The organism is Pseudorhizobium endolithicum (assembly GCF_902153245.2).
GTDB classification, from domain to species: domain Bacteria; phylum Pseudomonadota; class Alphaproteobacteria; order Rhizobiales; family Rhizobiaceae; genus Neorhizobium; species Neorhizobium endolithicum.
In genome coordinates this window covers 261,014-317,324 of sequence record NZ_CABFWF030000018.1, presented here as the reverse complement: position 1 = coordinate 317,324, position 56,311 = coordinate 261,014, and the positions used below count along the sequence as shown (strand labels likewise).

52 protein-coding genes, 1 tRNA gene and 1 pseudogene (2 of these 54 cut by a window edge) are annotated in these 56,311 nt (G+C 63.4%); 31 read left to right on the top strand and 23 right to left on the bottom strand.

The window, feature by feature from the left end:
* Positions 1-142: the beginning of a glutamine synthetase family protein gene (locus tag RTCK_RS20100; RefSeq protein ID WP_142594173.1), read on the bottom strand. 1,310 nt of this gene lie to the left of the window's left edge; 142 of the gene's 1,452 nt are visible here — the first part of the coding sequence; the start codon lies at positions 140-142; its stop codon lies beyond the left edge, outside the window.
* A gap of 123 nt (positions 143-265) precedes the next feature.
* On the opposite strand from RTCK_RS20100, the gene RTCK_RS20095 reads away from it, so the two are divergent.
* Positions 266-1,453, top strand: coding sequence for a BaiN/RdsA family NAD(P)/FAD-dependent oxidoreductase (locus RTCK_RS20095; RefSeq protein ID WP_185928081.1), 1,188 nt, complete (start codon positions 266-268; stop codon positions 1,451-1,453).
* A 131-nt stretch (positions 1,454-1,584) separates the two neighbouring features.
* Entirely contained in the window at positions 1,585-1,719 is a 135-nt protein-coding gene (locus RTCK_RS21085) for a hypothetical protein (protein ID WP_268963156.1), read from the top strand.
* Between the two features lie 62 nt (positions 1,720-1,781).
* Here the strand turns inward: RTCK_RS21085 and RTCK_RS20090 are convergent, their stop codons facing one another.
* Entirely contained in the window at positions 1,782-2,036 is a 255-nt protein-coding gene (locus RTCK_RS20090) for a hypothetical protein (RefSeq protein ID WP_142521761.1), read from the bottom strand.
* A gap of 92 nt (positions 2,037-2,128) precedes the next feature.
* Between RTCK_RS20090 and RTCK_RS20085 the strand changes: the two genes are divergently transcribed.
* The gene (locus RTCK_RS20085) at positions 2,129-3,004 is read left to right on the top strand and encodes a LysR family transcriptional regulator (protein WP_142594172.1); all 876 of its coding nucleotides are present in this window, start codon (positions 2,129-2,131) and stop codon (positions 3,002-3,004) included.
* 48 nt (positions 3,005-3,052) lie between these two features.
* Here RTCK_RS20085 and RTCK_RS20080 read toward each other — a convergent pair whose 3' ends face one another.
* Together RTCK_RS20080 and aceA are read right to left on the bottom strand one after the other, a co-directional pair.
* Positions 3,053-3,289 carry an SMc00767 family acetate metabolism repressor gene (locus RTCK_RS20080; protein WP_142521759.1) on the bottom strand — a complete coding sequence of 79 codons (237 nt, stop codon included), beginning with the start codon at positions 3,287-3,289 and terminating at the stop codon, positions 3,053-3,055.
* Positions 3,290-3,343: 54 nt separating this feature from the next.
* The gene (aceA, locus tag RTCK_RS20075) at positions 3,344-4,633 is read right to left on the bottom strand and encodes an isocitrate lyase (RefSeq protein WP_142594171.1); all 1,290 of its coding nucleotides are present in this window, start codon (positions 4,631-4,633) and stop codon (positions 3,344-3,346) included.
* Between the two features lie 217 nt (positions 4,634-4,850).
* Between aceA and RTCK_RS20070 the strand changes: the two genes are divergently transcribed.
* From RTCK_RS20070 to RTCK_RS20050, 5 genes are all read left to right on the top strand, one after another.
* Positions 4,851-6,269, top strand: a complete 1,419-nt coding sequence (locus tag RTCK_RS20070) for a helix-turn-helix domain-containing protein (RefSeq protein ID WP_142594170.1) — start codon at positions 4,851-4,853, stop codon at positions 6,267-6,269.
* A 114-nt stretch (positions 6,270-6,383) separates the two neighbouring features.
* Positions 6,384-7,481 (top strand): polyamine ABC transporter substrate-binding protein, encoded by a 1,098-nt coding sequence (locus tag RTCK_RS20065; RefSeq protein WP_142594169.1) that lies wholly within the window; start codon positions 6,384-6,386, stop codon positions 7,479-7,481.
* Between the two features lie 71 nt (positions 7,482-7,552).
* Positions 7,553-8,716: an ABC transporter ATP-binding protein gene (locus RTCK_RS20060; protein WP_142594168.1), complete on the top strand. Its 1,164-nt coding sequence runs from the start codon at positions 7,553-7,555 to the stop codon at positions 8,714-8,716.
* 11 nt (positions 8,717-8,727) lie between these two features.
* Positions 8,728-9,636 (top strand): ABC transporter permease subunit, encoded by a 909-nt coding sequence (locus RTCK_RS20055; RefSeq protein ID WP_142594167.1) that lies wholly within the window; start codon positions 8,728-8,730, stop codon positions 9,634-9,636.
* Positions 9,637-9,639: 3 nt separating this feature from the next.
* Entirely contained in the window at positions 9,640-10,458 is an 819-nt protein-coding gene (locus RTCK_RS20050; protein WP_142594166.1) for an ABC transporter permease, read from the top strand.
* Positions 10,459-10,507: 49 nt separating this feature from the next.
* Here the strand turns inward: RTCK_RS20050 and RTCK_RS20045 are convergent, their stop codons facing one another.
* A complete protein-coding gene (locus RTCK_RS20045) occupies positions 10,508-12,328 on the bottom strand; it encodes an AsmA family protein (RefSeq protein ID WP_185928080.1) in 1,821 nt (606 codons plus the stop codon).
* Between the two features lie 174 nt (positions 12,329-12,502).
* Here RTCK_RS20045 and RTCK_RS20040 point away from each other — a divergent pair, with 174 nt between their 5' ends.
* The gene (locus tag RTCK_RS20040; protein ID WP_142594164.1) at positions 12,503-14,455 is read left to right on the top strand and encodes an acetoacetate--CoA ligase; all 1,953 of its coding nucleotides are present in this window, start codon (positions 12,503-12,505) and stop codon (positions 14,453-14,455) included.
* Between the two features lie 246 nt (positions 14,456-14,701).
* Here the strand turns inward: RTCK_RS20040 and RTCK_RS20035 are convergent, their stop codons facing one another.
* A complete protein-coding gene (locus RTCK_RS20035; RefSeq protein WP_142594163.1) occupies positions 14,702-16,369 on the bottom strand; it encodes an ABC transporter permease in 1,668 nt (555 codons plus the stop codon).
* A gap of 30 nt (positions 16,370-16,399) precedes the next feature.
* Positions 16,400-19,987 (bottom strand): PAS domain S-box protein, encoded by a 3,588-nt coding sequence (locus RTCK_RS20030; protein ID WP_142594162.1) that lies wholly within the window; start codon positions 19,985-19,987, stop codon positions 16,400-16,402.
* 215 nt (positions 19,988-20,202) lie between these two features.
* Here RTCK_RS20030 and RTCK_RS20025 point away from each other — a divergent pair, with 215 nt between their 5' ends.
* The 4 genes from RTCK_RS20025 to RTCK_RS20010 all read left to right on the top strand — a co-directional run bounded on the left by RTCK_RS20025 (position 20,203) and on the right by RTCK_RS20010 (position 22,547).
* Complete coding sequence (locus RTCK_RS20025; protein ID WP_142594161.1) at positions 20,203-20,649, top strand: phasin; 447 nt, start codon at positions 20,203-20,205, stop codon at positions 20,647-20,649.
* 127 nt (positions 20,650-20,776) lie between these two features.
* A tRNA-His gene (locus tag RTCK_RS20020) sits at positions 20,777-20,853 on the top strand.
* 208 nt (positions 20,854-21,061) lie between these two features.
* A complete protein-coding gene (locus RTCK_RS20015) occupies positions 21,062-21,307 on the top strand; it encodes a helix-turn-helix domain-containing protein (protein WP_142521747.1) in 246 nt (81 codons plus the stop codon).
* Positions 21,308-21,410: 103 nt separating this feature from the next.
* On the top strand, positions 21,411-22,547 hold the full coding sequence (locus RTCK_RS20010; protein ID WP_142594160.1) for a GNAT family N-acetyltransferase: 1,137 nt from the start codon (positions 21,411-21,413) through the stop codon (positions 22,545-22,547).
* Between the two features lie 27 nt (positions 22,548-22,574).
* Here RTCK_RS20010 and RTCK_RS20005 read toward each other — a convergent pair whose 3' ends face one another.
* Positions 22,575-23,456 carry a LysR family transcriptional regulator gene (locus RTCK_RS20005; protein WP_142521745.1) on the bottom strand — a complete coding sequence of 294 codons (882 nt, stop codon included), beginning with the start codon at positions 23,454-23,456 and terminating at the stop codon, positions 22,575-22,577.
* A 104-nt stretch (positions 23,457-23,560) separates the two neighbouring features.
* Between RTCK_RS20005 and RTCK_RS20000 the strand changes: the two genes are divergently transcribed.
* Together RTCK_RS20000 and RTCK_RS21080 are read left to right on the top strand one after the other, a co-directional pair.
* Positions 23,561-25,057, top strand: coding sequence for a CoA-acylating methylmalonate-semialdehyde dehydrogenase (locus RTCK_RS20000; protein ID WP_142594159.1), 1,497 nt, complete (start codon positions 23,561-23,563; stop codon positions 25,055-25,057).
* 105 nt (positions 25,058-25,162) lie between these two features.
* The gene (locus tag RTCK_RS21080; protein WP_268963155.1) at positions 25,163-25,294 is read left to right on the top strand and encodes a hypothetical protein; all 132 of its coding nucleotides are present in this window, start codon (positions 25,163-25,165) and stop codon (positions 25,292-25,294) included.
* Between the two features lie 63 nt (positions 25,295-25,357).
* Here RTCK_RS21080 and RTCK_RS19995 read toward each other — a convergent pair whose 3' ends face one another.
* Positions 25,358-26,383: a Fe(3+) ABC transporter substrate-binding protein gene (locus tag RTCK_RS19995; protein ID WP_235988785.1), complete on the bottom strand. Its 1,026-nt coding sequence runs from the start codon at positions 26,381-26,383 to the stop codon at positions 25,358-25,360.
* A 197-nt stretch (positions 26,384-26,580) separates the two neighbouring features.
* Here RTCK_RS19995 and rirA point away from each other — a divergent pair, with 197 nt between their 5' ends.
* From rirA to RTCK_RS19975, 4 genes are all read left to right on the top strand, one after another.
* Positions 26,581-27,057 (top strand): iron-responsive transcriptional regulator RirA, encoded by a 477-nt coding sequence (gene rirA, locus RTCK_RS19990; RefSeq protein ID WP_142521742.1) that lies wholly within the window; start codon positions 26,581-26,583, stop codon positions 27,055-27,057.
* A gap of 121 nt (positions 27,058-27,178) precedes the next feature.
* Complete coding sequence (locus tag RTCK_RS19985) at positions 27,179-28,207, top strand: AbrB family transcriptional regulator (RefSeq protein ID WP_142521741.1); 1,029 nt, start codon at positions 27,179-27,181, stop codon at positions 28,205-28,207.
* 90 nt (positions 28,208-28,297) lie between these two features.
* Entirely contained in the window at positions 28,298-28,822 is a 525-nt protein-coding gene (locus RTCK_RS19980; protein ID WP_142594157.1) for a gluconokinase, read from the top strand.
* 182 nt (positions 28,823-29,004) lie between these two features.
* Complete coding sequence (locus RTCK_RS19975) at positions 29,005-29,670, top strand: TetR/AcrR family transcriptional regulator (RefSeq protein ID WP_142521739.1); 666 nt, start codon at positions 29,005-29,007, stop codon at positions 29,668-29,670.
* Here the strand turns inward: RTCK_RS19975 and RTCK_RS19970 are convergent.
* The 3 genes from RTCK_RS19970 to RTCK_RS19960 all read right to left on the bottom strand — a co-directional run bounded on the left by RTCK_RS19970 (position 29,667) and on the right by RTCK_RS19960 (position 33,750).
* Positions 29,667-30,965, bottom strand: a complete 1,299-nt coding sequence (locus tag RTCK_RS19970; protein WP_142594156.1) for an NAD(P)/FAD-dependent oxidoreductase — start codon at positions 30,963-30,965, stop codon at positions 29,667-29,669. The two genes, RTCK_RS19975 and RTCK_RS19970, sit on opposite strands and share 4 nt — an antisense overlap.
* A gap of 1 nt (position 30,966) precedes the next feature.
* Positions 30,967-32,325 (bottom strand): glutamine synthetase family protein, encoded by a 1,359-nt coding sequence (locus RTCK_RS19965; protein WP_142594155.1) that lies wholly within the window; start codon positions 32,323-32,325, stop codon positions 30,967-30,969.
* A 177-nt stretch (positions 32,326-32,502) separates the two neighbouring features.
* On the bottom strand, positions 32,503-33,750 hold the full coding sequence (locus tag RTCK_RS19960; protein ID WP_142594154.1) for an NAD(P)/FAD-dependent oxidoreductase: 1,248 nt from the start codon (positions 33,748-33,750) through the stop codon (positions 32,503-32,505).
* 181 nt (positions 33,751-33,931) lie between these two features.
* Between RTCK_RS19960 and RTCK_RS19955 the strand changes: the two genes are divergently transcribed.
* Together RTCK_RS19955 and RTCK_RS21075 are read left to right on the top strand one after the other, a co-directional pair.
* Complete coding sequence (locus RTCK_RS19955; protein WP_142594153.1) at positions 33,932-35,368, top strand: phosphomannomutase; 1,437 nt, start codon at positions 33,932-33,934, stop codon at positions 35,366-35,368.
* Positions 35,369-35,447: 79 nt separating this feature from the next.
* The gene (locus tag RTCK_RS21075; RefSeq protein WP_268963154.1) at positions 35,448-35,579 is read left to right on the top strand and encodes a hypothetical protein; all 132 of its coding nucleotides are present in this window, start codon (positions 35,448-35,450) and stop codon (positions 35,577-35,579) included.
* Here the strand turns inward: RTCK_RS21075 and RTCK_RS19950 are convergent.
* Genes RTCK_RS19950 through RTCK_RS19940 form a run of 3 tightly spaced genes read right to left on the bottom strand, consistent with a single transcriptional unit; the run spans position 35,573 to position 36,833 of the window.
* Positions 35,573-35,767, bottom strand: a complete 195-nt coding sequence (locus RTCK_RS19950; RefSeq protein ID WP_142594152.1) for a hypothetical protein — start codon at positions 35,765-35,767, stop codon at positions 35,573-35,575. The two genes, RTCK_RS21075 and RTCK_RS19950, sit on opposite strands and share 7 nt — an antisense overlap.
* Entirely contained in the window at positions 35,767-35,940 is a 174-nt protein-coding gene (locus tag RTCK_RS19945) for a hypothetical protein (RefSeq protein ID WP_185928076.1), read from the bottom strand. The genes RTCK_RS19950 and RTCK_RS19945 overlap by 1 nt, the downstream gene beginning before the upstream one ends.
* Before the next feature lie 11 nt (positions 35,941-35,951).
* Positions 35,952-36,833 carry an MBL fold metallo-hydrolase gene (locus RTCK_RS19940; protein ID WP_142594151.1) on the bottom strand — a complete coding sequence of 294 codons (882 nt, stop codon included), beginning with the start codon at positions 36,831-36,833 and terminating at the stop codon, positions 35,952-35,954.
* 183 nt (positions 36,834-37,016) lie between these two features.
* Here RTCK_RS19940 and malQ point away from each other — a divergent pair, with 183 nt between their 5' ends.
* On the top strand, positions 37,017-38,882 hold the full coding sequence (gene malQ, locus RTCK_RS19935; RefSeq protein ID WP_142594150.1) for a 4-alpha-glucanotransferase: 1,866 nt from the start codon (positions 37,017-37,019) through the stop codon (positions 38,880-38,882).
* Between the two features lie 77 nt (positions 38,883-38,959).
* On the opposite strand, the gene RTCK_RS19930 is transcribed toward malQ, so the two are convergent.
* Genes RTCK_RS19930 through RTCK_RS19920 form a run of 3 tightly spaced genes read right to left on the bottom strand, consistent with a single transcriptional unit; the run spans position 38,960 to position 43,686 of the window.
* Positions 38,960-40,102, bottom strand: coding sequence for an osmoprotectant NAGGN system M42 family peptidase (locus RTCK_RS19930; protein ID WP_142594149.1), 1,143 nt, complete (start codon positions 40,100-40,102; stop codon positions 38,960-38,962).
* Positions 40,103-40,105: 3 nt separating this feature from the next.
* A complete protein-coding gene (gene ngg, locus RTCK_RS19925; RefSeq protein ID WP_142594148.1) occupies positions 40,106-41,908 on the bottom strand; it encodes an N-acetylglutaminylglutamine synthetase in 1,803 nt (600 codons plus the stop codon).
* Positions 41,909-41,910: 2 nt separating this feature from the next.
* Positions 41,911-43,686 carry an N-acetylglutaminylglutamine amidotransferase gene (locus RTCK_RS19920; RefSeq protein ID WP_142594147.1) on the bottom strand — a complete coding sequence of 592 codons (1,776 nt, stop codon included), beginning with the start codon at positions 43,684-43,686 and terminating at the stop codon, positions 41,911-41,913.
* Between the two features lie 145 nt (positions 43,687-43,831).
* On the opposite strand from RTCK_RS19920, the gene RTCK_RS19915 reads away from it, so the two are divergent.
* On the top strand, positions 43,832-44,254 hold the full coding sequence (locus tag RTCK_RS19915; RefSeq protein WP_235988773.1) for a MarR family winged helix-turn-helix transcriptional regulator: 423 nt from the start codon (positions 43,832-43,834) through the stop codon (positions 44,252-44,254).
* A gap of 81 nt (positions 44,255-44,335) precedes the next feature.
* Here RTCK_RS19915 and RTCK_RS19910 read toward each other — a convergent pair whose 3' ends face one another.
* Positions 44,336-45,010 carry a LuxR C-terminal-related transcriptional regulator gene (locus tag RTCK_RS19910; protein ID WP_142521728.1) on the bottom strand — a complete coding sequence of 225 codons (675 nt, stop codon included), beginning with the start codon at positions 45,008-45,010 and terminating at the stop codon, positions 44,336-44,338.
* A gap of 474 nt (positions 45,011-45,484) precedes the next feature.
* Here RTCK_RS19910 and RTCK_RS19905 point away from each other — a divergent pair, with 474 nt between their 5' ends.
* The 4 genes from RTCK_RS19905 to RTCK_RS19890 all read left to right on the top strand — a co-directional run bounded on the left by RTCK_RS19905 (position 45,485) and on the right by RTCK_RS19890 (position 48,657).
* A complete protein-coding gene (locus RTCK_RS19905) occupies positions 45,485-45,709 on the top strand; it encodes a hypothetical protein (protein ID WP_142521727.1) in 225 nt (74 codons plus the stop codon).
* A gap of 161 nt (positions 45,710-45,870) precedes the next feature.
* Positions 45,871-46,512 carry a YrbL family protein gene (locus RTCK_RS19900; RefSeq protein WP_185928074.1) on the top strand — a complete coding sequence of 214 codons (642 nt, stop codon included), beginning with the start codon at positions 45,871-45,873 and terminating at the stop codon, positions 46,510-46,512.
* A 75-nt stretch (positions 46,513-46,587) separates the two neighbouring features.
* Entirely contained in the window at positions 46,588-47,343 is a 756-nt protein-coding gene (locus RTCK_RS19895; RefSeq protein WP_235988772.1) for a glycosyltransferase family 25 protein, read from the top strand.
* Positions 47,344-47,346: 3 nt separating this feature from the next.
* The gene (locus RTCK_RS19890; RefSeq protein ID WP_142594145.1) at positions 47,347-48,657 is read left to right on the top strand and encodes an O-antigen ligase family protein; all 1,311 of its coding nucleotides are present in this window, start codon (positions 47,347-47,349) and stop codon (positions 48,655-48,657) included.
* 142 nt (positions 48,658-48,799) lie between these two features.
* On the opposite strand, the pseudogene RTCK_RS19885 reads toward RTCK_RS19890, so the two are convergent.
* The 4 genes and pseudogenes from RTCK_RS19885 to RTCK_RS19870 form a co-directional block, all read right to left on the bottom strand.
* A pseudogene (locus RTCK_RS19885) lies at positions 48,800-49,561 on the bottom strand (ABC transporter ATP-binding protein).
* Between the two features lie 72 nt (positions 49,562-49,633).
* Positions 49,634-50,992 carry an FAD/NAD(P)-binding protein gene (locus RTCK_RS19880; protein ID WP_142594144.1) on the bottom strand — a complete coding sequence of 453 codons (1,359 nt, stop codon included), beginning with the start codon at positions 50,990-50,992 and terminating at the stop codon, positions 49,634-49,636.
* A gap of 37 nt (positions 50,993-51,029) precedes the next feature.
* On the bottom strand, positions 51,030-51,488 hold the full coding sequence (locus RTCK_RS19875; RefSeq protein WP_142594257.1) for an RrF2 family transcriptional regulator: 459 nt from the start codon (positions 51,486-51,488) through the stop codon (positions 51,030-51,032).
* Between the two features lie 137 nt (positions 51,489-51,625).
* A complete protein-coding gene (locus RTCK_RS19870; protein ID WP_185928072.1) occupies positions 51,626-51,787 on the bottom strand; it encodes a hypothetical protein in 162 nt (53 codons plus the stop codon).
* A gap of 382 nt (positions 51,788-52,169) precedes the next feature.
* Between RTCK_RS19870 and RTCK_RS19865 the strand changes: the two genes are divergently transcribed.
* From RTCK_RS19865 to cysW, 4 genes are all read left to right on the top strand, one after another.
* Entirely contained in the window at positions 52,170-53,903 is a 1,734-nt protein-coding gene (locus tag RTCK_RS19865; RefSeq protein WP_142594143.1) for an SLC13 family permease, read from the top strand.
* 307 nt (positions 53,904-54,210) lie between these two features.
* Positions 54,211-55,161: a sulfate ABC transporter substrate-binding protein gene (locus RTCK_RS19860; protein ID WP_235988784.1), complete on the top strand. Its 951-nt coding sequence runs from the start codon at positions 54,211-54,213 to the stop codon at positions 55,159-55,161.
* Positions 55,162-55,177: 16 nt separating this feature from the next.
* On the top strand, positions 55,178-56,035 hold the full coding sequence (cysT, locus tag RTCK_RS19855; protein WP_142594139.1) for a sulfate ABC transporter permease subunit CysT: 858 nt from the start codon (positions 55,178-55,180) through the stop codon (positions 56,033-56,035).
* Positions 56,028-56,311: the beginning of a sulfate ABC transporter permease subunit CysW gene (gene cysW, locus RTCK_RS19850; RefSeq protein ID WP_142594138.1), read on the top strand. 586 nt of this gene lie beyond the right edge of the window; 284 of the gene's 870 nt are visible here — the first part of the coding sequence; it begins with the start codon at positions 56,028-56,030; the stop codon falls past the right edge of the window. Before cysT ends, cysW begins: the two co-directional genes overlap by 8 nt.

Below are 56,311 nucleotides of genomic sequence, written 5' to 3'. Positions count from 1 at the left end.
GCGCCCGAAGCCAGGAGATCGCTTCCCGCCAGTCCGCGACGCCTCGCAGGGAGGTGAGGGCCGGCGGCGTCGGCTGTCCGCCGGTCGATTTGAGCACGGGCCCTGCAACTGGGGAGGCAGGAGACGGTTTCTTGCGCGACATGAGGCACCGGAATGCGTTGATGGGAATGCCATCATAGTCAGAGATCTCCAATTGGCGAGGGGGCGCCATTGACTTTGTCCGGCCGATCGAAAACACGGGAGAACCGCAGCAAGGGAGCTTCAGTTGGTCCGCAAATTCGACGCCGTCATTCTTGGAGCCGGGGCAGCGGGAATGATGTGTGCTATCCGTGCGGGGCAGCGTGGGAAACGCGTGCTGGTGCTCGATCATGCCAGGGCGCCGGGCGAGAAGATCCGGATTTCCGGCGGCGGCCGCTGCAATTTCACCAATATCCATACGACGGGGACGAGTTACATATCGGCCAACCCGCACTTCGCGAAATCGGCGCTGGCGCGCTACACCCCCAACGATTTCGTTCAACTGGTGGAACGCCACGGCGTCCCCTGGCACGAGAAGACGCTGGGTCAGCTCTTTTGCGATAACAGCGCCAAGGACATCGTCAACCTGCTCCTCGCCGAGATGCGTGACGCGAACGGACAGCTGGAGCTCCAGCAGGAGGTCCTGTCGGTGGAGAAGGCGCCGGGCGGATACCGTGTCGCGACATCGGGCGGATTGGTCGAGGCGTCGGCTCTGGTCGTGGCAACGGGCGGCAAGTCGATACCCAAGATGGGAGCGACAGGCTTTGCCTACCGGATTGCCGAGCAGTTCGGGCTGAACGTTGTCGAGACGCGTCCCGGCCTTGTGCCGCTGACGCTCGATGCGCAGCTGCTCGAACGCCTGGCGCCGCTCTCGGGGATTTCCGTTCCCGCAGAGGTTCGCCACGGCCGAACGGCATTCCGCGAAGCCCTTCTCTTCACCCATCGTGGGTTGAGCGGTCCTGCCATCCTGCAGATCTCGTCCTACTGGCGGGAGGGAGACGAGATCCTGCTGAGGATCGCGCCGGACCGGAACCTGTTCGAGGAGTTGAAGTCGGCGCGCAAGATCAACGGCAGACAGGCGCCTCAGACCGTTCTGGCGGAGATCCTTCCCCGGCGCCTGGCCCAGCATGTCCTCGAAAAGGCGGGCCTTGCCGCGACGGTGCAGATGGCCGAGTGTCCGGACCGGGTACTGGAGGCTATCGCATCCGCGGCCCAGAGCTGGCGCATGAAACCGGCGGGGTCTGAAGGTTATCGGACGGCGGAGGTGACGCTGGGCGGTGTCGATACGAAGGACCTGGATTCCCGAACCATGGCCGCGAAGGCCGTTCCCGGCCTCTACTTCATCGGCGAGTGTGTCGATGTCACGGGGTGGCTCGGAGGCTACAATTTCCAGTGGGCCTGGGCCTCGGGGCATGTTTGTGGGGATGCGTTGTAGGGGCGTGAAATTCAGCTGTTGTTGATACACGTCGGCGATCCTGCCTTGATGCCGGCCAAATCCGGGGCTACCGCAGGACATGCGCGCCGCTTGCCGGCACGCCGCAGTGACAACGCTTTGGGGTTCAGAAGATGCAGAAAACCCGTCGTGCCCGTGCCGTCGCCATCGCCAAGGCTGAGGATGCCGCAAAGGTGATGCGTCTGAGTTTGCTGGTCATTTGCGCTGGTGCCGTCTCTGCTCTCCTGGCCCTGCCGGCAGTTCTCTGATTTCTGCGTTAATTCTCCGACAGGAATAGGAGCGGGGCGAAGAGCCGCCGCTACTGAACCTTCTACGGCATCCGCTCAAGCAGCCCGAGGGCAGCCGGCGCCGGATCTTTGACGGCGGCAGAATGGCCGCCATCGATGTCCTTGCTGCTCGTTCGTGAATGCCAAAGCCGCAGGAGAAGGCGGCGGGCCGCGACGAGAGACCGTGGCAGGGGCGCTCCCAGGTTCTCATAATAGCGATCCTCGGCGCCGTGCGAGCTTTGCTCCCTCTCCGGGTCGGTGCGGGATGATGCCACGAGGGCTGCGACGACTTCATACATTGCTTATACCTCCGCGGTTGAAAAGCCGTCCTCCCAATTAGCGGGGTTTTTCATCTTCCGGAACAGCCTCCATTGCGCTACGATTTTCACTGATGAAAAACGCGAATTGGGACACATACGAGCTTTTCCTGCACGTCGCGCGCCATGGCGGCTTGTCCGGAGCTGCAGGCGTTTCTGGCTTGAGCCCTGCCACGATAGGGCGACGCATGCTCGAGCTCGAAAACAGCTTCGGCCGCCCGCTCTTCGTCCGAAGCCGAACCGGCTACCGCCTTACCTCGGAGGGGGCGCTGCTTTTCAATCAGGTTCTGGAAATGGAGGGTGCGGCGCGGCGGATCGAGACGTTCCGGCAGGAGGAAGGCGGCTCGACGCTGGTGAGGATCTCCTGCGGGACCTGGCTCGCCTGGTGGATCAGCCGCAACATTTCGGCACTGCAGACGGATACCGACAATTTTCGCCTGGACCTGTTCATCGCCGAGCGGCGGGCAAGCCTCGCGCACCGCGAGAGCGACATCGGGATCAGGGCCTTCGAACCGGAGGAAACCAACCTTGCCTCACAACGGCTCGGTGAGGTGGCCTATGCCGCCTATCGCGCCCGCGATCCTGGGCGAACCACCGGCCTTCGCTGGGTGGCCGTCGCCGAGGATGAGGCGATATCCGCCTATCTTCGCTATCCGCACGAACATGCGGCGGCAAAGATTGTGGTTACGGTGAACCGGCCGCGCTCGCTCCGGGACCTGGTGCTTGGAGGTGCGGGTGTCGCTGTGCTGCCATGTTTCGTAGGCGATCAGGATGTACGGCTGGAAAGGGTGGGAGAGGAAATTCCTTCGCTGCGCCACACGCAATGGATGGTGATGAACAACGATGATCGACACCGGCACGATATCCGCACGGTGGTGGATCGCATGTCCGCGCTCGTCAGGAGGCATGCCGATCTGTTCGCGGGCCGTCGCCCGGCGGACCCTCGTTGAATCGGGAGGGTGCCGCCTCGCGGACGGCGCCCTCCCGGTTGTTGCTCGTCAATGCGCCTGCGTGACAACAACCGGAATGAGGAGGTCGCCCCAGTTTCCGTCGCCGCCGTGGTGGCGTGCGGAGCGGACCAGTTCGACCGATACGCCGGCATCCACGGCCTTCATGACCGATTGGTTGAGGCGGTGGAGGTCGTTGGCGACCATGCGGATCATGGCCTGCTGGTCGGAAGACATCGCGGAAGCTTGTTCTTCTGCGCGCTCTTTAACGCGGGTCTGGACGTTCATGGCATTTCTCCTCTTTTCTCGGGGTTCTTGAGCGGTTGCTGTCGGGATCGTCGCTTACTCTGCTGCGGGCCGGAACTGTTCGGTCTCGGTGGACTCCTTCATCGCGGTGGTCGAGGACTGGCCTCCTGTGATCGCCAGGGAGACGGCGTCGAAATAGCCGGTGCCGACCTCGCGCTGATGCTTGGTCGCCGTGTAGCCGTTGACCTCTGCCGCGAATTCCGCCTCCTGCAGATCGGAATAGGCGGCCATCTGGCGGTCCTTGTAGCCGCGCGCCAGTTCGAACATGCCGTAGTTGAGCTGGTGGAAGCCGGCGAGCGTGATGAACTGGAACTTGTAGCCCATCGCACCGAGTTCCTTCTGGAACTTGGCGATCGTTGCGTCGTCGAGGTTCTTCTTCCAGTTGAACGACGGCGAGCAATTGTAGGCGAGCTTCTTGCCCGGATGGACCTTGTGGACGGCCTCCGCGAACTTGCGGGCCTGTTCGAGGTCCGGCTTGCCGGTCTCCATCCAGATCATGTCGCAGTAGGGCGCATAGGCGATCGCGCGGGCGATGCAGGGCTCGATGCCGTTCCTGACCTGGTAGAAGCCTTCCGCCGTGCGGCCTGCGTCATAATCGACGAAGGGCTGGTCGCGCTCGTCGATGTCGGAGGTGAGCAGCTTGGCGGCTTCCGCATCGGTGCGAGCGACGATCAGCGTCGGGACGCCCATGACGTCGGCGGCGAGGCGTGCGGCATTCAGGTTGCGGATATGGGCCGCCGTCGGGATCAGGACCTTGCCGCCGAGATGGCCGCACTTCTTTTCCGAGGCCAGCTGGTCCTCGAAATGGACGCCGGCCGCACCGGCCTCGATGAAGGCCTTCATGATCTCGAAGGCGTTGAGCGGGCCGCCGAAACCGGCCTCGGCATCGGCGACGATGGGGGCGAACCAGGTCTCGACGGAGAGGCCCTTGCCTTCGGCCGTCTCGATCTGGTCGGCGCGCTGCAGCGTGCGGTTGATCCGCTTTGCAAGTTCGGGAGCGGCATTGGCCGGGTAGAGCGACTGGTCCGGATACATGGCGGATGCCGTGTTGGCATCGGCGGCAACCTGCCAGCCGGACAGGTAGATCGCCTTCAGGCCCGCGCGGACCATCTGCATGGCCTGGTTGCCCGAAAGGGCGCCGAGCGCGTTGACGAAGGGCTCCTCGTCGATGAGCTTCCAGAGACGATTGGCGCCATTTTCGGCCAGCGTGTACTTGATCTCGACCGAGCCTCGCAGGCGCTTGACGTCATCGACGCCGTAGGGCCGTTCGATCCCTTCATAGCGGCCCTTTGGGGCATTGGGGACGAGATTGTAAAAATCGGTCATTACGGTTTCTCCCATTCAGTTCCAGACCTGAAAGCAGCGAGCCGGCCTCGCCATTTCATGTGACTGGATTTACAGAAGCTAACGCGGATGAGCCAGAAAATATGCAAAAGCTGCGATCGGAAAGAGGTTATGATGTCTGCGGTTTGACTTTTCTGGCTGTGAAAATGTAAATGTTGTAAATCCAAATAGGATGGCGGGTTTGTAAAGAAGGTGACACATGGCGGAACGTAAGATCTTCGCGGGGCCCCGTGTGCGGCGTGTGCGGATGAGCATGGGCCTCACCCAGACGGCCATGGCGGAGGCGCTCGGAATCTCGCCCTCCTATCTGAACCTGATCGAGCGCAACCAGCGTCCCCTGACGGTTCAGCTGCTGCTCAAGCTGGCCTCGGTCTACAAGGTGGATCTCGATCTGCTGCAGGGGGAGGGGTCCGGCGTCACGGGGCAACTGCGGGAGGTCTTTTCCGATCCCTTGCTTGCGGGGGAGATCCCGGGCGATCAGGAGATCATCGAGGTTTCGGAGGCTGCGCCGAACGCGGCGACGGGAATGGTGAAGCTCTACCGCGCTTACCGCGAACAGGGCGCCCGGTTGACCGATCTTGCCGACATGCTCGCCCGCGAAGGCCACCAGACCTCCGTCGCCGGCACCCGGCTGCCGATCGATGAAGTCCGGGAGCAGCTTGAGCGGCGTCCGAACTTCTTCGCAGGGATCGAGGATGCGGCCGAGGAGTTCGGCCGGCGCCTGTCCGCCGCCGATGATCTCCCCGCGGCGCTGAAGGCATGGCTGAAGAGCGAGCACGGGATCGCGGTGCGGACCTTGCCGGTGCACGCCATGCCGAACCTGCGCCGGCGATATGACCGGCATTCCATGCGCCTCTTCCTGTCCGAGCGCATGTCTCCGTTCGACCGTACGCGCGAACTCGCCATGGAGGTGGCGCTGCTGGCGCTTGGCGGTGAGATTTCCTCCGAACTCGACGCCTTGTCCTTTTCGACGAGCGAGGCGCGCCGTGTGGCACGCTTCGAGCTTGCCCGCTATGCGGCGCATGCCCTGATGATGCCCTATGGCGCCTTCCTGGCGGCCGCGCAGCGGGTGCGTTACGACGTGGACCTACTGAGGTCCCGCTTCGATGTCTCGTTCGAGCAGGCCGCGAACCGGTTGACCACGCTCGCCCGGCCCGGAGCCCAGGGAGTGCCCTGGTTCATGCTGGAGCTCGATCATGCCGGCAATGCCATCCGCCGCGCCGGCGCCCAGGGCTATCCTCGGGCGACCTTCGGCGGCCTCTGTCCGAAACTTGCCATCCATTCGGCCTTCGCGCAGCCGGGCCATGTCCTGGCGGAGGCTTTCGAGATGCCGGACGGAAGCGCCTTCCTGACCGTGTCCCGCACGGTGGAGGGGCCGCAGGCGGCGTTCGGGGAGAGGCTGAGACGTACGGCGATCCTCCTCGGCTGCGAATGGGCGCAGGCGGTCGAGACAACCTATGCCCAGGCCGCCGGCGGAACGAGCGCCAGGGTTCTGGGCGGCCCGGCCTGCCGCCTTTGCGAGCGGCAGGGTTGCCTTGCCCGCGCGGAGCCTCCCATCACGCGCCCGCTGGGCCTGGACGAAATGGTCAGCGGGCTCAGCGCCTTCGATTTTCAGTGAGCGCTTGATGCAGCGCACATTTCACTTGTGGGTGCAAAATTTCCTTCTTACTCTCGCCTGATCATGGAGAACGGACCGTCCGACGGTCCTGCATAAAAGGGAACAGGAGAGATCATGAAAACCAACTTCCTCCGTCTTGCCGCAACCGTTGCCGGCATCGCGATTGCCGCCACTGCCGCCGTCGCGCAGGAACGGGTGGTCCATGTCTACAACTGGTCCGACTACATTGACGAGTCGATCCTTGAGGACTTCACCAAGGAAACGGGCATCAAGGTCGTCTACGACGTCTTCGATTCCAACGAGATCGTCGAGACCAAGCTGTTGGCGGGGGGATCGGGCTATGACGTGGTGGTGCCGACCGGACCTTTCCTTGCCCGCCAGATCCAGGCGGGCGTGTTCCAGAAGCTCGACAAGTCGAAGCTGCCCAATCTCTCCAACATGTGGCCGCAGATCACCGAGCGGCTCGCCAAGTACGATCCCGGCAACGAGTTTGCCGTGAACTACATGTGGGGGACCACCGGCATCGGCTACAATGTCGACAAGGTGAAGGCGGCGCTGGGCGATGTTCCGGTCGACAGCTGGGATATCCTCTTCAAGCCCGAGAACGCCGAGAAGCTGAAGGCCTGCGGCATCAACATCCTCGACGCCTCCGACGAGACATTCGCGATCGCGATGAACTACATCGGCAAGGACCCCGACAGCAAGGAAACCGCCGATCTGGAAGCGGGCGGCGAGGTCTACATGAACATCCGCCCGCACGTGAAGACGTTCAACTCCTCCGCATATATCGATGAGCTTGCCAATGGCGATACCTGCATCACCATGGGCTGGTCGGGCGATATTCTCCAGGCCAAGGCCCGCGCCGAAGAGGCCGGCAACGGGGTCAAGGTGGAATACGTGATCCCGAAGGAAGGCACCTATATGTGGTTCGACAATCTCGCCATCCCCGCGGATGCCAAGAATGTCGAGGAAGCCCACGAATTCATCAATTACCTGATGAAGCCGGAGGTGATCGCCAAGGCTTCCAACTACGTCCAGTATGCGAACGGCAACCTCGCCTCGCAGGAGTTCATCGACAAGGAAGTGCTGGAAAACCCGGCCGTCTATCCGCCGGAGGAGACCGTTTCCAAGCTCTTCACGATCTCCCCATACGGCCCGCGAGAGCAGCGCGTCCTCAACCGGCTCTGGACCCAGATCAAGACGGGTAGCTGAGCATCAAGGGGCAGGTCTCGGACCTGCCCTTTTCCTCTTCGTGGTGACAACGGAGCTCATTGGGGAGCGGCATGGCGAAATCTCTGGGACCTGTAAAACGCAAGTTCGCACCTTGGACTGATCCCGCAGCAACTCCCTTCATCCGGTTCGAGAATATCACCAAGAAATACGGTAATTTCACCGCCGTCAGCAATCTTAGCCTGGACATCTACGAACGCGAGTTCTTCTCGCTGCTCGGCCCCTCCGGCTGCGGCAAGACCACGCTGATGCGCATGCTGGCGGGCTTCGAGGAACCGACCGAAGGGCGGATCCTGCTCCAGGGACAGGACATTTCCGGCGTGCCTCCCTATCGGCGGCCGACCAACATGATGTTCCAGAGCTATGCGCTCTTTCCGCACATGACGGTGGAGAAGAACATCGCCTTCGGCCTGGAGCAGGACAGGCTGTCTAAGGGCGAGATCGAAGCGCGTGTCCAGGAGATGCTGAAGCTCGTCAAGCTGGAGGAGTTCGCCAGGCGGAAACCGGGGCAGCTTTCCGGCGGCCAGCGTCAGCGCGTCGCGCTGGCGCGCTCGCTTGCAAAACGTCCCAAGGTGCTCCTGCTCGACGAACCGCTCGGCGCCCTCGACCGGAAGCTGCGTGAGGAAACTCAGTTCGAGCTGATGGATATCCAGCATACGCTGGGACTGACCTTCCTGATCGTCACCCACGACCAGGAGGAGGCGATGACCGTCTCCGACCGGATTGCGGTGATGGACAAGGGCGTGATCGTGCAGGTGGCGACCCCCGCCGAAATCTACGAGGCGCCCAACAGCCGCTACGTCGCGGACTTCATCGGCGACATCAATATCATGGAGGCTACCGTCGTTTCGGCCGGCAGCGGCAACGGTTCGCCGGGCGCCGTTTCCCTCGACTGCGACGGCCTGGCGGTGGCCGTGGCCGCGGACCAGGAATGCCCGGCATCCGCCGGTGACCGCGTCGCCTTCGCGATCCGTCCGGAAAAGGTACGCATCAGCCTGGATCAGCCGGCCGATACTTCGGTGAACGCCGCCTATGGGGAAGTCTGGGATATCGGCTACCTCGGCGACTTTTCGGTCTTCCTCGTCAGTTTCGCGGACGGCCGGATCATCCGTGCGGCACAGGCCAACGTCTCCCGCCTCGTGGACAGGCCGATCACCTTCGGCGACATGGTCTGGCTCACCTGGCCGCGCGATGCCGGATTGGTGCTGACGAGATAAAGGGGGCGGCGATGGCAGAGACGGCAACCAACCCCAATGCAGGTCCGGCCCGCTGGCTCGTCGTGGCGGTGCCCTATATCTGGCTGCTGCTGTTCTTCGCGGCGCCGTTCCTGATCATCCTGAAGATTTCGCTGTCGGACACGGCGATCGCCATGCCGCCCTACACGCCCGTCCTGGAAGGACTGGGCGCGCTCGGCGACTTCGTCTCGCAGCTGGACTTCGAGAACTACACGTTCCTGATGGAGGACCCGCTCTACATCGATTCCTACCTCTCGTCGCTGCGGATGGCCTTCATCTCGACACTCCTGTTGCTGCTGATCGGCTATCCCATGGCGCTTGCGATGGCGCGCGCGCCCACGGGCTGGCGGCCGACGCTGGTGATGATGGTGATCCTGCCGTTCTGGACCTCGTTCCTGATCCGGGTCTATGCCTGGATCGGAATCCTGAAGCCGGAGGGGCTGCTGACCGTGCTGTTGCAGGCGATAGGGCTGCTCGGGCCTGGCGAGCAGGTGCAGATCTTCCGGACAGATACGGCGGTCTTCATCGGCATCGTCTACTCGTACCTGCCGTTCATGGTGCTGCCGCTCTATTCTGCGCTCGAAAAAATGGACGCCACGCTGCTGGAGGCGGCGAACGATCTCGGATGCCCGCCGCTCAAGGCCTTTTGGCGCATCACCTTTCCGCTTTCCCTGCCGGGCGTGATCGCCGGCTCGATGATCTGCTTCATTCCCATCACCGGAGAGTTCGTCATCCCGGATCTTCTCGGCGGTGCGGAGACGCTGATGATCGGCAAGACGCTCTGGACCGAATTCTTCGGAAACCGCGACTGGCCGCTGGCCTCGGCGGTTGCCGTGCTGCTGCTTCTGGTGCTCGTGATCCCGATCGTGATCTTCCAGAACCAGCAGCAGAAGGTGAGGTAGGCCATGAAGTCGTCCCGCTTCGATCCGGTAATCCTGACCCTCGGCTTCGCCTTCCTCTACATCCCGATCATCATCCTGGTGATCTATTCGTTCAATGCCTCGCGGCTGGTCACGGTCTGGGGCGGATTTTCGCTGCAGTGGTATTCGGCCATGTGGTCGAACGAGGGTCTGATGGACGCGGCCTGGGTGACCGCCCGTGTCGCGATCCTGAGCGCGACGATCGGTACCGTCCTCGGTACGATGGCGGCGCTTTCGCTGGTGCGCTATGCCCGCTTTCCGGGCAAGACGCTCTTCTCGGGAATGATCTATGCTCCGCTCGTCATGCCGGAGGTCATCACCGGGCTTTCGCTGCTGTTGCTCTTCGTGGCGTTGAACGTCGACCGCGGCTTCTGGACCGTCACCATTGCCCATACGACCTTCTCGATGTGCTATGTGGCGATCGTCGTGCAGTCGCGGCTGCTCACCTTCGACCGCAGCCTCGAGGAGGCCGCCCAGGATCTCGGTTGCCCGCCGGTCAAGACCTTCTTCAGGATCACCTTGCCGCTGATCATGCCGGCCGTCGTGGCAGGATGGATGCTGGCTTTTACCCTGTCTCTCGACGACCTCGTGATCGCGAGCTTCACGACCGGTCCTGGTGCCACGACGCTGCCGATCAAGATCTATTCGCAGGTCAGGCTCGGCGTGACGCCGGAGATCAACGCAATCTGCACGATCCTCATCGGGCTCGTGACGATCGGCGTGATCGCTGCCTCGATCACATCCAAGCGCGCGGAGCTTCGGCGCATCCGCGACGAACACGTGGCGCTGCGGGGAGCGGCGTGAGACGGTAGAGCTTGACGGAGACGGAAGAGACGGCGGTCGTGGCGGGGAGCTACCGCCCACCAGCCGGATCAGCTATCTGGGTGATAACCACGGGCTCGGCGACCGATCCGCCTATGAACAATGCGCTGGATTTGGTCGGCGCCGCCGCCGGCGTCAGCATCGCGGACAACGCCAGCCCGCCCCCGTCGAGGGGGAGAAGGCCGGAGAGCGTCACGTTGATCGCATCGCCTTCGATGACGCCGGACTGGATTTCCGCAAGTCCCCGCTCGAAGGTCGCGGAAAGATCGAGGCGCTGGTACAGGAAATCCTGTCCTTCCGGGTTCTTCAGCGGCAGGTAAGTCCGGTTTCCCACCCGATGAAGGATGGTTCCGGGATCCAGGTCCGGCAGGATGCCGGCAGCCGTCGTGATGCGGAAGGAGCCGCGGCCCTCCTGCAGGCGCTCCCACTCCCCTTGAGGAAGCGTGGCGGAAAGCTCCAGGGAGCCCGTCGCGACAGGTATAGGCCCGCTGACGCCCAGTTTCTGGAAGATCGCTTCCAGATTGGCGTCGCGGACGGCCAGTTGCAGATCGGTCTTCGGCTCGCCGGGTTCTGACACCGTCACCATCCGGCCGGTGATCCTGCCACCCTCCAACGAACCATCGACGATATCGGTGCGGAACTGGCTGTTCTCGTTCACGATGCTCAGCGCCGCCTGTGCCAGGGAAAAGGAACCGGCTGCAACCTCCCGTGCCGAGAGGCGCAGATCAAGTTCCAGCCCCTGCAGCAGTTGGTCGGCGCTGCCGCTCCCCCTGCCGGGGTTCATAAGGGGCCTCAGCGCGACAAGATCCAGCCGGTCGATTGCCAGTGTGCCGGTCAGCCGTGGTGGCCGCTCCGCCGGGAACAGAAGGTCGGCGATGCCGGTTGCCTCCATCCGGTTCATTGACATGCGCAGCCTGTCGAAGCGCAAAGCCTCTTCGGTCGTCAGCACCTCGGCCCCGAAAGAAAACGGCTGGCCATTTTCCAATATGGAACCCGGCATTCCCATCCAGGCGGCAGCAGCGCCGGCGTCGGTGCCGGAAAAGCCGAGTTCACCGGAAACAAACCCATGCTCCGCGAGGCTGGCACGGCCGCTGAACTGCGCCAGTAGCAGGTCGGAGTTCAGGTCCAGATCGAGCGAGGCCTCTCGTCCCGAAAGAAGCAGGAGGGGCTGCCCCGATGCGAGGTCGACATCGATCTGTCTTCCGTTGAGGAGCGCTGTTACCTCCAGAGAGGCCGGCTCGGAAAATCTGGGCCAATGAAGTTCGCCGGTTATGCCGGACGCCATCCAGTCCAGCCCGGTGATGCTGTCCCTTAGTTCCAGTCGGCCGTTCTCGATGAGCACGTCGCCGATGTCGCGATCGAGGGACGGGTCGATCGAGACAGCGGCGCCGGCCGGCGTGGCATTGAGCGCCGCGTCTCCGAGAAGACCCTCTTTCATCCAGTTCAACTCGCCCATTTCGTTTCGGGTGAGGTAGATTTCCGGTTCGGAAAGGATGAAGTCCTCGAATGCCGGTCGTCCGCGAAACGCACCGAGGAAATTGAACTCCGCGGACACGCTGGAAATGCGTGCGAGAACCGTTACCCCCTTGATTGCCGGTTTCACGATCGACACGCGGCTCAGTTCGATCCGCGGCTCCGGCCAGAAGGTAAGGGTCGGAGAGCCATCCACCGTTACCTCATGGCCCGTCCAGTCCGCCAGTGTCCGCTCCATTGCTTCACGCACGGCCGCAGTCGATACGACGACCGGTGCCACGAGCCGCACGGCGAGCGCGGCCAGGAGAAGGAGTGCTATGACGAGCGTGACCGGCCGCCACCAGCGGCGCCAAATTCGTGTCAGTCTGGTGCGAGCCATCGCCTGCATGCGTCACGCGATCTGAGAGGTCGGGTTGTCCGCCGGCGTCAGGGCGGCTGCGATGGCGATATAGGAAATCCGTGGAGGGTGCAAACGTCGCCCGCTTCCCGGCGGTGGCGGTTTATTCTGCGCTGCAGCATGCTATATCGGTCTTTATTGGGATGGAGGAAATGCATGACACTTGTAAAGCCGCTTTGGAGCCCCCCGCGGGAGCAGATCGAGAAATCGCCGTTGTGGGCTTTCATGTCGTGGTGCCGCGAACGGTACGGCAGCCCTCAGTCAAACTCCGATGACTTTCATCGGTGGTCTGTCGATGCCCCGGAGGAATTCTGGCGCGCGATCTGGACCTTCTGCGGCGTGAAGGGCGAACCCGGAGCGCAGGTGCTGGTGAACGGCGACGACATGCTGGCGGCCCGTTTCTTCCCGGAGGCAAGGCTCAACTTCGCCGAGAACCTGTTGTCGCGGCGTGGCCGGGAAGACGCCATCGTTTTCTGGGGGGAGGACAAGGCCCGCGGCCGGTGGTCGTGGGACCGCCTGCGTGCGGAAGTATCGCGCATGCAGCAAGCGATGCAGGCGGCCGGCATCCGGCAGGGAGACCGCATCGTGGCGATGATGCCGAACGTCCCGGAGACGGTGGCTTTGATGCTGGCGGCGGCATCGCTCGGAGCTGTCTGGTCCTCCTGCTCCCCCGATTTTGGCGAGCAGGGCGTTCTCGACCGCTTCGGCCAAATCGAGCCGAGCCTGTTCATTGCCTGCGATGGTTACTGGTATAACGGAAAGCTTCAGGACGTCTCGGACAAGGTCCGCGCGGTCGCCTCCGTCCTCGCCGTGCCTGTGGTGATCGTCCCCTATGCGGGAGATGCGCCCGCCCTTGCGGCTTCCCTTGCCGATGCCCGGACGCTGCCGGATTTCATCGCGCCGTTCCCGGCCCGGGAACTCGAGTTCCTTCCGCTGCCCTTTTCCCATCCGCTCTACATCCTCTTCTCCTCCGGCACGACGGGTGTCCCCAAGTGTATCGTGCATTCTGCCGGTGGCACGCTGCTCCAGCATCTGAAGGAACACCGGCTGCATTGCGGGATCGAGCCCGGAGAAAAGCTCTTCTACTTCACCACCTGCGGCTGGATGATGTGGAACTGGTTGGTTTCGGGCCTGGCCGTGGGAGCCACGCTTTGCCTCTTCGACGGCTCCCCCTTCGCCCCCGACGCGACCGTGCTGTTCGACTATGCCCAGGAGGAAGGCTTCGCGGTCTTCGGAACCTCGGCAAAATACATCGATGCGGTCCGCAAAAGCGGCATCGTGCCTCGTGAAACCCATGGCCTGTCCCCTCTGCGGCTCATGACGTCAACGGGATCGCCACTGTCTCCGGAAGGCTTTTCCTTCGTCTACGAAGGCATCAAGCCGGATGTGCATCTGGCCTCCATCTCGGGCGGGACGGATATCGTCTCCTGTTTCGTGCTGGGCAATCCGCTGAAACCCGTCTGGCGGGGCGAAATCCAGGGGCCGGGACTGGCACTCGCAGTCGATGTCTGGAATGACGAGGGCCAGCCGGTCCGGGGAGAGAAGGGCGAACTGGTCTGCACCAGACCGTTCCCTTCAATGCCGATCATGTTCTGGAACGATCCGCAGGGCGAGAAGTACCGGGCCGCCTATTTCGACCGCTTTCCGAATGTCTGGTGCCACGGCGACTTTGCCGAGTGGACGGAGCACGGAGGCATCGTCATCCATGGCCGCTCCGACGCGACGTTGAACCCGGGCGGCGTGCGCATCGGTACGGCGGAGATCTACAATCAGGTCGAGCAGCTGCCGGAGGTGGCGGAAGCCATATGCATAGGCCAGGACTGGGACGGGGACGTCCGTGTGGTCCTCTTCGTTCGACTGGCCCCGGGCGTTGCGCTCGATGACGATCTGGTCAAGACCATCAAGAGCCGCATCCGGACCGGCGCATCGCCGCGGCATGTTCCGGCCAAGGTCATCGCCGTCGCCGATATTCCAAGGACCAAGTCGGGAAAGATCGTGGAGCTGGCGGTACGGGACGTGGTTCACGGCCGGCCGGTCAAGAACAAGGAAGCCCTGGCCAATCCGGAGGCGCTCGAGCTCTTCGCCGGCCTGGAGGAGCTCCGGATCTGATGGTTAAGGCCAGGGTGGCCCATTCCGGAGCGATCCCGAATCCTTTTCGGACATCCCCGGCGGGTGCGAGACCTCGTGTATCGTTTTAACGCGCTGTTAGGAAGTGTTGGCCAAGAGTAAAGCAGCACAGAGTTATCTCGTGCAAGCCGGATCTGGAGCGGCGCTCCCGGACATGAGGATCCGATCGGCACGTCAGACAGCATTACCTAAAAGGCGGCACCAGCCGCCTTCTTTTTTGCCCTCGTCTCAGGGCCGCTTGTCGAGGGAGCGCGAGACCAGCACGACCGGGATCAGTCCGGCGGCGATGATGATCATGGCTGCCACGGACGAATCCTCGATCCTGGCGCGGGAGGCGTCCTCGTAGACGAGCGTCGCCAGCGTGTTGAAGTTGAACGGCCTCAACAGCATGGTGGCCGAGAGTTCCTTCATCGTTTCGATGAACACCAGAAGGGCCGCCGTTATCATCGCGGGCCGGATATTCGGGAGAAGGACCGACGACAGCGCCTGCAACTGGCTGCGGCCCAGGGTCCGGGCGGCCATGTCGAGGTGTGGTGAGAGCTTCTGGAAGCCGGCGTCCAGCGTGCCCTCGGCCATGGTCATGAACCGGGCGATGCAGGCGTAGACGATCGCTGCGCCGCTGCCGGAAAGGAGAAGGCCGGTCGAAATCCCGAAGTTCGATCGCAGGAAGCCGTCGAGGGCATTGTCGAGGCTGGCCATCGGGATCAGCACGCCGATGGCGAGGACCGTGCCCGGGATCCCGTAGCCGAGGGAGGCTACCCGTCCGGCAAACGCGGTGGCCGATGATCGATCGCACCGCATGGCATAGGAGAGGACGAAACCGAGCAGAACGGCGATGGCGGCGGTCGACGCCGAAACCAGCACACTGTTCCAGAAGGCATCCAGCAGCCTCGCATCAAGGTACTGGTCCAGCCTGCGCAACGCAAAGCTTCCGAGGACTGCAACCGGAATGATGAATCCCGCCACGACGGGGATGATGCAGGCGCAGGCTGCTGCGACCGCCCTCGGCCCGGACAGGCGGATCCGGACCACATCATACACCGCCGCCGTGGTCCGGTTGCTCGAATATCGCTGGCTCCGCCGGGCAGCACGTTCCAGCCAGATCAGCAGCGCCACGAGCCCCAGCATCGCGACAGCGATCTGGGCTGCGCCGCCGAGGCTGCCGCGATTGAGCCATGTGTCATAGACCGCGAAGGTGAGGGTGTTGATGCCCAGAAATTGCACCGCGCCGATGTCGTTCAGCGTCTCCATCGTCACGAGCGTCAGGCCGATCACGATTGCCGGCCGGGCCATGGGGATCTGGACCCGCCAGAAGACCTTGGCCGGACTGGCGCCGAGCGTACGGGCGACATCGGCGGCGGCGCGTCCCTGCATCAGGAACATGGAGCGACAGGCGAGGTATATGTACGGGTAGAGCACCGAGCTCAGGATCACCACTGCGCCCCCCATGGATCGTATGTCAGGGAAGGAGTAGTCGCGGGAGGTCCGAAATCCGAACACGGCACGATAGGCGGTCTGCAGCGGACCCGTGAAATCCGCGAATTCCCCGAACGCATACGCGGCGAGATAGGAGGGGATGGCGAGCGGCAGGACGAGCAGGACCGAGAGGATGCGGCGCATCGGGAAATCGTAGCTGGTCACCAGCCAGGCAGTCAGGATTCCGAAGAACGCGCTGAGCCCGCCGGTCAGCAGAAGCAGTTCCAGCGTCCGGAGTGCCGCGCGCGGAATGACGTTCGCCAGGATATGGCGCCAGCTGTCGTCTCCGCCGGTGACAGCTATCCACAGAACGGCGATGATGGGCGCGGCGACGATCGCCGCCGTGAAGACCGCCAGTCCGGCTCCGATCCGGGGTGGCCGCCGCGGCGTCGCGCTGCTCGTTTGCTGGGAAACCCGCAAGTGTGGATCCTCTCGAGACGAGGAAATCTGCTAGATCGGCAGGTCCCGGTTCGCAAGCACCCTCTGGGCAGGAAAGGTGATTTCGACGAGCGTTCCTTCACGGGGTGCGGAGTTGATTGCGAAGGTTGCCCGGTTGGCGTCCACCATGGCCTTGGTCAGCGGCAGCCCAAGTCCGGTGCCGTCGCCGCGTTTCCGGGTACTGCCTGCGACCTGCCGGAACGGCTTCATGGCCAGGTCCAGTTCGGCGCGGGTCATGCCGATGCCCGTGTCGCGGACACGCAGCACCACGCTTCCGTTCGCCTCGTAAGCGGTAGACACCACGATCTGCCCGCCCGAAGGCGTGAACCGGATCGCGTTCGAGAGGATGTTGAGGACGATCTGCTTGACCGAGCGCAGGTCCGCCATGACCGGCGGCACGGCATGGGAGAGGGCGGTGCGGATGATAACCCGCTGGCCGTTCGCCTGGGGCTGCACCAGCGAAACGGTTTCGGAAACCGTTTCGTTCAGTTCCACGGCCGCGAATTCCAGTTCCATCTCGCCCGCCTCGATCTTCGAGATGTCGAGGAGGTCGTTGACGATGTCGAGCACGTGCCGGCCGGAGCGGACGATATCGTTGGCATACTCCACGTAGCGCGGATGCCCCGCCGGTCCGAAACGTTCCGTTGCCATGATATCCGCAAAGCCGATGATCGCATTCAAGGGCGTGCGGATTTCATGGCTCACATGGGCCAGGAATTCGCTCTTGTGCGCGTTTGCGGTCTCGGCCGCCCGCTTTGCCGTCCGCAATTCCTCTTCTGTGCGCTTCCATTGCGTCACGTCGCGGATGACGGCGCAGAAGCCGTTCGAGGAGGTCAGCCGGCCGATCGTCATGAAAAGCGGTATGAAGCCGCCGGACGCTTCACGCCCGATCACCTCGCGGCCGTCGTTGAGAAGGCTCGCAACCCCCTGGTCGGACAGTCTTGTCAGATACTCCATGATTGCCTTCTGGCTTTCATGGGCAAAGAGCATGACGAACGGCTTGCCGTCGATTTCATCGTTGTCGTAGTTGAACAGCGCGCTGGCGGCACGGTTCATCGAGCGGATGTTGCCGTCCAGCCCGAGTATAACCACGCCGTCGGTGGCGGTCTCCAATATCGCTCTCAGTTCCTCCGCCTCGACCTGCAACCGCGCCATCTGCTCCGGCACGGGCCTGGCCAGCGGTATGACGTCCGCCTCCTTCCGCTCACTCAGTGCCTGCGGCTCCTCGGCAACCGGCATCAGCGCCAGCAGCAGGGCTGTCGCGTCCTCGAAGCGCACGGACTGCAGGCGTGCTGTAACGGGAACGATATCGTCGTTCGCGCGGACGACGACGAGACCGCTCGGGTGGTCGTCGGTGCCTTCAAGGTCCTGGCGTTGCAGCAGGGCGTCGAGACCGCCGATTTCCGCCAGCGCCTCGATTGACGGGTAACCCGTGAGGCGCAGGAACTCCGGATTGCCGTGAATGAGGGTGTCGCCGCTGTGCACGAGGAGAGCCACGGGCATCTGGTCCAGAATCTCGCCCGTCAGTCCCGTCCGCTCGCGCGATACGGGCGGCCGGTCGGCGTTCGGCTCGCCATCCCGTGCGTCGATCTCATCGGCAGGATCGGGGTCGGAAGCGAGCGCCGGTTCACTGCTGGCCTGAGCGGGCGGGGTCTCTGCCGGCGGCGCGGCCTCCTGCGCTGCGCTGGCCGTTTCGACGGTATCCGCAACCGGAGCCGGTTCGAAGTCGGCCTGCGGTGCGGCTGGCTCCGTCACGGTCGTATCGCTCGGCCGATCCTTCGAGGCGGCGTCCTTCGCATCTTCGCTTCTGCGTCCCACGAATGTGTCGAGCTGCCGGGCGATCTCGCGGAACGCCGCCTGCTCCACGGGAGACAGGCCTTCCCGCCGAACCCGCCTATCGGGAAGCTGGACGATCTTCTCGGAACCGGCGGGGGAGGCGTTCTCCACGAGTCTGAGGGCCGGTTTCTCTCCCTCCGGCAGATCGAACTGGCCGCTGCCTCCCTCGACCGCGGGCGAACCGTCCTCGGCCGGCGTTCCGCCGGCAGCAGCAGGCACGGTTTCTCCGCCCTCATCCCCTGCGGAGAGCGGGGCGGCAGCCATGCCGTCCTCTGTGGATGGGTCAGCGGGATCGGTATGCGCCTCCTCCCTTTCCGCTTCCACGATGGAAGCCGGCTCCTCTGCCGCCGCGGCATCCAGTGCTGCCGTCGGAGCTTCAAGATCTGCCGTCTGGCCAGAAGCGGCCGCGAGAGTCATTCCCAGGGCGTGCGGGTCTTCCACGGCGTCGCCGACACGGATGATCCCGAAGCCGCGGAAGCCGTCGAAAATGCGGTCGCGCGTATAGGTCGGAAGGGCTGCAAGATCGATAGGCACCCGGAGCGACGTGCCTTCCACCGGCCACCAGATGGTCTTGCCGGACCATGTATCGCGCCTGCGCAGGAGTTCTCCGACCCGCCCGTCCGGATCCAGGTGCAGGCGGTCCGCAAGTTCGGTGAAGGTGGTCCCGCTGATGTCCGCAGCCCGGGGGCCTACCGTCGCGGCGAACTCGTCAGAGACTTCGCGGAAGCAGCCGTCTGCGTCGATCTTCCAGACGAAGCGGGTGGCACGGCTGTCCTTCCGGAATGCGAAGCGCTCTTCCGGCGGCTGCTCCCTCGCAGCGGAGGGATGATCGCCGGGGTCGGCGCCGCCTGGGCTGATGGCGGCACTGGCTGGGGCCGCGTTCGCTTCGGCTTGTTCCTCGGCTGTGGCATGGCTCTCCCTTGGGGCATCCTCGGCGGCCTCGGCCTGCCCGTCGAGATCAAGCGTCGTGATCTCCTCCTCGTCGGGCGTCTCCTCGATATCCGCCACGGCCTCGATGGCGATGCGGAAGCCGTCATCGCTCCGGTCCTTCACTTCAGTGGCCGCCAGCGGGCCAGTCTCCTCCGCGTCGGGAGCGAGGTCCATTCCCGATGGAACCGTCTCGACGACGAGGAGCAGATGCAGCGCCGGATCGTCCGAAAGCTTGCCGATCGCTGCCGGAAGATAGCCCTTCTCCGTAGGCACGGGCCGTTTGACGAGGCGGCTGGGATCGCTGGCGGCCATGGTGGCCAGCATTTGCCCGGTGTGCCGGGTCAGTCCGAGGTGCGAGAAATCGGGGGACGCATCCAGCACCTCGCCGGTCGAGTCGATGACCGCCACATGGGTGCCTGGATCGTCCAGCCCGTCGATCATGCCCGTGCCGGGACGGTTGCGGGAGGTTGTCTGTTGGGTGGTGAAGAGAACGGCAGGCTCGCCCGCCACATCGATGGTCTCGCAGCCTGCGGCCACGGGAACCGAACGGAATCCCGAGGAAATGCGAATGGTGAGGGTGGCTCGGCTCCGGGTTGCCGCTACCCTCTGGCCGGCCGCCTCGATCTGCCTGTAGAGGATATCGTGTTGCCGCGGTCCCTGATCCAGGAAATCGTAGACGGAATCGTAGCCGAAGAGGCGGGCGCCCCTGCCGTTGGCCCATAGTACCGCTGCCATGTCCGCCGAGAAGAGGACGATCGCGTCGCCGGCGGCGAAGTGATCGCGCACACGCTCGTGCACGGCGAGATCGATGAACGGGTACTGGTTGGCGGTCATGAAGAGAACCCGGGTCTTGAGCGAGGCCAGTCTTAACACAGTGTTAATAACCTCGCCCCGGTTTTTGGTCCATAAAACGCCCCCGATAACCGCTCGAAAGGTTAACGGGAATGGTGCAGCGCACAAAAATATTGCAATGCACAATGAAATCTATTATATAACCCTTACGAAACCTCGGTGGCTCGCTGGGGAATAACCAATCAAGGAGCATGAACATGGCATATGGTACCGATGATATCTTCTCCTTCAGCGCCTTCGATCCGGCCAGGCTGACGGACAGCTTCCGCGAATTCGCCGAAAAGGGCGCCGTGCAGTCCCGCGAAGCCTATGCGAAGGTCAAGGCAGCGACCGAGGAAGCCAGCAAGACCGTCGAGACGACCCTGCGGTCCGCGCAGGCGGGCTCGGTGGAGGTCGGTCTCAAGGCGATCGAAGCCCTTCGCACCAATGCGGATCTGTCGCTTTCCCACATGGAAGCGTTGCTGGGCGTGAAGTCGGTTTCCGAGTTCGTTGAACTGCAGACCGCCTTCATCCGCAAGCAGGCGGAGATCACGGTTGATCAGGCGCGAGCGATCCAGGATGCAACCCGCAAGCTGGCCGAAGCAGTGAGCCAGCCGGGCAAGGACGCTGCAGAAAAGGTGATGTCCACCTTCAAGGCCGCCTAACGGCCTGACGTTTACGATACTGGAGGGGCCGGGATGGAAATCCCCGGCTCTTCTTTCGTATGGGGGCTTGCAAAACAGATACGATGCTCGTATTTGACCCCGAAAGCCGCTGCGGCGGCCGGATTGCGCGGTTGTAGCTCAGTTGGTTAGAGCGCAGGTTTGTGGCACCTGAGGTCGCTGGTTCAACTCCAGCCAACCGTACCACTTCCCGTCTATCGCTTTTCGTGCCGAGGCGACGCCTCCGTTTCTCGTCCCTGCTTTTTTGTGTACCCGGCAAGGTCTCAGGTCGTCCGCCCTCCAAGCCCTTGCCGAATGAAGTTGAAGAACCTAATTTGGTAACGGCGCGTGAGCGCCATTTTCTTCAAATCTTCATACTCCGCCTGCGGCGCAAAAACTCTCAGAAGGAGTTACCATGTCTGTTTCCATGAACAATTTCGAAGGCGCGGTAAAAACCGCTATCTCTCCTCAACGTGTCTCTGCTGCGCTTATCGAAGTCCGGCAGTCGATGAATTATTCGCTCGATCAGGTTGCCGTCACCACGGGCCTGACCGTGGGCGAACTGACGGCGATCGAGAATGGCGATGCCGCGGATCCCGCGCAACTCCAGCGCATCGCTTCCGCATTGGGATTGCCTCCGGCCACCTTCCTGCTGGCCTGACCGGCGGAAGGTCTGCGACGTCTCGAAAAACCTGCAATCGATAAACCCAATTTTGACTCGGATCGGGCACTCTTCCTCCCACGCGTAAATCGGCGGAGGTAGAGTGACGGATTCGTTTGAAATCGTGACGCGGGATCGGCTTGAGGACCTGTCTCCGGAATGGCCCTCCGGCGCGCCTTCGTCCAGGCTCGATGTCGGTTTCCATGCCTTCCAGTCACGGGGGTTTCTCCAGGCCTGGATGGCAAGCTTCGGCCGCGCCGGCGGACAGACCTTTCATTTCATCGAGCTCCGCGATGGCAGCGGGAATCCCGCATTGTTTGTGCCTGTTCGCATCCTGAAGCGCTCCGGCATCCGGATACTGCAGTTCATCGATCACGATGCGGCGGACTACAACGCCCCGATCATCTTCCGTATGACGATGAACTGGACCGTCGCGCAGGCTGAAAAGCTGTGGCGGCGGATTCTAGCGCAGCTCCCGTCCGTCGATGTCGTGGAACTGACGAAGATGCCGAAGGAGGTCGAGGGGGTTGCAAATCCCCTCGCGTTTCTGGGCGACAGGGCCAGCGACCTCTCCTGCCATGCCACGGACCTGAGGCGTTCGTGGCCACAGATCGACGCCGAGGTCCCGCGGCGTACGACGTTGTTGCGCAAGATACGGGGCCTTGAGCGGGTCGCGCCCGTAGGCTTCCACCTTGCGGAAACAGAGGAAGAGGTGAAGCGTATTACCGAAGTGATGCTGCGCCAAAAGCAGCGGCGCTTCGAGGAGACGATGGTGCCGGGCTTCGACGTCGACCGGGACAAGCATGACTTCTTCCGCGACGGGACGGAGGTATTCCAGCGCTGCGGCATGCTGAAGCTCTTCTACCTGACGGCGGGCGAAACGGTGGTCGCGACTATATGGGGTCTCGTCAGCGGCAAGCGCTACTATGCGATCATGCTGTCCTTCGAGGGCGGCGAATGGACCAGGCATTCGCCCGGAAGCATCCTCTTCTACAGGTGCCTCCAGTGGTTGCACGGGAATGGCTACGAGTGGATGGATCTCGGCATCGGTAACGAACCGTGGAAGCTCGAAAGCTGCAGGACGACGATCCCGCTCGTGGAGCGGCGCGAGGCGCTGACGCTGCGCGGCCGGCTGTACCTGCAGCGCGTGCGGCTGGCGGAACGGATGAGGAAACTGGAGCTCTACCAGCGGCTTCGACCCATGAAGTGGATCCTGCTGCGGAAGCTGCGCAGCCGTTGAGGCGTGCAGGCTCCGCTGCCGCAGCATCTATAGGAAGGTGCCACGCTCGCGGTTCACGATCTCGTTGAGGTAGGCGACCAGCGTCTTGATCCGCATCAGGTCGCGGCTGCTCTCGTGGTAGGTTGTCCAGTAGGCGCGGCGGATCACCACCCCCGGGAGGATGCGGACAAGTTCCGGATACTGGCGCGCGATGTAGTCGTGGAGGATCCCGATCCCGGCACCTGAACGGACGGCCTCGGTCTGGCCAATGGCGCTGGAAATCTCGAAGCCGGCATCCCAGTCGCGCATCACCTCTCCGGTGAAGTTGAGGGAAGGGGAGAAGATCAGGTCCTCCACATAGCCGATGCGCGAATGACGGCGCAGGTCCTCGACCTCGGCTGGCTTGCCGTAGGACGCGACATAGGCATGCGATGCATACAGGCCGAGGGAGTAGTCTGTCAGCTTGGACGAGATCAGCCGTCCCTGCTCGGGACGTTCTATGGTGATCGCGACATCTGCCTCCCGCTGCGACAGCGAGAAGGATCTCGGCACCGGGACCAGTTGAACCTTCAACTGTGGATGCTGCTGCATCAGCCGCCCGAGGCGCGGCGCCAGGAAGGAGACGCCGAAGCCGTCGGGGGCGCCGAGCCTGACGGTGCCGGCAACGCTCGTGTCGATCTGCCCCGTCGCGGCCTGAGCGCCCAGCATCTCCGCCTCCATGCGCTCTGCCGCGTGGAAATAGACCTGGCCTTCCGGAGTAAGCTCGCAGCCGTTTGTCCGGCGTACGAGGAGGCGCGTGCCGAGCCCGGTTTCGAGCGCCGTGATCCGGCGCCCGAGCGTGGCGTGATTGATGCCCAGCCGCCGCGAGGCCGCCAGCAGTTGTCCGCTTCTCGCCACGGCGAGAAAGAGGCGTATGTCGTCCCAGTCCACCTATCACCTATGCACGATTTCGCACAACGGATGCGTAAACTATCCTGTTGCGTTGTGCAATTTTGGATGCGACCTTGGCCCCAGCAATGGATCGGAGGAACATCATGTACGAGATCGGTCATTTTATCGGAGGCAAGCGGGTCGGGGGAAGCAGCGGAAGGACCGCGAACATCTTCAACCCGGCGACGGGAGAAGTGCAGGCAACCGTTTCGCTGGCAACCGATGCCGACCTGAATGCCGCCGTCGAGGCGGCCAAGGCCGCGCAGCCCGCCTGGGCGGCGACCAATCCCCAGCGACGCGCCCGCGTCTTCATGAAGTTCGTCCAGCTCCTGAACGAAAACATGGACGAATTGGCCGAGACGCTGTCGCGCGAGCACGGCAAGACGATCGAGGATGCCAAGGGCGATATCGTTCGCGGCCTGGAGGTCTGCGAGTTCGTGATCGGCATCCCGCATCTCGCCAAGAGCGAGTTCACGGAGGGTGCGGGCCCCGGCATCGACATGTATTCGATCCGCCAGCCAGTCGGCATCGGCGCGGGGATCACCCCCTTCAACTTCCCGGCGATGATCCCGATGTGGATGTTCGCGCCAGCCATCGCCTGCGGTAACGCGTTCATCCTCAAGCCTTCCGAGCGTGATCCCTCCGTGCCGATCCGCCTCGCGGAACTGATGATCGAGGCAGGTCTTCCCGCCGGCATCCTCAATGTCGTCAACGGCGACAAGGCCGCGGTCGATGCGATCCTGACCCATCCGGAAATCGGTGCCGTCTCCTTCGTCGGCTCGACCCCGATCGCCCGCTACGTCTATGGCACCGCAGCGATGAACGGCAAGCGAGCCCAGTGCTTCGGGGGCGCCAAGAACCACATGGTCATCATGCCCGACGCCGACCTCGATCAGGCGGCGAACGCGCTGATCGGCGCAGGCTACGGCTCGGCCGGCGAGCGCTGCATGGCGATCTCTGTCGCCGTTCCGGTCGGCGAGGAGACCGCCAACCGTCTCATCGACAAGCTGACGCCGATGGTGGAGAGCCTGCGGATCGGCCCCTATACGGACGGGAAGGCGGACATGGGCCCCCTGGTCACCAAGGAGGCGCAGGCGCGCGTGCGGGGCCTGATCGACCGCGGCGTCGAGGAAGGTGCGAAGCTCGTCGTCGACGGCCGGAACTTCAAGCTGCAGGGCTACGAGGAAGGCTTCTTCGTCGGCGGCTGCCTCTTTGACAACGTGACGCCGGACATGGACATCTACAAGACCGAGATCTTCGGGCCCGTCCTGTCGGTGGTGCGCGCGAAGAACTACGAGGACGCGCTCGCCCTGCCGATGAAGCACGAATACGGCAACGGCGTCGCGATCTATACCCGCGACGGCGACGCCGCCCGCGACTTCGCCTCCCGCATCAATATCGGCATGGTCGGCGTCAACGTGCCGATTCCGGTGCCGCTCGCCTATCATTCCTTCGGCGGCTGGAAATCCTCCTCCTTCGGGGACCTGAACCAGCACGGAACGGACTCGATCAAGTTCTGGACCCGCACGAAGACGGTGACGAGCCGCTGGCCGTCCGGCATCAAAGATGGCGCCGAGTTCGTCATGCCGACCATGAAGTAAGCCATATCGTCACCGAAGGCCCGCCTCGCGCGGGCCTTTTCGTATCTGCCATTGATCTTATTTAGCGCCGCCCTAGTTGCTCGTCCGCTGGGAGAGGGACGAGACATGGCCTACGAATGGGATGAAAAGCGTGCGCGGCGCGCTTACTGGAGGAGGATCGGGCTCGCGGCAGCAATCCTCGCCGCGGCGGTCGGTGCCTCCGCCTGGGCCGCGGCCAAGCTCGGTCTGGGCCTCTAGCCGCCAGACGAATATCGGCAGCGGAGGAAGCCGGCGGGTCTGCCGGCTTCCTCCAGAAGGTCCTCAGCCCTCCGGGCCTTCGTTCACACCCACCTTGTCCACCAGCTCCGAAGCCTTCTTCCGGTTGGCGGCGATATCGGCAAGCGGCAGGGTATCCGCCTTGATCTCGCCGAAGGCCTTGACGATGTCCGAGGGCTCCGCGCCCGGCATGACCGGATATTCGAAGACCTGTTCGGCATAGATTTTCTGGGCATCGCCGGAAGCGAGAAATTCCATCAGCTTGATGGCATTGTCCTTGTTCGGCGCGTTCTTGGCGAGCGCCATCGCCGAGATGTTGACGTGCGTTCCCCGGTCGCCGCTGTTCGGGAACAGGACCTTGATGGCCGCTGCCCAGTCCTTCTGCTCCGGCTCCTTCTCGTTGGTCTGCATCAGCCCGACATAGTAGGTGTTGCCGATTGCGATATCGCATTCGCCGGCGAAGATCGCCTTGGCCTGGTCGCGGTCGCCGCCGCTCGGCTTGCGGGCCAGATTGTTCTTCAGCCCGGTCAGCCATTCCTCCGTGTGCTCCTCGCCATGGGCCGCGATCATGGAGGCGATCAGGCCGATATTGTAGGAATGCTGCGCGTCGCGCATGCAGATCTTGCCCTTCCACTGAGGATCGGCAAGCTCTTCATAGGTGATGTCGTCCTGTGACACCCGTTCCTTGGAGGCATAGACCACCCGGCCGCGTGTCGTCAGGCCGAACCACTCGCCGGCGGGATCCCGGAAATGCGCGGGGATGTCCTTGTTGATCGTTTCGTTTTCCGTCACGGGCTGCGTGACACCGCCGTCCTTGGCCTCCATCACCCGTGAAATGTCCACTGTGAGGATGACGTCGGCGGGGGAATTGGCGCCCTCCGCCTGGATACGCTCGACCAGCCCCTTGTCCAGGAACAACACATTGGTCTGGACGCCGGTCCGCTTGGTGAACTCGTCGAGCAGCGGCTTGATGAGGTCCGGCTGCCGATAGGAGTAGATGTTGACTTCGCCGTCCGCCAACGCCCCCTGCGCCGGGATGAACGACGCGGTTGCCAAAGCGGTGACTGCCATGAGATTGCGGATTGTCGGCATGCCCTTCCTCCTTTTGCGTTTTGATTGTTGACGAACAAAGTCATGAAAACCGGGAAAGGGTCAATAGCTGACGGACAGGGTGTCGCCTTAACTTGATCACGATTTTCCTATTTTTGAATTGTTCAAAAGTACGGGACGTCCTATATGATGGTAGTCCAAGCCTCGGGGAGACGAACATGCGACTGACAAAGCAGACCAACTACGCCGTGCGCATGTTGATGTACTGTGCCGCCAACGACGGGCAGCTGAGCCGGATTCCCGAGATAGCCAAGGCTTATGGCGTTTCCGAACTCTTCCTGTTCAAGATCCTGCAGCCCCTGCACAAGGCGGGGCTCGTAGAAACGGTGCGTGGCCGCAATGGTGGCGTGCGTCTCGGGCGCGCAGCCGATCAGATCACGCTCTTCGACGTCGTGAAGGTGACGGAAGACAATTTCGCCATGGCCGAATGCTTCGAGGACCGCGTCGCGGAATGCCCGCTCGTGAACAGCTGCGGCCTGAATTCGGCGCTGCGCAAGGCCCTCAACGCCTTTTTCGCCGTCCTCGCCGAATATACGATCGACGATCTGGTCAAGGCGCGTCCGCAGATCAACTTCCTCCTCGGTCTGGAGGACATGCCGGCTCCTGCTCGCCTGGCGAACGTTTCGGCTGCCTGACCTTCGGAAGTAGCGGCGGCGTCCCCCACTGACCGGGCGTCGAGGTTGACCTCGGCGTGACATGCAATAGAAGGGAAATCGTCGCAAGACGCGCCTCCCTTCGAGCCCCCAAGGCTGCCGCATGTCCCTTTCCGAAATCCGCATCTTTGTTCTGACGGTGCTCATTGCTGCTGCGGGCGCTGTCGTGGCCCGGCTTCTTGCCTTGCCCGCGCCTTATCTCATCGGCCCCGCCACGGCCGTGACGATTGCCGGCTTCGCGGGACTGACGCTTCGCATTCCTCAACATGTCCGCAACGCCACCTTCATCGTCGTCGGCCTTTCAATGGGGGCGGGGCTCACTCCGGAGGTCTTCGTGGCTGCGCGGACGTGGCCGCTGAGCTTCCTCATGGTTCCCGTCGCCGTCGTCATCCTGCTCTATTCGGCGACCTGGACTTTGCAGCGCTTCTTCGGCTACGACCGTGCGACGGCGCTGCTGGCGGCCTCTCCCGGTCACCTGAGTTTCGTTCTGAGCCTGGCATCCGACACACGAAGCGATCTGCTGGCGGTCGGCGTCATTCAGAGCGTACGGGTGCTTGCACTGACGATCACTGTGCCGTTGATCGTCGAGGTCCTGGGGTTGGTCTCCGTTGCACCGCCGCCTGCGGCCGTGATGCATCCGCTGGCGCTTGCCGGATCGTTCGCCGCCGCCGCGGCGCTCGGTTATCTTCTCATCCGGCTGAAGGTGCCGGCAGCGCTGCTGCTCGGCGGAATGATCGCCTCGGGCAGCACCCACCTGACCGGCATCGTCTCCGGTGACCTGCCGTCCTGGATCATGACCCCGACCTATGTGCTGCTCGGCGCCGTTATCGGCTCCCGCTTTTCCGGCGCATCCTATCGGGCCATGCGCACGGCGTTCATCGCGGGCGGCGTGGTGACGGTGGTCGTCGTGGTCTTGGCGGCCGCCATCGCGGTCCTCGTTTCCTACCTGACGGCGGTTCCTCTCGACGCGGCCCTGATCGCCTTTGCCCCCGGAGGCCTTGAGACCATGGCCGCCATGGCCGTCATGCTGCATGCGCAGCCGACCTATGTCGGCGCCCATCACGTGCTGCGGCTGGTGATCCTGTCGGTCCTGATGCCCTTCGTCCTTCGTCGCGATATCACCCGTCGCTGAGCCTGCTCACGCCTGTGAAAAGCGGGTGGCCGGGCTTGTGGAAGCCGAAAGACAGGGATAGCTGGCTGAACAGCAGCAAGGAAACCAGTTATGACCATCCGAACACCCTCAGCCATCATCGTCATGGGCGTCAGCGGCGCCGGCAAGTCCTCCATCGGCGAAATGCTCTCCCGCCGGCTGGACTGCGATTTCGTCGAAGGCGACCGGCTCCATCCGGCCGCCAACGTCGAGAAGATGGCCAAAGGGATTCCGTTGACGGACGAGGACCGGTGGCCGTGGCTCGATCTCGTCGGTCAGGAATTGGCAGACGCAGTCTCCGCCGGAAAGACGCTTGTGCTTTCGTGCTCCGCGCTCAAGCGCGTCTATCGCGAGCGGTTGCGGAAGGCCGCGGGCGGAAGACTCTATTTCGTCTTCCTGAAGGGATCGCCGCAGCTCCTGGAGGTGCGGATGGGGGAACGGACGGGCCATTTCATGCCCTTGTCGCTTTTGCACAGCCAACTCGCCACACTGGAAACGCCGGAGGGCGAAGAAGGGGTCGTAACCGTCGATATCGATGCGACCCTGGATGAGATCGTCGCGGCGGCCGAATCCGGTCTCCGGGAACTGGCCCTCTGAGCGGTCGGGGCACATTTCCGGTAGAATTTCTTTAGATACGAAAATGATCATGCAAATTTCATTTGCATGATCTAAATCACGCAGGCTCCATACTCGCATGTACCGTCGGATGCGTTTTCATGCGCAGCGATGGAAGAACGATGCTTTGCATCGAAGACGTGTGCGAAGGAGAGATGTTGCGAATGTCTGACGCCGGTCAGGATGGAACGCGGGCGCTTCTGCGGCGTGTTCCGAAGCAGGAGCGTAGCCGCGAGCGTATCGACGAGATACTGAAGGTCTCGATGGATCTGATCGGCCGCAAAGGTATCGATGCCGTGACGATGAAGGAGATCGCCTCTCTGTCCGGAGGCCCGATCGCATCCGTCTACCAGTATTTCCCCAACAAATCGGCGATTCTCGCCACGCTTTACCAGCGCTACGCGGACAGCGTGATGGAACTGGTGGAAGCCTCGGCAACGAACGTGCAGACGCCGGAGGATGCCTTCGATGCGATCGACCGTCTGGTGGACCTCTACTACCAGCGGATAAGGGGCAATCCGGCCATCCAGGATCTCCTGAACGCCACGCAAGCCGACAAGGCGCTCGCCCTTCTCGATATCGAGGGGTCAAGGCTGCACAGCAGGATCTTTGCCGAGGCGGTCTGCCCCTTGATGGATCCGGACCGGTGCGAGGAGTTCCAGAGAACCGTCTTCCTCATGTTCCAGCTCGCCGGCTCGGCCGTTCGCCTTGCGCTTCTCGTGGATGAGGAGGAAGGCCGGTGTATCCTGTCCGACTTCAAGTTGGCGTCCAAGGTCCAACTGCGGAGGTTCCTGCCGGATCGCCAGGGGGCTGGCCGGCCGTCCTCCTAGAGCCCGATTTTGTCCCTCAGCCCGTACCACCAGGCTCCCAATACCGTCAGCGGCACCCGGAAGGTCTTGCCGCCGGGGAAGGGGAGGTTCGGCAGGGATGACCACACGTCGAACCGCTCGGCATGCCCCGCCACGGCCTCGCCAAGGATCTTGCCGAGCAGATGGGTGGTCGTCACGCCATGGCCGCTGTCGCCGTGCGAGAAATAGATGCGATCGGAAAGCCCGCCCATGTGGGGAATGCGGGTGAGGGTGAGGGCGAAGTTGCCGCCCCATGCATAGTCGATCCGTACGTCCCTGAGCTGCGGAAACGTCTTCAGCATGTTCGGGCGGATCGCCCCGGTGAGATCCTTGGGATCGTGGCCGCCGTAGCCGATGCCGCCGCCGTAGAGCAGCCGGTTGTCCGAGGTCCGGCGATAGTAGTCGAGGATGTAGTTGGCGTCCTCGACGCAGTAGTTCGCCGGGAGCAGGGACTCGATCAGGTCGGCATCCAGCGGCTCCGTCGCCATCACCTGGCTTGAGACCGGCATCATGCGGCCGTGAATTTCAGGCAGAAGAGGTGAGAGGTAGGCATTGCCGCAGACGAGCACGTAATCTGCGCGCACTGATCCCGCCGCGGTCCGGACGAGTGGACGCGGGCCTGGCTCAACGGCAGTCACCCGCGACAGTTCGAAGATCCGGCCGCCAAGCGACTCGACAGCGGCGGCCTCGCCCAGCACCAGGTTGAGCGGGTGGATGTGCCCCCCGAGCCGGTCGATCATGCCGCCCACATAGCGGTCGGTCTTCACGTAGCGGCCGACCTCGTGCCGGCTCACCATCTCCAGCCCCGTATGGCCGTGCTTCTCCCAATGCGCCTTGTGCGCCTCCATCTCGCGCACCTGCTTCTCGGTAAAGGCTGCGAAGAAGCCGCCATGCACGAGGTCACAGGCGATCGGATACTTCTCCACCCTCGACCGGATGATCTCACCGCCTTCCAGAGACATCGCGCCGAGCTTCACGGCCTTATCGTGACCGTAGCGGCCGGCAATCGTCTGCAGGTCGCGGCTATAGCCGTTGACGATCTGGCCGCCATTGCGCCCGGAAGCGCCGAAGCCGATCCGCTCCGCCTCCAGGACGACGACCTTATAGCCCCGCTCGCCGAGTTCGAGCGCCGCCGAAATGCCGGTGAATCCGGCGCCGATGACGCAGACATCCGCCTCGATCTCGCCCTCCAGCCGCGGTCGTACCCGCTTGTCGTTGGCCGAGGCCGCGTACCAGGAGTTCGTGTGGCCGGGATTGTCGCTCGTCTTGTAGGTCATGTCACACCGTCCGGATGTAGGCGTCGTATTCGACATCGGTGACGCGAAGGGAGAACTCGCCGATTTCCTGTTGCTTGCAGGCCGTGTAGAGGGCGCGGTACTTGGGCCCGAGCGTGGCATAGGCGAAGGTGGACTTGGCAAACTGCTGGAGCGCATAGTCCCAATTGGTGGGGAGCGGCTCGTGGCTTACCGCATGCTCGTCGCCGGTGATCGCACCGCCGGGATTCAGTTTCTCGCGGATGCCGCTCAGCGCGGCATTGAGGATCATAGCCAGCACGAGGTAGGGATTGGTGTCGGCACCCGCCACCCGATGCTCGATCCGGGTCGCCGGCTTGCTGGCGGTGATGACGCGTACGGCCGCCGAACGGTTGTCGAAGCCCCAGGACGCATAGGTCGGCGCATGCTCGCTGGGCCGCAGCCGCCGGTAGGAATTGGCATGCGGTGCGAAGACGGCCATGCTCTCCCCCATGTTCTCCAGGAGCCCGCCGACGGAGTGAAAGAGCATTTCGGAAGGGCCATCGGCACCGGCGTAGACATTGGTGCCGCTCTCGTCGATCAGCGAGAAGTGCACATGCATGCCGCTTCCCGCCTGCGTGCCGTAGGGCTTGGCCATGAAGGTCGCGTCGAGATCGTTGGCCCGCGCCACGCCCTTGACCACCCGCTTGAGCAGCACCGCATAGTCGGCCGCCTTCAGCGCGTCCGCAACATGGTTGAGGTTGATCTCGTATTGTCCTGGCCCGTTTTCCCGCAGCGTCGTGTCGGCGGGTATGCCTTGCGCGCGTGCAGCCGAGGCGATGCCATGAAACACCTCCTCGAAATCCTGCAGTTCGGAGATCGACAGCACCTGGGTCTGGCCGGTGTGCCACCGGCCGTCGCGCGAGTTCGGCGGGCGGACCGGGTCGAGGGCGGAGCGAACCGGATCGATGAGGTAGAATTCCAGCTCCGTCGCCACCACCGGGGTCAGCCCGAGCTTGGTGAACCCCTTGAGGACGTTGGCGAGGATCTGCCGCGGATCGCCGTAGAAGCCTTGCCCGTCAGGGTCCTGCATGCCGAGCAGCACCTGGGCCGTGGGCCGGTTGAGCCAGGTAACGCGCGACAGCGTGCCGGGGATCGGCATGCAGATGCCGTCCGGATCGCCGGTGCCTTCGGCGAGGCCGGCGGCGGTGACGTCACGGCCCCACACGTCCAGCGCATAGACCGAACGCGGCATTGCCATGCCTTTGGACAGGACGTCGAGCGCCCGCTCGCGGGGTATCCATTTTCCGCGAGGCACGCCGTTGACGTCGATGACGAAGGCCTCGAGCACTTCGATGTCGGGATTGCTCTCGAAGAAGGCCTGTGCGGAGATTAGATCATGCATGCAACACCAGATGACTGTTTCGCCGATGGCGCCGGAGCGCCCGCGCCTCGAAGGACGCTAACGGTGAACAGTGCTGGCGTTGTAGATCAGATAGCGGATCATGCCCCTGTTGGTGGCCCGCGATACGGGCCACGCTTCCCCTTTTTCTGAAACTCTAGCCGCAATCCGCAATGAATGCTAGGCGCCGAAACGCTCCGGCCGGTAGGCGGAAATGTCGATCAGCGTCTTCTCGCCGGTGATGGCTTCGGCGATGACCTGACCGGTGACGGGCCCGAGCGTCAGGCCGTGATGCGCATGTCCGAAGGCGAACCACAAGCCCTTGTGGCGCGGCGCCTCACCGATCACCGGCATCATGTCCGGCGTGCAGGGGCGGGCGCCCATCCAGGGTTCCGCATCCAGCCGGCCGCCGAGCGGGAAGATCGAGCGTGCCACGGCCTCGGCCCGGTCCAGTTGCACCGGCGTCTTAGGGGCGTCGCGCAGGGCGAATTCGGCACCCGTCGTCAGGCGGATACCCTGGTTCATCGGGGCGAGGAAATAGCCGCGCTCGGCGTCCATCGTCCAGCCGTTCAGCTTCGCATTGCCCTTCGGCGCGTAGTGCATGTGATAGCCACGCTTGACGCCGACGAGGAAGCGGTAGCCGAGCGGCTTCGTCACCGTGTCCGACCACGGTCCGAGCGCCACCACGACATCCTTCGCCTCGACCGTGCCGTCGCCGGCAACCACCCGCCATCCGGTGGAGGTCTGCGACAGGCTCTTCGCATCACCCTTGAGGACACGGCCGCCGAGCTTTTCGAACAGCCGGACATAGGCCATGGTCAGCGCATGGGGATCCCGGACCGACCACGGATCGGCCCATTTCAGGCCGCCGACGAAATCGCCGCTGATGTTCGGCTCCTGCTGCGCGATGTCGGCAGGCGTCAGCTCCTGGAAGGTGACGCCGTATTCCTGGCGCAACCGCGCCGCCTCCTTCAACTCGCCGTCCCGCTTGGCCGAGGTTCTGAACAGTTCCGTCCAGCCCTCCTTGGCGATCAAGTCCTGTGCTCCGGCTTCCTCGATCAGTTCGTTGTGGGTGGAGATCGAATGCTCGATCAGCGGTGCATAGGCGCGTGCGATCAACTGGTGCCGCGTCAGGTTGGAATGCCACCAGTACTTCGCGAGGAAGGAGGTGACGGAGGGGATGGCGCGCCAGTGGTAGTGCGCGTCGATCCGATTGTTGAGCGCGTAGCGGAGAATGAGCCCGAACTGTTGCGGAAATCCGTAGGGAACCACGCCCTCTCGCTGAATAAGGCCGGCGTTTCCGTAGGAGGTTTCCTCGCCCGGCCCCCGCCGGTCCACGAGAACAACCGACTTGCCGCGGCGTGCGAGTTGTAGCGCCGTGGAAACCCCGATAATGCCTGCGCCGAGGACGATTGCATCCGCTGTCATGTCTGCACTTTCACTCCTGATACCGATGGAGCCGAACATGCCGAGGACGATGCTGCGGCGCAATTGAAAAATCGTCACGGGCGGCAGATAGTCCGACGCCGCAAGCGGCGGCAGCTTGCCGGGCTCCGGCGGGACGAATACACATGGCGTCAAGTGTGTGAGAGGCGGCTGGAGGCGGCGTATGAAATTCGGAACGAGCGGTTTGCGGGGCCTGTCGGTGGACCTGATGGGACCAGCGTCGGCGACCTATGCCGGGGCATTCGGACGCTACCTGCTGGAGAGCGGTCGAGCTTCGGAGGGTGCAACCATCCTTCTCGGGCGTGATTTCCGCGATTCCAGTCCGCGGATCGCCGAAAACTGCGCGGCGGCACTCGCTGCCTTGGGATTTCAGGTACAGGATTGTGGCACCGTCCCCACGCCGGCGCTTGCGCTTTACGGCCTTCGGCAAGGCGCGGCATCCCTGATGGTGACCGGCTCCCATATCCCCGCCGACCGCAATGGCATCAAGTTCTATCGTCCTGATGGCGAGATCGACAAGGAGGACGAGCAGGCGATCGGCGCTCTGGCCGGAGCCGCGGATGTCGGATCTGCGCCCGCGCCCCTTCCTGCCAGCGGCTTTCCTGATCGCTCGCAGGAATGCCGCGACCAGTTTCTGGCACGCAATTCCTCCCTTCTGCCGAAGGATGCCCTGAAAGGGCTGCGGATAGGCGTGTACCAGCACAGCACGGTGGCCCGCGACCTCTTGGTCGATGTCCTGCAGTTCTATGGAGCGGACGTCCTGCCGCTCGGTCGGTCCGACACCTTCATTCCTGTGGATACGGAGGCCGTTTCTCCCGACGCTATCGCGCTGTTGCAGGGCTGGGCGGCCGAGCACCGCCTCGACGCACTGGTCTCGGCCGATGGCGACGGCGACCGGCCCTTGGTCGCGGACGAGACGGGAAACCCGTTGAGAGGGGATCTGCTGGGGCTGATCGCGGCGAGGTTTCTCCGTGCAGGCGTTGTCGTCACGCCGGTAACCTCGAATTCCGGGATCGAGAAGGCAGGCTCGTTTCAGGTTGTCAGGACGAAGGTCGGCTCTCCCTATGTTATCGCCGGCATGCAGGATGCCGTCGCGCGCGGCGAAGAGGGGGTAATGGGGTTCGAGGCCAACGGAGGCGTTCTGACTGCGTCGGAATTCCGTGCGGAGGGTCAGGTTCTTCGCCCGCTGCCGACGCGGGACTGCTTCCTTCCCATATTGGCCGTCCTGGCGCTTCGTGCGGAACGCCGGCAACGGCTTTCCGAGATAGCCTCTTCCTTCGCTCTTCCCGTCGCCGCCGCCGACCGCCTCGAGAACTTCGCGACGGAGACGAGTTCGGCGCTGATGGCGTATTTGCGGGCGGACCCGGCAAATGTAGCGGAGTTCCTTGTACCCATAGGGCGTCCCGAAGCGATGTCCGATATCGATGGGCTGCGGATAACCTTGCGCGACGGCCGGATCATCCACTTCAGGCCGTCCGGCAATGCACCGGAAATGCGCTGTTACGTGGAGGCGGAGACCGAAGCCTCCGCGGGATCACTGCTGAGGTCGGGTCTTGAGCGGATAAGGCACTGGGCGTCGGAGCAGCAGATCGCTCCTTAGCCGGTTGCGCATGTCGCAGCGCGGAAAGACGGAACTTTCGCAACCGGCGCTGGTTGGTCCGCTGAAGAAGGAGAGGACCATGAACTTGCGTTACCTGCTGATCGGCCTCGTCGTCATCCTTATTGCGGTGGTTTTCTTCGCCTCGCGGCCCTTCCAGGCAACCACCTCCGATGACCCCGGCCAAACGTCTCCGCATGCTATCGATCAGTAGGCCGGAGCATCATCCGGCTTGGGCCGATCGCTCCCTCCGGTCTTTCCGGTTGAGGTTTCGCGGGACGCGTTGCCGAGGCCGGCGCCACCCCTCCCCACCGTTCCGGGCGGCTTCCCCGCCCCGACTGCGCCCGCAAGTTCCGTTCGTTCCCGGTCCGATCCGTCCTTGTCGGATGTCTCATCGGTCATCATGGTCCTCCTGATACCGTGCCTGCGATGGCCGCTGCCAGGGCGGTGAGGTCGATCCGTCCGTGGGCTTCCAGCCCCGATGCCGTCACGGTCACGTCAAGCTCCTGCGGCCTTTCCTCCGCCTGGCGCTTCAGTTCGGTTCGGACGGCTTCCTCGATCTTTTCCTCCAGCATCGGAGACTCCTTCATCGATAGGCATTGTTTTCGGCGTTCCCCGGCGTCGCCGGATCATGGTCGTAACGGCCGCCTTCGGGAACCGCGGTGTCGCGGAAGGCATCTGCGAGCTCGCTTAGCTTAGCCTGCATACGCTCACCGCGAACCGGTCGGCCGTGGCCTGAAATGATCAGGTTGGGACGCAGCTCCGCCAGCATCTTCACGGATCGCTCCGCCGCCTCCCAATCCGGCGTCAGATAGCGCGGGGGACCGTGCATTTCGGGCCTCTGGGTCATGACGGCATAGGCGGATTCCTGGGCCGTGGTAACGACTGCATCGCCAGCGATGAGGATGCGGTCTTCTTCCTGCCACAGTGACACATGCCCCGGCGTATGCCCCGGTGTGTGAAGCCACTTCCAGCCCGGCATGAACGGCACGCTCTGGTCCGGCGGCAGGCTCTTCAGCCGCGAGCTGACGTCGACGGGCGAGCGTGGAAACAGCGGCGACAGCAGCGCCATCGCCCCACCGCCCACCCACGGATCCGCCGGGGGATAAGCTGCTTGGCCATTGAGGTAGGGAAACTCCAGGGGGTGTGCGTAGACCGGGACGTCCCAGTGCTTCGAAAGATATTCCACCGAGCCCGCATGGTCGAAATGTGCGTGAGTCATGATGATGGCGGTCGGCCGGCTATCGGTGCCGAAACGGGCGGCGGCGCAGGAGAGGATGGCGTCGTGCGACGTCGGCAGCCCGGTGTCGATCAGCACCCAGCCGCTGCCCCCCGGCGCGCCATGGAATATCACGTTGACGATGGAGAGCTTCCGATAGGCGAGGAGCGGCGCAAATGCCCTGATGCCATCATGCCCCTCATCTACAGGGGCGAGGTCGTCATCACCGAGCGCGAGTTGTTCCGTCATCATATTCTCCCTGTAAGGCCGGTAGCCCCGCAACCAGAACCTCGGCTAAATGTTCCTGGCGCATGGGCGGGATCGGCATCCCTGGTCCATCTGCGGGCGAACCATGCCGGCCTGCCCTGCCGGATGCGCGCCGGAACATTTCCCGACAGTTCAAGTTCATCGGATGCAGAAGGGTGAGGACCGATGAGCAGCAAGCCGGAGACCGATACGTCAAATTTCGATGAGATCGCCGCTCTTCATGGAATTCCCGCCACTTATGAGGACCTGCAGGGCCAAGTGCGCGAGGTGCCGGTGTCAACCCGCAGGCGCATGTTGAAGGCTCTCGGCGTGAATGAACTGTCATCCGCCGGAGTGTCTCCGCCGCAAATGGAAATTGGCGAGAACAGCAGATGCTATCTTCCTCGCTTCCTCGAAGAGGAGCGTGTGTGGGGCATATCGCTCCAGCTCTACGAACTGCGGTCTTCGCGCAACTGGGGCATCGGCGATTTCGCGGACCTGAAGGTGGTTTGCGAGGTGGCAGGAGCGGCAGGGGCGGATTTCGTCGGCCTCAGCCCGCTCCACGCGCTCTTCCTTGCCGAGCCCTCGCGCTGCAGCCCCTATTCCCCCTCCAATCGGAAGTTTCTCAATCCCTTGTATATCGCGGTCGACCATTTGCCGGGATTCGACGAGGCGTGGGTCGACCGGGAACTCCTGGCTGGGCTTCGGATGTCCGGAACGATCGACTATGAGGGAGTGACCACCCTCAAGCTTTCGGTGCTGCGGAAGATCTGGTCACGCTTCAGGGAAGGCGACGCTCGTACGGACGAGCACGAGGATTTCGCGCAGTTCTGCATCGCGCGCGGAGATGAACTGCACAAGCATGCCCTGTTCGATGCAATCGCACTAGAGCTTGCCGCTCGCCGAACTCGCGCTGGCGGATGGCCGGATTGGCCGGAGGAGTATCGAACGCAGGATAGCGAGGCTGTCAGGTGCTTCGAGTGGGAGCGCCGGGACGAGGTAGACTTCCATTGCTGGCTGCAATGGGTTGCCTCGAAGCAGTTGGCTAACGCCGCCGATCACGCCCGCGCAAGCGGCCTGCGGATCGGTCTCTATTTCGACTTCGCTGTCGGCGAGGCGCCCGACGGCTCCTCTACCTGGAGCCGGCCGGACCTGGTCCTGCCGGGCCTGAGGGTTGGTGCTCCGCCGGACATGTTCAGCACGTCCGGCCAGGATTGGAGCCTTACCGCCTTGTCCCCGAAGGCCCTGCAGGCGCAGGACATGGTGCCCTATGACGAACTCCTGGATGCGTCGATGCGGTATTCCGGCGCTCTTCGCATCGATCATGCGATGGGGCTGTGGCAGCTCTTCCTGCTGCCCGAGGGTGAGACGCCAGCTGTGGGAGGTTATCTGCGTTATCCGTTCGAGGAGATGGTCGGCACGCTCGCGAAGGTCAGCCACCGGCGGAAGACGATCGTCATCGGCGAGGACCTCGGCAACGTTCCCACCGGGTTCCGGGAGGTTATGGAAGAAGCCGGCATACTCGGTTACCGCGTCTTCTATTTCGAGCCGATCGAAGACGGGATCTTCGATGTCTCGCGGGTTCTCGGCATGTCGCTCGCCTGCCTGTCGACCCATGACCTTCCGCCGCTGATCGGCTGGTGGAGGGGTGACGATATCCTTCTGGCGGAGGAGTTCGCCCTGACGGACCGGGCGGGAGCGGCAGTCTCGATGCAGGAGCGCCAGGAGCGGCGTTCGGCCTTCATGCGGGCGGTTCGGGAAGCCGGCCTGGTCGATGATCCGGTGGGAAGTCTGTCCGAACCGTCGGTGGCCATCTCGGAAGAAGTGTTCATCGCCCTGCATCGGCTCCTTGCCCGCACCCCGAGCCGGATGGTGGCGGTGCGTCTTGCCGATCTGGCCGGCGAAGATCGGGCAACGAACGTGCCTGGGACATCCGACGCCTACCCGAACTGGCAGTTGAAACTGCGCCTTCCGATCGAGGAACTAGCCGGCAGTTCCCTCTTCACCCGCATCGTGGATGCAGTTGCCTTCGAGCGGCCAAAAAGGGTGTAGGCGAGAGCAGTCGGTACCTTTGAAGCCTGTGCTGCACGGGCGCCTTCACAGAAATTCCCCTGGACCTCTTCGTCCGATCAAGCCGGGTCCGCTGGCGGCGGATTGCTCGCCTCCTCCGTCGGCTGGTGCGTGAAGCCTTCGACGCCGGAGATTTCGCGGGCATCCCTTGTGATCTCGACCCGGCTGATCGCGAAGGTGGCGACGAGGCGGGCGACTGCTGTCAATGCGCTTGCATGGATGCGCTCGTACCCGTGCGAAGCGTCTATGCCGAACGTGGCGAGCGCGGTACGCACGTCGTGGCCCGCTTCGATGGCGGAGGCCGAATCCGACCGATAGTAGCGGAAGATGTCCTTCTGGAACGGAATGCCCTCCGATCGGCAGAGATCCACGAGCTTCTTGGTGAGATGATAGTCGAACGGTCCCGACTGGTCAGCCATCGCGATGGTCACCCCGAACTCGGAGGAGTTCTGGCCCGGAGCGGTCGTGCCGTTGTCGATGGTGAGCATCGAAGCCACATCGTGCGTCAGGATCGACGAAGCTCCGACGCCGACCTCCTCGGCGATAGTGAAGAGCCAGTGCGTGTCCACGGGGGTCACGGCGCCCGCCCTCTCCAGTGCTTCGATCGCTGCAAGCGTGATCGCGACTCCCGCCTTGTCGTCGAGGTGGCGGGAGTTGATGAAGCCGTTCTCCAGGAATTCCGGACTGGGATCGACGGCCACGATGTCGCCGATGTCGATGCCCAGCGAAAGCGTCTCCGCGCGCGACGCCGTCACGGCATCAATCCGAAGCTCCACATGGGGCCAGCCGACCGGCAGCGTGTCCACCTCCTCGTTGAACGTATGCCCGGATGCCTTGAGCGGCAGGATCGTGCCGCGGAAACTCCCTGTGCCGCTGAAGATGGTCACTCTGGCGCCCTCGGCAAACCGGGCCGACCAATGTCCGATCGGCACCAGTTCCAGTCGCCCGTTCTCGTTCACGGCCTTTACCTGAGCCCCGAGTGTGTCGAGGTGCGAGACCATGGCTCGGGCACCCTGCCGCCGGCTTCCCTGGCGGATGGCGCGGATGGCGCCGCGCCGCGTCAGTTCCGGCTGCAGGCCCAGCCGCTCCAACTCGCCGGAGCAATAGTGGACGATCTCGTCCGTATAGCCTGTGGGGCTCGGGATCGACAGCAGCGTCTTCAACTGGCGGGTCAGGTAGGTTTCGTCGATGTGGATGGTCATTGTCTACATCTTGCCGAGGGCGAGGTTTGCCGCGCGATGGCCCGAAGTGGGAAACAGCAGGTCGAGAAACCGTTCCGCCGTCGGTTGGGGCTCGTGATTGGCCAACCCCGGTCGCTCGTTCGCTTCTATGAAGACATAGTCCGGCTCGGTGGCGCTGCGGACCATGAAGTCGATCCCGACCACCGGTATGTTGATCGCACGTGCAGCCGTGATCGCGGCTTCGACCAGCTTCGGATGAACGATCCCCGTAACATCGTGAATGGAGCCGCCGGTGTGGAGATTGGCCGCCTTCCTCACCATGACCTCCCGGCCGTTCTCCAGAACGCTGTCCAGCGTCAGGCCGTCGAGCTTCAGGCAGCGCTCGGTCTCGGCATCGATGGGTATCGTGCTTTCACCGCCGGTGGCAGCGGCGCGCCGCCGCGACAGGGCCTGGATAAGATCGCGCACCGTCCGCTTCCCGTCGCCGATCACATGGGGTGGGCGGCGAACGGCCGCCGCGACGAGCTTGAAGTCGATGACGACGAGGCGAAGGTCTTCTCCCTCGAAACAGGCCTCGACCAGGACCCGGTCGCAGACCTCCCGTGCTTCCGCAATCGCCCGCTTCGCGGCGCCAAGCTCATCGATCCCGACCGCCACGGCACGGCCCTGCTCGCCGCGCGCAGGCTTGACTACCACGCGACCATGCTTCTCGAGGAAAGCCGGGAGCAGCGTCTCGTCGTCCGTGGCTGTCATCTGCTCCGGAACGACGAGCCCTGCGCGCTCGACGACGCGTCGCGTCACCGCCTTGTCGTCGCAGATGGACATGGCGACACCGGACGTGAGCTCCGACAGGCTTTCGCGGCAGTGGACGGAACGGCCTCCCTGGGTCAGGCGGAAGAAGCCGCCCTCCGCATCGGTGATGTCCACGTGGATCCCGCGCCGGCGCGCCTCATCGACGATCAGCCGTGCATAGGGGTTGAGGACATCGTATTCCTCCAGAGGGTTGGCATAGAGCCGCTCGTTGATCGAGTTCTTCCGCTTCACCGCAAAGGCGGTGATGCGCCGGAAGTGGAGCTTCTCGTAGAGCCCTATCGCCTGCTCGTTGTCGTGCAGGACCGACAGGTCCATGAAGGCCGCCCCTCTCGCCTTGAAATGCTCGCCAAGCCGCCTCACCAGGGCCTCGCCGATCCCCGCATGGCGGGCCTGCGGATCGACGGCCAGACACCACAGGGATGATCCCCGCTCGGTATCGTTGAAGGCACGGCGATGGTCGACGCCGGTGACGGTTCCGATGACTTCGCCTGTCGTGTCGTCTTCCGCCACGAGGTAGGTGATGGATCGATTGTCCCGGTTGGACCAGAAGAAGTCCGGGCGCACCGGCACCATTCCTCTGGAGGCATAGATGCGATTGACGGCATCGGCATCCACTTCGGAAGAAAGGCGGCGCACGAAGAAGCCCCGCGGCTGCCGGCGCCCGCTGCGGTAGGTCGCCAGATCGAGCCTATAGGTGTGGGACGGGTCCAGGAACAGTTCCTGCGGCGCCGCCGCCAGGACGACATGCGGGTCGGCCACGTAGACCGCGATATCCCGCCGGTCGGGGGCCTCCTCGCGAAGGGCCGAAACGAGCTGTGCCGGGTCCTTGAACGTCTGGGCGAAGAGGAGGCGCCCCCATCCGCAATCCACCTGCGCGCCTTCCTCGGCGGGGTCCGCTCCATCGGTCTGAGGCAATCCCCTGGAATAGTCTGCCCGCTGGCGCTTCAGGCGGTGGGCCACGGCCTTGGCTGCGCGGAAACGGCTCGTCTTTTCGTCCGTCGTCGTCTTCGCCATCGTCATACCCCCTGCGTCTGCAGCCAGATTTCAAGAAGCCCGACCTGCCACAATTCCGATCCCCTGAGGGGCGTGATGTGGTCCGAAGGGTTCTGGAACAGTTGCGCGAGGTATTCCTGCCGGAAGATGCCGCGCTCCCTGGCCGCTTGCGAGGTGAGGGCGTCGCGCACCATGTCGAGGTAGGGCCCGTCCACGTATTTCAACTGGGGAACGGGGAAATAGCCCTTCTTGCGGTCGATCACCTCCGCGGGAACGACGAGCCGGGCCGCATCCTTCAGGACACCCTTGCCGCCGTCGCGCAGCTTCTCCTCCGGCGGAATCTTTGCGGCCAGTTCCACCAGCTCGTGGTCCAGGAACGGCACGCGAGCCTCCAGGCCCCAGGCCATGGTCATGTTGTCGACGCGCTTGACCGGATCGTCCACGAGCATGACCTGGCTGTCCAGCCGGAGCGCCGCGTCCACCGGCGTCTCGGCGCCGGGTGCCTGCAGATGCCGGTCCACGAACTCCAGGCTGACATCGCTGCCCGTCAGCCATTCCGGGTTCAGTTGCTTCGACAGCGTCCCATGGGACCGGTCGAAGAAGACTTTCGCGTAGTCGCGGGTGACGTCGTTGGACCGAGCAAGCGGCGGATACCAGTGATAGCCCCCGAACACCTCGTCGGCACCCTGGCCCGACTGGACCACCCGGATGTGCTTGGACACCTCCTGGGCAAGCAGGTAGAAGCCGGCATTGTCGTAGGAGACCATCGGCTCGGACATCGCGGCGAAAACGCCCGGCAGGGTTTCGAGCAGTCGCTCCGACGGGACGAAGATCTGGTGATGGTCCGTGCCGAAGCGCTTGGCGACGATGTCGGAGTATACGAATTCGTCGCCCGTCTCGCCATTCGCCGATTCGAAGCCGACCGAGAATGTCATCAGGTCCTTCTGCCCCATCTCCGCAAGGAGGCCGACGATCAGGCTGGAATCCACGCCACCGGAAAGAAGGACGCCGACGGGCACGTCGGCAACCATGCGGCGCCGGACGGCCGTCCGAAGAGCATCCAGTACGAGATCCCGCCACTCCGTGGAGGATAGGTTTCCCATCGCGGGATCCCTCCGGTAGGAGGGGTTCCAGTAGAGCCTGTCCGTCTCCCGCCCATCGGGTTCGATGACGCGAATGGTGGCCGGCGGCAGCTTCGTCACACCGTTGACGATCGTGTGCGGCGGCGGCACCACCGCATGAAAGGTCATGTAGTGATGAAGCGCGATCCTGTTGATCGAGGTGTCGACATCGCCGCTCTTCAGAAGAGCCGGAAGGAAGGAGGCGAACCGGATCGCATTGCCTACCTTGGCCAGGTAGAGAGGCTTGATCCCGAAGCGATCCCGCGCCATCACGACGCGGCCGCTGTCGCGCTCGTGAATGACGAAGGCGAACATTCCGTGGAAGCGCGTGACGCAGTCTGTTCCCCAGGCATGCCATGCCTTGAGGATGACTTCGGTATCGCCGTGCGAGAAGAACCGGTAGCCCTTGCCCTCCAGTTCCGCCCGAAGTTCCGGATAATTGTAGATGCAGCCATTGAAGGCAATGGTGAGGCCGAGTTCCGCGTCGACCATCGGCTGACGCGCTTTCTCCGAAAGATCGATGATCGACAGCCGCCGGTGCCCTAGGGCCGCATTCCCATGGATGACGAGGCCCGAGCCGTCAGGTCCTCTCGGCGCTATCGCCTCCATCATCCTGGCTTGAGCCAGGGGAGAGGGTTGTGCTCCATCGAAACGTACTTCACCACAGATACCACACACGGTTTCTATCGATCCCTTCTTCTCACTTGATTGCGCTGATTTTGTTCTACATCTAATAGTTAGAGTTCAAATGGATTGGGTCAAGGCAGTGGGCACTTTCGCAAACGAGGTTGGTGAGCAAAGGTTGCAGACGTCGGAGGTGCGGATGATCGAGAAGGCTGTACGCAGAATCGTGCGTGCGCATGACCTGCAGTCACGCGCCTTGGCCAAGAAATGCGGCCTGACGTCGGCCCAGCTCGTCCTGATGAAAGGCATCGTGGAACTCGGCCAGGTCACGTCCGCCACCCTCTCGGTCTATGCAGACATCAGTCCGGCAACCACCGTGACGATCCTGGACAACTTGGAGGAGCGCGGACTGATCGAGCGATATCGGTCCGCGATCGATCGCAGGATCGTGCATACCCGGTTGACGGAGGAGGGGGCGGCGCTGGTATTGCGTGCTCCGGAGCCCGTCGCCGAACTCTTCCTCGACAATCTTGGGCGGCTGACTGCCGACGAGCGGAGGCGGCTTTCCGAAGCCGCGGCACGTCTGGCGGAGCTGATGTCCGTTCCCGGCTCGGGCGGCTAACGATCGGCGCAACGGCCCGGATGCCGCCTGAAAGGCTTGCTCCTCTCAGAGGCAACGGCTCTCAGCCCGCGGCGCAATGGATCAGATCGCGTTCGTGCCCGGCTCCTCCGCCGGGACGGACGACGTCACCATGGCCTCGCGTGCGGCAAGCGCGGCTTCCGTGCGGTTGGTTACCTTCAGCTTGGCGAAGATGCGCGTCATGTGATGCTTCACCGTCTTCTCATGCAGATCGAGCGCGTTGGCGATGCGCTTGTTGCTGAGGCCGGAGGCGACGAGGCTGAGGACTTCGAATTCGCGCGGGGTCAACCGCTCCAGCGGGCTCCTGCGCATCTGCCCCGCTGCAGCCGCCGCCGGCGCGGTCGCCGGAAGTTCGGGCCGGACGGGATGCTCCCCCGCAGCTACGGTCCTGAGCACTTCGACCAGTTCCTCCGAACTGATGGCTTTCGGCACATATCCCGTGGCACCGTGCCGGAGAGCCTCCGCGATGTCCTCGTTCGCCTCGGCTGCGGCCATCATGATGATCTTGGTTCTCGGCAGCCGGGCCAGCACGCTCGGGACGACCACCGAACTGTTCTCCGGCATCGCGATGTCGATCAGCATCACATCCGGACGAATCTCTTCTGCGATCGCGATCGCCTCTTTGCCCGATCCTCCCGCTGCGACGACGTGGAACCCGGGCCAATCCCCCAGACTGCGGATTACGCCCTCCCGAAACAGCGGATGGGTATCGATGACCGCTATGCGGATGACTGTCATGTTGCCTGCTCCACTTCACATCCTCGAAGGTGCCCGACGAGAATTGGCTCCGGCCAGAAAGATGCCGCAGCCTCGATCGATCCCGCGACGTTTGCTCCGGACAAAGTACCGCGCGCGGAATCAGGAGTGATCCTTCGTCAGCTAGTTCGACGAAAATGCGGTCGACGCCGAACCGCCGACATCGGTCGGTCCCCAATCATCCCGCGAAAGAACAGCTAGCGCCCTCCGTCCGGATCGGTAGGGGGGAGGTGTGCGGTTCGTCCCTTTGCGGTGCCGGTTTCGTTAGCGCCAAGGATGTGTATCGGTCAGCATCGCTCTTTTCCGGCCTGTTTCAGGACATTGTGCCGGAGGAGGTTTCAGCCTGTGTCGGGCCGTCGCACCCGAAACCCCGTATTGTCATTCCGGTCCGTGGTGGACGTCCGGGCGGCAGCACCCATATTTCCCGATGTTTCCCGCGAAAACAGGAGGCTATCCATGACGATCACGAAAGGCGAGATCAGGCAGGTGCTTGGTCCGGTAGGAGATACGCTTGCCGCGGAAATTGCGTCGACCGGCGCGACGGTCCAGGAGCTGACGGAAGCGTGGGGCTGGATCAACAGCGACGAGGCGATGATGAAGGAAGGAAGGCCTCTCCCAGGCCCGCGCGTGGCGGAACTCGTGGCCCTCCTGGAGCCGGAGCAGGACGACGACGGCCCATGATTGCCGGCTCGCCGTCGGCCGGTCGCGGCGAGACCTTGAATTTCGTCGTAAAACCGTCATGAAGGGCAAGCGACAGGTTTCGTCCTCATTCTGTTCCGCCCATGTGGCGGCGTCGAAAATCGGAACCTGTCCTCCCACGAGACGTCCGGCGGAGCATCTTTATGATCCATCTGAAAGACACTGCGCCTGTTGCCGCCGGCAACAACGCTGCTGTGTATAGGCATCCTCAAGACAGATCGGTTCTGGTGAAAGTCGTGCGGCCCGAAGCGATGGAGCGCTACAAGGCCCGCTGGGATTTTCTGCGCGGGCGTCGCCGTCGTTTCTTCCATCTCAAGAACTTCATGCGGGTTTTCGAGGAGCAGGTGGCCATGTACGCTGTCGAGGGACATGCGTCCGCACATCTGGAGGAGGTGATCGGACTGGTCGGCACGGACATGGGGCCCGGACTTGTGGTGCGCTGCGAGACCTACAGGGGAGAGATCGCACCGACTCTGGCGAACCTCGTAGCGTCCCGCCGGTTCGACAGGAGAATGCTCTCGCTGCTGGATGACTTTTTTACCTGGCTTGAACAAAGTCCGATCGTGGCCAGCGATCTCAGTTTCCGCAATCTGGTCCTCTCTGACCGTCTCGACAACGAGCCCCGGATCGTATTGATCGATGGTTATGGAGAAAATGCAGCGATACCGTTGAAGAGTTGGTCGCAGTCGCTTAATCGCTACGACAAGCGTCGAAAGGCCGACAAGCTTCGGGCCCGCCTGCGGGCGGCGGCCGATCCGGCAGAAACGCCATCGATCAATACCTGACCGTAGCCGAGAATGGTCGGGTGAATCAGGAATGGCGACATTGCCTGCATCCGACAAAGTTTTTGATGAGCTCCGATGACCAGCGCCGATGACGCCCCGATGAAAATATACGCGATCAACATGGATCGTTCGCGCGATCGTTGGGACGAACTCTGCCGGGAAGCGGCAGATCTGGGGATCGAACTGCAGCGGGTCGAGGCGCTCGACGGCGCGACGGTAGACGAGAAGGATCGCGTCGATTGGGATGAGCCGTTGTTCAAGCGCAACACCGGGCGCTGGATGCTGCCGGGCGAGTATGGCTGCTACCGGAGCCACATCAAGGCTTTGTCCACGTTCGTGGACAGCGGCCTGCAATCGGCAATCATCATAGAAGATGACATACGCCTGGTCGCGGACTTGCCGAAGCGGGCCGCTGCGGCACTCGCGGCGGTGCCGCAGGCAGACGTGATCAAATTCTTCAACCACCGGATGGTGGGCTTCAGGCGCTATGCGTCGAGCGAATACGGCGACAATGTTGGCCGTGCCATTCATGGTCCGATGGGTTCCGCCGCGTGCTATCTCGTCACGCGTCCCGGCGCCGTCAAGCTGCTCGGGCGCATGAGGGTCATGGAATATCCCTACGATATCGCCCTGGAACGCGGTTGGGCGACCGGAACCGAAGTCTTTACCGTGGAGCAGGACGTCGTAAGGTCGAAACGGCCTCCCAGCACGATTGCCAGCCGTGCCGTCTACCGGACGAAGAAATTCGTCTGGTGGAAGCGTTTCCCGACCCATTTTATCCGGGCGCGGGATTATCTCGACAGGCTTTTCTACGCGCTTCGGAGGCCCTGACCGGTGTTGATCGTGCCCGCCGCCGACAGGTTCCAGCCGTGGCTGTTCACGCTGCTCTGGGCCGTCATGGCCTCGGCGATGCTCGTGGAAACGGACGCCTACCGTTATGCCGCGCTTGCGCTCGTCTGTTTCACGCTGATCCGGTGCCGTCGGGATCTTCGCCTTGTCGCCGCTGACTGGCTGGCCCTCCTGTGCTGGCTCTGGGCCGCATATGCGCTGATACGGTTCCTCGTTGGGGTCCTCGTATATGATGAATCCGGCACATCCGAATGGCTATACGTGTTCCCGCTCCTCTTCCCTGGTCTCGGTGTGGCGCTCTACCGGACCCGGGGTCGGATCTTCCCTACAGCAAGCCTTCTGGTTGCCCTCGGCCTTGCCGGCCTGCTGATGACGATCGACTGGGGCTCCTTTGCGCGGGGGGAGCGCGTCTTCCCTCTCTTCCACAACAACCCCATCCATGCCGCGATAGGCTGCGGAATGCTTCTGATCACCAGCATCTGCTGGATGCTCCATGCCAGGGAAAGCGGCCGCTGCTTTGGATGGAAGGCCCTCGTCATTCCGGCGACAGGGTGGGCGGCTGTCGTATTGAGCCTGCTCGGCATTCTGGGTGCACAGTCAAAAGGGGTGTGGCTGGCGCTGCTGCCGGTGGGAGCATTGATGGTGCTGTTCCTCCTGTTCCCTCTATCGCGGTCGCGGCTGGTGATCCTGGTGATGACGGCCATTGTTGCGGGCGCTGCCGCGTTTGCGGCCAAGGACCAGGTGCTCGTCGTGGCCGGCCCGACGGTCGAGGCTACTGGATGGCTTTCCGAGCGCATGCTCGCGCATGACGGGCTTCTGGAGGCGATGGACTCCACCATCAAGGATCCCGAGACCCCGGCTTCCATGCGGGACCGATTGAAGCTTTGGGCCAATTCCTTGCACGTGGTCTGGTCGGCGCCATGGGTCGGATGGGGCAATCTCTGGCAGCGCGAATGGTTACAGGGCCCCTATCCGGATGTCGCCCATCGCCTGCTGCACAACGGCTATCTGGAGATCCTCGTGCGACACGGCGCGCTCGGCGCCCTGATGCTCGGCACCTTCGTTGTGGTCTCCGCGCGACGTATCTATAGGGCGAAGACGACCGGAGTCATTCCGGTGAGCGTCATGCTCTATCTCTACAGCCTGAGCCTCTTCTTCTTCATCACCATAGCATCGAATTCCAACAATCGCCTAGCAATCGGCGAGAGCTTCTTCCTGCTGGCTGCAGCCGCGGTGTTCGCGATCTCGCTGGCAATCAGGAAGAGTGCGGAGACGGCAGCCGGAGCCGTCGCCTAGCCCGGTTGCGGCGGTGGATTAGCTTACGTCCTGTCCAACCGGTATGAACGGCATGCCGGCCAGCATGCCGGCAAGCCGGAGGGTAGGGCAGCCGGGGCTTCCTCGCCGGGCAGACCGTCGCCCTCCGCTGCGCCTGGTCCGGCTAATGCAGCCCGAACTCGGCCAGAAGGGACTGGTGCAGCGAGACGAAGAGTGGGTCCCCACGATCCCGCGGCCGGGGCAGGTCGACGTCGATCACGCGAGCGGGACCTTCTGCTTCGGCAGGATCATCACCTTGTCGGCAAGGTAGATCGCCTCCTCCAGGTCATGGGTGACGAGGACCATGGTCACGTGCTCCTCAGCGCAGATCCGGAAAGCTCCTCCTGCATCGTCATCTTCGTCATCGCATCGAGTACTCCGAGCGGCTCGTCGAGCAGAAGGAGTTCCGGCTGTACCGGGAGGGCACGGGCGATCCCGACGCGCTGAGCCATGCCTCCCGACAACTGGGCTGGATAGGCCTCTGGAAATCAAGAAGCCCGACGAGCCGGATGTAGCGGCGCGCCCGCTGCAGGGCGTCGTCCGCCGCAACCCCGCGCACCTCCAGTGGGCAGGCGACATCCCCGGTGACGGTGAGCCACGGCAGGAGGCGAGGCTCCTGGAAGATGACGGCGCGTTCCGCTCCGACTCCCTCGATCGGAGCGCCGTCGACGAGGACCTGGCCGGCATCGGCTGCTTCCAGTCCCGCAAGGATACGCAGCAAGGTGGTCTTGCCCGAGCCGCTGGCTCCGACAATCGCCACGCACTGGCCGCTTTCGACGTCCAGATCGATGCCCCGCAGAACGCTGAGGGCCCGGCCGTTGAGGGCGAAGTACTTGGAAAGCTCCCGTATCGAGACCTCTCCGCGCCGGCTTGCTTGGGTCTCCATGCTTAGCCTCCGCTTACGACGGTGGAGGGCGGAAGAGAGGAGAAATCGCATCCTCTCTTCCGAGGCGGTGGCTCAGGCCGTCGCGGAGACCGACAAGCCCGGCGAACCCAGCAGCAGCTCCGCCAGGCGTGCCGCCTGGACGCGGATGTCGGGGACGGCGGTGATCTCGAAATGGGTGCCGCGCGTAACAGGTCCCACACCGAAAATGCGCGGGGAGCTTTGTCCCTCATTGTCGATCAGGGCATCCCGGTGGTCGAAGTCCAGGCCCAGCGTCAGAGGATCGAGCCGCGCAGTTCCGTTGTCCAGGAGCGACTGCAGCAGGCGGTTGGGCGTCGGGAGCGAAATCCGCCGGAAGCCGCGGCAGTCGATCGCATGCGAACCCTCGGGCGTGAGCGATCCTTCGGAGCCGGAAGGGCGGTATGTCACCGTGGTTCCGGATGCCGTGCGCTCGGCCCTCTGAAAGTGGCCCTTGACGATGCGAAGCAGTCCGGACGCCTGAGCCTCGGCTATTCGTGCGGCGGAGGAGGGCGGCATCCGGTGGCGGTGGGTGTCCCAGATGGTCGAGGCATGCCGGAGGAAACGGCGCCGGCTCTCCGGCGGAAGATGACGCCACAGGAGCTGCGTGTGGGGCCGCAATCCGTCGATGACGTCCCGCCAGTCTCCGCCTGCTGCCTCGTGCGCCCGGATCGTGGTCCGGAGCCAGTGCAGCATATAGCCGAGGCTTGAGCCGATGGGGATATCCGCGACGGAAAGCTTCAAGGGCTTCGTGACCTTGTGCGATTGCGGCAGCAGTCCGCGCCTGGAGATCGCTTGGATGGTGCCGGTCTGGCCGGCCTCCAGCAGGGACAGGACCATGTCGATCATGGTCAGTCCGGTGCCGACGAGCACCACGGGTTCGGCCGGATCGCGATCCAGCGGCCGGGCCCACGGGTTTTCCAGGCTGGACGTCCGGCGATCGTCGCCGCAGAAGCCCGTCGCCAGGATTGCGAAATGCGACGGCAGCACGCTGCCATCCGCCAAACCCACTTCGACGCCGTGTTCATGAACGTGCAGCGCAACGCATTCCTGATGCAGGATCCTCAGTCGAGGCACAGAAACCGCATCGGCTTCCGGCGCGACAAGGTCCGCCAGATAGCGGCCATAGGTCCTGCGAGGCACGAAATCCAGGTCGTTGCCGCTGCCCAGCCCCTGCCGCTCCAGCCACCGGCTGAAATGGGACGGATCATCCGGAAACGCACTCATGTTGTTGACGCGCGTGTTGAGCAGGTGGGAGGATTGGTCGGTGGAATAGGCTATGCCGCAGCCGACATCCTTCCGAGCCTCGACGATCGTGATCCGCAGCCTCTGCGGGGTTATCCGCCGTTGAAGCAGATGCGCCGCCGCCAGTGTGCCGCTCGCCCCGCCGCCGATGATCGTGACATGCAGCGTCATCTCTCCACCTCCCGGATCGCGAGGTGGAGGAAAGGGGTCAGGATACGGCCAGAGCCTGCTTTATATCCGGCGTCTCGTCCTCCACCATCTGGCGCATGGCCGTCAGAGACTTGTTGTCCAGCACCGCGGCGATCGCCTCGCGCACTTCCAGCATGGTGAGCCGAACGGCGCAGGCATTCTCGTTGGGGCAGTCGCGGCAGCGGTGATAGGCTGTCCGGCTGGCGCAATGGATCGGTGCAAGCGGGCCATCCAGGACGCGCAGGACGTGTCCGACCATGATCGTGTCGGGGGAGCGGGTCAGACAGTAGCCTCCGCCGCGTCCCTTTCGGGTCTGCACGAAGCCGCTGTGCCGCAAATCCGCGAGGATCGCGTCGAGGAATTTCTTGGAGATGGCGTATTTCTCGGCGATTTCCACGGATTGCGCCATGATCCCGGGAGGTAGTCCGGCAAGATGATAGAGCGCCTTCAGCCCGTACTTGCCTTTCATCGACAGCATGGAATGGAACTTTCTTTCGGACAGCCGCAAGAGAGAATGGTTCCCCATCATATAGCCGCCGCGCTCGACCAGTGCCAGTGAATCCACACATCGTAGCACTCCTTGCTCCCGGGCTGCCGCCGGTTTCCCCAGAGTTGCTATTTTCCCGCGCTGAGACTGGCGATCACGGCCGCCGGTGCAGCCGGATCGTCTGACTGGCGCTCCATCGGCATCGAAATCACGAGCCACACGAGCAGATAGGAGCCAAGAAATGCAGCCCAGGCGCAGGCTGTGTTCATCTTCTTCTTGCCGTCGTTCATGTCATCATCTCCGCGTGGAGTGGCTTGCAGGCAGGATGCCCCGGGAGCCACGAAGTCTGACTTTGACTGCAATGTAGAATGCCTTAGTCTACTTCATCAGTAGACGATTTGAATTCCAAAACTCGCAACGACGGAAAAAGTTCTCTCCTCTTTTGCGGCGCTGGACAGAAACGATCATCTGTTTGACGTGCCGACCGGATAGGCGGTCGAGCCCTTGATCCGTTCCTCCATCCATTGCGGCAGTCCGAAAAGGCTACTCGAAAATCCCGTAATGTCTACCGAATTGGTAGATGATCTTGTTCCGCGGGCTGGCGGGTGATGCTCTGACGCCGGTCCTCGTTTATTGTCTGCCGCACGAATCCAGAACGGGGTGATATCCGGCGTGACATTGAGCCAAATCCTGATCGTCGTTTTGCTGGGAGGCTTGCTGACGGCGTTTGCGAGCGACCGCTTCCGTGCCGACAACGTTGCGGTCGCAGGGCTTATGCTCGGTGTGGTGCTTGGGCTTGTCCCGACCGATCGCATATTCTCGGGTCTGATCAACCCGGTTGTGGTCACCGTCCTTGAAGTCCTCCTCATCGTCCATGCGCTCGGCAGGAGCCATGTGTTCGACAGGATCGGCGAGTGGCTGAACAGCCGTTTCACCCGGCCTCTTGGCCAGATCATCGCGCTTTGCGGCGTTGCCGCCTGCCTTTCCAGCGTGATGAACAATGTGGCGGCGTTCTCCCTGATGCTGCCTGCCTGTTTTTCGATGATGGCAAAGGGAAGACTCCCGGCGCGCTGGATCTTTCTCCCGCTCTCCTATGCCACCCTGCTCGGCGGGCTTTGGACGTCGATCGGCACGCCCGCCAACCTCGTCGCCAGCGCTTTTCTTCAGCAGTCCGGAGAAGAAGGGTTTGCTCTTCTGGATTTTGCCCCCGCCGGCCTGGCTGTGACCGCCGTCGGCCTTCTCGTTCTCGCGCTATGGCTCCCGCGCACGCTCCTGAAGGAGGGCGAGGAGCAGGTCGAGGACGATAGCGGCCCGATATCGTGGGTCATGACGGAACTGCGGCTCGCCGCGGCCGACCCCGGCATTCCGTCGGTGGCCGATCTGGAGGCGCTGCTGGACGGCCATGTCCATAACATCGTCCGGGACGGCCGGCGCGTCTTCCCGATCAAGCCGGAGACGATCCTTCTTCCGGCGGACCGGCTGCTCGTAGAGGCTGAGCCGAACGCCCTGAACAGCGCGCTGCGGACGGGCAGGGTTTCCTATTCCCGCCAGGCAGGCTCCGGAGAGCGGCGGCGGGTGAGGGCGGTCGTCATGCCGCACAGCCTGCTCGCCGGTTCGTCCATCGCGGCGCAGGACCTGGACCGGGTGGCCGTCGAAATCCTGCAGGTCGAGGGGGAACCCGTCCGCTTCGAGGGGCCTTTCGAGGAGCTGTCTTTCCGGGCCGGCAGCATCCTCCTTCTCGAAGGCGACGAGGCGGCCGTCAGGTCCTTCATCGCCTATAACGAACTCGTGGAGGTCGCGGATAGCGCGCCCGTCGGGGTGTCCGAGATCGGCTTCATGCCGCTCGCCGCCTTCGCGCTTGGCGTCATGGCGGCCGGTAGCGGGCTCGTCGCCACCGAAATCGCCCTGGCGGCTGTCGTCGCAATCCTCTGTCTGGCCGGCAAGCTCGATCTCAGGGCTGCCCTTCGCAACCTGAACTGGCCGATCATCGTCATTCTCGTTGCCATGCTTCCCCTGGGCGAGGCGGTGGGGACGACGGGCGCGGCGGCGGCCATAGCAACCTTCCTGACGGAGCACCTGCCGATGGCAGCGGTGCCGCTCGCCGTTTTCGTGCTGCTTGCAATCGCCATGGTGATTACCCCGTTCGTCAACAACGTCACGGCTGTGGCAATCCTTGCACCCATCGCGGTGGAACTCGCGCATGCCACGCAGCTTTCCCCGCAAATGCTCGTGATGGCCGTGGCGGTAGGTGCCTCCTGCGACTTCCTCACCCCCTTCGGGCACCATAACAACACGCTCGCCTACGGATTGGGCCCCTACAGGTTTCGCGATTTCCTGTGGCTGGGATGGCCTCTCTCGCTCGCGACGTTCGGTACCGCAGGCGTGGTCCTGCTGCTCTACTGGTAGCCCCTCGCGTCCGTTTCGGCCGCCGGACCCCTTTCAAGATGTTTCGCCGCGCGAACGTTTCTTGCGTGGGAACAGGGTCGACCGTTCTTCTTGTTACGGCTCCGGCGTCTCTCGCGCATGTCCTCTTCTCCATAGGGGTGCGCAAAGTGAAACACTTTTCTTCCTGCCGTGAGCTTCGTTGACTTAGTCTACTGCTGCAGTAGTCTGATCGCATCCAACGGAGGGAGCCACCATGTCCAGATCAGCCAGATTGCTTGGCATCGCCGCGATCAGTCTACTCGCCTCGTTTTCCGCAACGCCGGCGGCCATGGCCGATACCACGCTCTTGAACGTCTCCTACGATCCGACGCGCGAATTCTACAAGGAATTCAATGCCGCCTTCGCGAAGCATCATCAGGCGGAGACCGGCGAAACCGTGACGATCCAGCAGTCGCACGGCGGCTCCGGCAAGCAGGCACGCTCGGTGATCGACGGCCTGGAGGCCGATGTGGTCACGCTGGCACTCGAGAGCGACATCAACGCCATCGTGGAGAACGGCGGAAAGATCAAGGCCGACTGGCGCTCCCGCCTTCCGAACAACTCTTCGCCCTACACCTCGACGATCGTCTTCCTGGTCCGCAAGGGCAACCCGAAGAACATCCGGAACTGGGGCGACCTCGTCAAGGACGACGTGCAGATCGTCACCCCGAACCCGAAAACCTCCGGCGGCGCCCGCTGGAACTATCTTGCCGCCTGGGCCTGGGCGCATGAGGAGTTCGGCGGCGATGAAGCTAGGATCAAGGAATACATTGCTGAGATCTTCAGGCGGACTCCGGTGCTGGATTCCGGTGCGCGTGGCTCCACCGTCACCTTTGCCCAACGTCAGATCGGCGATGTGCTTCTCGCATGGGAGAATGAGGCTTATCTGGCCGGAGAAGAATTCGGCAAGGATGCGTTCGAGATCGTGGTGCCGCCGATTTCGATCCTCGCGGAACCTCCCGTTGCGGTCGTCGACGCGAACGTCGACGCCAAGGGAACGCGGAAGGCCGCAGAAGCCTATCTGCAGTATCTCTACTCCGACGAGGGTCAGAACCTTGCCGCCAAGCATTTCTACCGGCCTGCCAGGCGCGACGTCGTAGGTGCCGAGCTGCTGAAGGCCCTGCCGGACATCAAGCTGGTCACCATCGACGATCCGCTGTTCGGCGGTTGGAAGAAGGCGCAGCCGGAGCACTTCGGCGACGGCGGCATCTTCGACCAGATCTACAAGCCCGCGCGCTGAGGGAGCCATCGACCGGATGAACTTGTCTGCCGCCCGCACGGGATGGCGACTGAAGGAGCCGAGCATCATCCCGGGCTTCGGGTTGACGCTCGGCTTCTCGCTCGCCTACCTTTCGCTGATCATCCTCATTCCGCTCGCGGGCCTCGTCTGGCGCGCCAGTGCCCTCACCTGGGGCGAGTTCCTGGCGATCCTCGTCGACGAACGGACGCTCGCAGCCCTTTATGTCAGCTTCGGCACCGCTCTCATTGCCGCGCTCGTGAATGCCGTCTTCGGCGTCCTGATCTGCTGGGTCCTGGTGCGCTACGAGTTTCCCGGACGCCGGCTCGTCGACGCGATGGTGGACCTGCCTTTCGCGCTTCCGACCGCCGTTGCCGGCATCGCTCTCGCATCGCTCTATGCGCCGCAGGGCTGGATAGGCGCCTGGTTCATGCCGCTCGACATCCGCATCGCCTATACGTGGATCGGGATCACCGTCGCGCTCATCTTCATCGGCCTGCCTTTCGTCGTGCGGACGGTGCAGCCGGTGATGGAGGAGATCGATCGGGAGGTGGAGGAGGCGGCCGCGACGCTGGGCGCCAGCCGTCGCCAGACGGTGTTCCGGGTGCTGTTGCCGAGCCTGACCCCCGCCGTTCTGACCGGCTTCGCCCTGGCCTTTGCCCGAGGCGTCGGCGAGTACGGATCGGTGGTCTTCATCGCCGGCAACATCCCCTATGTGTCGGAGATCGCGCCGCTCCTCATCGTCATAAGGCTGGAGGAGTTCAACTATGCGGGAGCGACCGCGATCGCCACGATCATGCTGGCCATCTCCTTCGCCATGCTCCTCGTCATCAACCTGATCCAGGCCTGGAGCCGACGGAGATACGGCCATGTCTGACCGCTTGTCGCGCAAAACGACCTTCCGCAGCCCCGCCGACGAGACGCCGCCGGCGAAGCTGCTGTTGATCGTTGCGGCGGGAGCATATCTGTCCTTCTTCCTGTTCCTGCCGCTGGTCACCGTCTTCGTGGAGGCGTTCTGCGGGGGGCTGTCGGAATACTGGCTCGCCCTGTCGGAGCCCGATGCGCTCGCTGCGATCCGGCTTACTCTCACGGTGGCGGCAATCGCGGTGCCGCTCAACCTCGTGTTCGGCGTCTCCGCCGCCTGGGCGATCGC

Bases quoted from the DNA above. Each gene is read 5' to 3' on its own strand.
- RTCK_RS21085 (WP_268963156.1), top strand. From the start codon at position 1,585: ATGCAGAAAACCCGTCGTGCCCGTGCCGTCGCCATCGCCAAGGCTGAG.
- RTCK_RS20090 (WP_142521761.1), bottom strand. From the start codon at position 2,036: ATGTATGAAGTCGTCGCAGCCCTCGTGGCATCATCCCGCACCGACCCG.
- RTCK_RS20085 (WP_142594172.1), top strand. From the start codon at position 2,129: ATGAAAAACGCGAATTGGGACACATACGAGCTTTTCCTGCACGTCGCG.
- RTCK_RS20080 (WP_142521759.1), bottom strand. From the start codon at position 3,289: ATGAACGTCCAGACCCGCGTTAAAGAGCGCGCAGAAGAACAAGCTTCC.
- aceA (WP_142594171.1), bottom strand. From the start codon at position 4,633: ATGACCGATTTTTACAATCTCGTCCCCAATGCCCCAAAGGGCCGCTAT.
- RTCK_RS20070 (WP_142594170.1), top strand. From the start codon at position 4,851: ATGGCGGAACGTAAGATCTTCGCGGGGCCCCGTGTGCGGCGTGTGCGG.
- RTCK_RS20065 (WP_142594169.1), top strand. From the start codon at position 6,384: ATGAAAACCAACTTCCTCCGTCTTGCCGCAACCGTTGCCGGCATCGCG.
- RTCK_RS20060 (WP_142594168.1), top strand. From the start codon at position 7,553: ATGGCGAAATCTCTGGGACCTGTAAAACGCAAGTTCGCACCTTGGACT.
- RTCK_RS20055 (WP_142594167.1), top strand. From the start codon at position 8,728: ATGGCAGAGACGGCAACCAACCCCAATGCAGGTCCGGCCCGCTGGCTC.
- RTCK_RS20050 (WP_142594166.1), top strand. From the start codon at position 9,640: ATGAAGTCGTCCCGCTTCGATCCGGTAATCCTGACCCTCGGCTTCGCC.
- RTCK_RS20045 (WP_185928080.1), bottom strand. From the start codon at position 12,328: ATGGCTCGCACCAGACTGACACGAATTTGGCGCCGCTGGTGGCGGCCG.
- RTCK_RS20040 (WP_142594164.1), top strand. From the start codon at position 12,503: ATGACACTTGTAAAGCCGCTTTGGAGCCCCCCGCGGGAGCAGATCGAG.
- RTCK_RS20030 (WP_142594162.1), bottom strand. From the start codon at position 19,987: ATGACCGCCAACCAGTACCCGTTCATCGATCTCGCCGTGCACGAGCGT.
- RTCK_RS20025 (WP_142594161.1), top strand. From the start codon at position 20,203: ATGGCATATGGTACCGATGATATCTTCTCCTTCAGCGCCTTCGATCCG.
- RTCK_RS20015 (WP_142521747.1), top strand. From the start codon at position 21,062: ATGTCTGTTTCCATGAACAATTTCGAAGGCGCGGTAAAAACCGCTATC.
- RTCK_RS20000 (WP_142594159.1), top strand. From the start codon at position 23,561: ATGTACGAGATCGGTCATTTTATCGGAGGCAAGCGGGTCGGGGGAAGC.
- RTCK_RS21080 (WP_268963155.1), top strand. From the start codon at position 25,163: ATGGCCTACGAATGGGATGAAAAGCGTGCGCGGCGCGCTTACTGGAGG.
- RTCK_RS19995 (WP_235988785.1), bottom strand. From the start codon at position 26,383: ATGGCAGTCACCGCTTTGGCAACCGCGTCGTTCATCCCGGCGCAGGGG.
- rirA (WP_142521742.1), top strand. From the start codon at position 26,581: ATGCGACTGACAAAGCAGACCAACTACGCCGTGCGCATGTTGATGTAC.
- RTCK_RS19985 (WP_142521741.1), top strand. From the start codon at position 27,179: ATGTCCCTTTCCGAAATCCGCATCTTTGTTCTGACGGTGCTCATTGCT.
- RTCK_RS19980 (WP_142594157.1), top strand. From the start codon at position 28,298: ATGACCATCCGAACACCCTCAGCCATCATCGTCATGGGCGTCAGCGGC.
- RTCK_RS19975 (WP_142521739.1), top strand. From the start codon at position 29,005: ATGTCTGACGCCGGTCAGGATGGAACGCGGGCGCTTCTGCGGCGTGTT.
- RTCK_RS19970 (WP_142594156.1), bottom strand. From the start codon at position 30,965: ATGACCTACAAGACGAGCGACAATCCCGGCCACACGAACTCCTGGTAC.
- RTCK_RS19965 (WP_142594155.1), bottom strand. From the start codon at position 32,325: ATGCATGATCTAATCTCCGCACAGGCCTTCTTCGAGAGCAATCCCGAC.
- RTCK_RS19960 (WP_142594154.1), bottom strand. From the start codon at position 33,750: ATGACAGCGGATGCAATCGTCCTCGGCGCAGGCATTATCGGGGTTTCC.
- RTCK_RS19955 (WP_142594153.1), top strand. From the start codon at position 33,932: ATGAAATTCGGAACGAGCGGTTTGCGGGGCCTGTCGGTGGACCTGATG.
- RTCK_RS21075 (WP_268963154.1), top strand. From the start codon at position 35,448: ATGAACTTGCGTTACCTGCTGATCGGCCTCGTCGTCATCCTTATTGCG.
- RTCK_RS19950 (WP_142594152.1), bottom strand. From the start codon at position 35,767: ATGACCGATGAGACATCCGACAAGGACGGATCGGACCGGGAACGAACG.
- RTCK_RS19945 (WP_185928076.1), bottom strand. From the start codon at position 35,940: ATGCTGGAGGAAAAGATCGAGGAAGCCGTCCGAACCGAACTGAAGCGC.
- RTCK_RS19940 (WP_142594151.1), bottom strand. From the start codon at position 36,833: ATGACGGAACAACTCGCGCTCGGTGATGACGACCTCGCCCCTGTAGAT.
- malQ (WP_142594150.1), top strand. From the start codon at position 37,017: ATGAGCAGCAAGCCGGAGACCGATACGTCAAATTTCGATGAGATCGCC.
- RTCK_RS19930 (WP_142594149.1), bottom strand. From the start codon at position 40,102: ATGACCATCCACATCGACGAAACCTACCTGACCCGCCAGTTGAAGACG.
- ngg (WP_142594148.1), bottom strand. From the start codon at position 41,908: ATGGCGAAGACGACGACGGACGAAAAGACGAGCCGTTTCCGCGCAGCC.
- RTCK_RS19915 (WP_235988773.1), top strand. From the start codon at position 43,832: ATGATCGAGAAGGCTGTACGCAGAATCGTGCGTGCGCATGACCTGCAG.
- RTCK_RS19910 (WP_142521728.1), bottom strand. From the start codon at position 45,010: ATGACAGTCATCCGCATAGCGGTCATCGATACCCATCCGCTGTTTCGG.
- RTCK_RS19905 (WP_142521727.1), top strand. From the start codon at position 45,485: ATGACGATCACGAAAGGCGAGATCAGGCAGGTGCTTGGTCCGGTAGGA.
- RTCK_RS19900 (WP_185928074.1), top strand. From the start codon at position 45,871: ATGATCCATCTGAAAGACACTGCGCCTGTTGCCGCCGGCAACAACGCT.
- RTCK_RS19895 (WP_235988772.1), top strand. From the start codon at position 46,588: ATGACCAGCGCCGATGACGCCCCGATGAAAATATACGCGATCAACATG.
- RTCK_RS19880 (WP_142594144.1), bottom strand. From the start codon at position 50,992: ATGACGCTGCATGTCACGATCATCGGCGGCGGGGCGAGCGGCACACTG.
- RTCK_RS19875 (WP_142594257.1), bottom strand. From the start codon at position 51,488: ATGCTGTCGATGAAAGGCAAGTACGGGCTGAAGGCGCTCTATCATCTT.
- RTCK_RS19870 (WP_185928072.1), bottom strand. From the start codon at position 51,787: ATGAACGACGGCAAGAAGAAGATGAACACAGCCTGCGCCTGGGCTGCA.
- RTCK_RS19860 (WP_235988784.1), top strand. From the start codon at position 54,211: ATGGCCGATACCACGCTCTTGAACGTCTCCTACGATCCGACGCGCGAA.
- cysT (WP_142594139.1), top strand. From the start codon at position 55,178: ATGAACTTGTCTGCCGCCCGCACGGGATGGCGACTGAAGGAGCCGAGC.